The organism is Legionella sp. (assembly GCF_965140895.1).
In the GTDB taxonomy this organism is placed as follows: Bacteria; Pseudomonadota; Gammaproteobacteria; order Legionellales; family Legionellaceae; genus Legionella.
Genome location: NZ_CBCSKT010000054.1, coordinates 1 through 57,671, shown reverse-complemented (window position 1 = coordinate 57,671; position 57,671 = coordinate 1). Strand labels below are relative to the sequence as shown.

Sequence of the window (57,671 nt, the reverse complement as noted above, 5' to 3'; positions counted from 1 at the left end):
GGATCGGCAATTTGTGCATCACCTGGGTTAAAACCAAAAAAGTTGGCATCAAACTGCTCAATATCACGGAGAATTCCTCGTACTGGAACAAAGTGTTTTTCAGCAACACTGCCAGTTTGATTTAGCAATTGTTCTTGCTCAAATCGCTGTAAACTTTCCTTACCTAAACACAAATTATCCCAATATTCCTGCAGCGAATTAGCACCGGGAAAACGGCAGGACATACCCACAATAGCCACTTCATTGCCAACTGCATCTTTACTTGTTTTTAGCGTGGGAACCTCGATTTGTCCCTCAAGATAGCAACTTAATTTATAAATGGTTGGGTGCGAAAAAATATCAGCTACTTGCAATTCCGATTGTAATTCCTTGTTAATCTTGCTGCATGCTTCAGCAATTAGCAGGGAGTTTGCTCCCAATTCAAATAGATTTTTATGAACATCAATAACCTTGCGGTTTAATAAATGCTGCCAAATTTTTTTGATCGCCTCTTCAATCATGCTGGATGAAGACGTATCAACATGGAATGACAAATCCGTATGCGGCAGGGAATCCAATTTGGATTTATCCACTTTTCCCACTAAAGTCAGCGGCAACTCCTCCACCATAACGTACTTGGCCGGCAACATGTAAGGAGGCAATACCTCACTTAAAAAATTGCGAAGCTCATCGGCACTGACCGCCGTCTCTTGAGTCGATAAAATAATATAGGCAGTAAGCATCTTGTGCGAACCACCACCAATCTCAACTTTAACCGCAGCCAGACTAATTCCAGGAAAACGCATGAGTTGCGTTTCAATTTCATTCAAATGAATACGAAAGCCACCAATTTTAACCTGATCATCAAAACGCTCGAGAAACAAATACTCCCCAGAGGCAAGTTGCCGCACCCGGTCACCGGTCTTATATAAACGCTGGAACGGCTCCGTCTGACAAAAAGGATTGGTAATAAATTTTTCATCATTCTGTTTTGGCGCATTATGATAACCTAGCGCTAAATTAATGCCACTGACATACAGCTCACCCTCAGTAACTGGCTGTTTATTTTCGTCAAGTACATACATCTTTACATTATTAATGGGAGTACCAATACTAGACAGTAAATCATCTGACAACAGGCTGTGTTCGTCTACGCGCTGCCGACACGCATAAGCGGTGGCCTCGGTGGGGCCATAACCATTGATCAGTTCAATCGCTAAAGCCCGCTCTTTACGGTAGGCTAAAAATTTTTTTAATAGGCCGACATTAACTTGTTCACCGCCAAAAACAATGACGCGAATGCCATCAAGGGTTGCCACTGCCGATTTAATCAGCTGATGAAAGAAGCCGGTAGGCAAACATAAATAGCCTACCTGATGCGCTGCAATAAACTGTTTAAGCTGTGCCGGCTCGGTTCTGATCGCATAAGGTACAATGGCCAGATTCGCGCCATTAAGCAAAGCGCTCCATACCTCAAAGGGACTGGCATCAAAGGCAAGATTACTAAACTGGGCAATAACATCCCCTGCACGCAAACGAAAATCATTTTGTTCGCTCACGAGATTAACCACTGCCTGGTGCGGAACAATAACTCCTTTAGGCCTTCCAGTAGAACCTGAGGTGTACATCATATATAAGGGCGAAGCGGGCGCGATAGGAATAGCCAAGTTTTCTCGCGAAAAACTAATGGATTCCATATTCAAGTTTTTGATTAGATGAACTATTCCTTTATCTTCACCAATTAGAGGAAGGTATTGTTCATTAGTAATAACCAGCTTCGGCTGAGCATCATCTAAGATCTCGACCAATCGGCCAGGTGGCGCCAAGGCATCTAAGGGTAAATAGGCAGCCCCTAGTTTTACTACCGCCAACATGCTGACAATAAAGTCAATTCCAGGCTCTAATAAGATACCCACAAACTCACCGGCACACACTTGGTGTTTTTTTAGGCAGTTCGCCAGCTGATTCGCTTTTCCATTGAGGGAATTATAGCTAACCTGTTTGTCGCGCTCACTAATAGCAAGGTACTGCGGCACGAGCTGTACCTGTGATTCAAATAGTTCAATTATATTATGTTTATAAGCGGTCTTAAGGTTTCTCATTGAACTAACCCTTTGTATATTATTCTAAAAAACGCAAAAAAACATGCCCATCCTGATGCCGAGAAGTCCGGAATTATCTAGTATAAATGATTTAAAATTAAACAGCCATAAAAACACTTAATATTTTCTTAAGCTTTGTGCTGATAACAACCATAATGACAGAGTTAAGCGCCATTGTATTAAGTTAAGACATCATCCCGAACGTGACAAGGTTTTTTCTTAAGAAAAACTTAGGTTGCATCAGCACATTCCAGCACATCATCATTTAGAATAGTTTAAAAGCAGACTTCATTCAGCTAATATATGACAATCTTCTCTTAGCTAAGACGATTATGCGCACGATGAGCTTTCTTGATACCTTTATATCTGAAGTAGACAACGCGCTACGCACGGTATTACCCCCTGGCAAACGAGTCAGTACTCGACATTCTCCAGCAGTGGAAATCGAAGACACCCGACTAAGCTTGCAAGAAAAAAAACATGTTGCCGGCTTAATGCGGGTTAATCATGCCGGAGAGGTATGTGCCCAAGCCCTTTATCAAGGACAAGCCTTAACCGCTCAACTGACGCACATCAAACAACAAATGAGTGATGCTGCTGCCGAAGAGGTAGATCACCTCGCCTGGTGTGAAGAACGTCTCTATGAATTAGGCTCTAAGCCCAGTATTCTTAATCCAATATGGTACAGCGGCTCTATCGTGCTGGGAGCCATGGCGGGATTTGCCGGAGACAAGGTCAGTCTGGGTTTTGTTGCCGAAACCGAGCGCCAAGTGACCGCACACTTAAAACATCATTTGCAAAAGTTACCCGCACAAGATAAAAAATCACAAGCTATACTAAAACAAATGCAAGCAGACGAAGAGCAGCACGCAACGATGGCAATAGAGTCTGGGGGTATTGAACTTCCCATTCCGATTAAACGAATAATGAGCATGGTATCTAAGTTGATGACGCGCAGTAGCTACCATATATAACAACATTAAAAAAACTGGAGCTTATTGTATATGGATCATACCGCCGTGCTTCTACTCTTTGTAATTTTTGTCGCGTTTTGCTTTGACTTTATCAATGGCTTTCATGATGCAGCAAACTCGATAGCAACTATTGTGACGACTAAGGTGCTTAGCCCGCGGCAAGCAGTTATATGGGCGGCATTTTTTAACTTTATTGCCTTCTTGGTCTTTAACTTAACGGTGGCAAAAACTATTGGCCAAGAGCTGGTTGATCCTCAGATTATTAATACACATGTAATTTTGGCTGCGTTACTTGGAGCTATATTTTGGAATTTGACCACCTGGTATTATGGCCTTCCCTCAAGCTCCTCGCATGCACTTATCGGTGGTCTAGCAGGAGCCGCAGTTGCTAAAAGCAGTTTTGCTTCGTTGAAAATAGCAGGCTTTACTAAGGTCATTGGCGGTATTTTTATTTCGCCAATATTAGGATTAATTATGGGCCTGCTCATTACTTACGGCGTGAAAAAATTTTTCCCGCGCCGACGCAAAGCAGGGATAAAACGATGGTTTAGTGGGGCCCAATTGTGTACCTCAGCCTTGCTCAGTTTGACCCATGGTAGTAATGATGCCCAAAAAACCATGGGTATCATCGCCGTGTTGTTATTTTCAAACAATTGGCTTGAAGGCTCTTTCTATGTTCCCCTGTGGGTAGTCATTTCATGTCAAGCCGTAATTAGCCTAGGTACGTTGTTTGGCGGCTGGCGTATTGTCCATACTATGGGTACTAAAATTACCCGCCTTAACGCCATGAGAGGCTGTGCGGCAGAGAGTGGGGCTGCGATTACTTTATTTCTCGCCACTCATTTTGGAGTGCCGGTTTCCACAACCCATACCGTAACTGGAGCCATAACTGGGGTAGGCCTAACTCAAGGTTTTAAAGGCGCTCATTGGAATGTGATACGTCGAATTTTCTTTTCCTGGTTATTGACCGTTCCTGCGGCTGGGATGATTGCTGCTGCGTTGATATGGTTGGGGATATAGAAAATTAGGCTGTTTGTGAACGGGAACGTAACCGCTTCCGGGTAATTAAAATCATTCTCCTTAACCGCCATCAAAATAACCTGGTTTTAAATTTCCTTTCTTTTTTGCTGATTACGCTATACTTAAAAAAAGCGATTTAATAGGCATAAATTATTTTATGTTGATTAAACCAACAGCGCTCATGGATTTTTTTATATGAGGCCAGGATCACAAATGTCTAAGCCCCTTAATAAACATAATTTCACTCAAACACCGCAATTAACATTAAGCGAAAAACGAGAAATTGATAAAAAGATAGAGTTTGAAACGTCACTCTCTTTTCATAGCATGGTTAAACTTGGTGCATTTGCAAATATAATAGGAGCCTTCCTTTATGTTCTGGCTCTATATAATTCAGCTGAATCGCGATTAAGCATCTATTGGTACTTTATTTTGGTCGCTGCGAATTTACTCAATGTCACATGGGGACTTCGTTTTGAATACAGTCATATTACTTTGGCGGAAATCCGTAAATGCCGCAAAGGATTTCTCTATTTGCTCATCGCAATTTGCTTGAGCTGGGGAAGTATCGGCATCTTATTTATGAATAGCCCCCAACAACAGCTCACGACGATTATCTTTTTGTCAGCCGTGTTAATTTGCTTTTCGTTCTCAACGGCAATGGATTTGACTATGGGGCTTTCCAGTATTGTCAGCTTACTAGCACCCACGATTCTTTATCATATAGCCTTCTCTCCAGATATTGCAGAAAGTCATCATATCAATATGCCCATTACCGCCGCTTTTTTGATACTGGGGCTATTCATGACCATAGCCTGCTTTATTGGCAATAAAATCATTCGCCAGGTCGTTCGTCTAGGCTATGAAAATGAATTACTGATGGAAAAATTGACCAGCATGAACGCCATTTTGGAACAACGAGTAAAAGAACGTACTGAGGAACTAGAAACTTCATTAAAATTAGTTACCTACCAGGCAACCCATGATTTGTTAACCGAATTGCCAAATGAACGCTTGCTCTATGAGCAAATACATCTCGCCACTGAAAATGCCATGAACAAACATTATAGTTTCGCGATCGCCTGCTTTTCCCTTAATGGCATGATAAAAATTAATGACAGTATTGGCCATCAAGCCGCTGCAACTATTATTTATCGCATTGCCCAACGATTTGCACTACTCTTTGGCAAAAATAACCAATATTTCATTTCATTATTACGCCAAGACGTCTTTGTAATCTTAATTGATGCGATTTCCGATGAATTGGATATAAGCACCAGCGTGCATGATTTTTTTGCGGTAATCAAAGATCCCATATATGTTGCAAAACAAGAATTGAAATTAACCGCAAGCATTGGTGTAAGTATCTTTCCCCTCAATGGCAGGGATGCAGATACATTGATCACCAATGCCGAAGCAGCTCGCGTATTAGCCGCTCAAAGCGGGGGAAACAGTGTACGTATTTACAATACCGTAATTAATGCAGATGCCACCCGACAACTCAACATAGAAAATCAACTCTATCGTGCGATTGAGAAAAATGAATTAACCTTAAATTATCAGCCTTTTATTGACCTGGAAACCGGAACCATCTGCGGTGCCGAAGCCTTACTGCGTTGGAAGAATCCGATCTTAGGCAAAGTATCACCAATAGAATTTATCCCCATTGCGGAAATGAATAATATGATCATTCCCATTGGCGAGTGGGTATTACGTACCGCCTGTCTGCAATTAAAAAAATGGCAAGAACACGGTTTTACAAACTTCAAAATGTCGGTGAACTTATCAGCAAAGCAATTAACACAACAGAATCTGGTCGAGTGCATTGCAGAAATACTAGCCACGCAAGACTTAGATCCGAAATATCTGGAATTAGAATTAACCGAATCAGAAGCCTTTAAGAGTGAAGCCATCCCTATTGTAAATAAATTCAGGGAAATGGGTATTTCTTTGGCAATTGATGACTTTGGTACGGGCTATTCTGAATTTAGCAATCTGAAACTGTTTAAAGTAGATCAGATTAAAATAGACAAATCCTTTATTCAGGATATTGATGTCAATACCGACAGCCGTAACATTGTGTGCAACACCATCGCCTTAGCCAACAGCATGGAAATTAAATGCCTGGCCGAGGGCGTGGAAACCATAGAGCAAATCAACTTTTTGAAAGAAAACGGCTGCCACATCATACAAGGATTTTATTTCAGTCCGCCCCTAGAGGCTAAAGAATTTTTTAAGCTATTAAAAAAATATTCAAAAGCAGCTCATTAAAAGCTGGCGAATAGCTAAATGGTTTATTTCTGGTTATAGCCTGGGTTTTCAAAGCTTACGACTACATAGGTTTTACCTTTCTCTTTAAGTAGCTCATAACCAACAAGCCCTGCTAAAATGCCCCCCCAAAGAATAACCGGTTAAATACAGTTAATTATACGATTGGGTACGGATAAATTCGCGCAACCTTAGGAATACCCCGCGTTGACTACGCGTGTCCTCCACCAATTGTTTGGCTATGATTGTCATACCCCCACAATACCCGATGTAAATTAGAGTTACGGTTTCTTAGGCGGCATGTTGGTTTTTTGACTAGAATCAGGGGTAGTTTTGACCTTTTTAGATTCATTGCAGGAAAAAAAACTAAAGTCCATCTCATTCGTTTTCCTTTTATGGGGATTATTATCCAGTAAGCAAAGTAGAACCTCTTCTTCCACGATGCATGCGATATCATAAGGGGTAATGTTGATCGTTTTTTTTGTCATACAATGATGTTGTTTTATGAATTTTTCCATGTTGTTAATAATTCGTTCAGAGTATTCACTGGTAGCAATTTTCTCAGAACAATGCAGGGCTAGTCTCCTAAGGTTTTCTTCCGTTATTTCGCAGGCTGAATACACATTTACTCTTGCTTTGATCATCTGATCTAATGCATCAATACAACCATATTGAGCTGCTAAAAAAGCAGGGGAGACTCCATTATCTAATAGAGCATTCAAATCCACTCCAAATTGAGCCAAGGTGGCAACAGTTTCACCATTGTCCATTTGGACTGCAGCATGAAGAGGGGTATAGCCATTATCATCTCTTAAAGAGGGATCTGCTCCGAGCTTAATCAACAATACAATAGCCTCAATATTATTTCGTTGGGCGGCCATATGCAGCGGTGTTTTTCTATCGTCATTCCCTAAATTGGGATCTGCCCCCATATTAATAAGAACTTCTATTGCTGCGAGGTTATTTTGTTTAGCCGCAACGTGAAGGGGAGTAACGCCATTATCATCAGCAATATTAGGGGATACTTTGAGGTTGAGAAGAGTAGCTATTACTTCAACATGATTTTCTATAGCTGCGGCGTGTAGTGGAGTTGCTCCATCATTATCTCCCAAACAAAGATCCGCTCCAAGTTGCTCAAGTGCGGTGATGGCAAGGGAATGTCCTTTTTTAGCTGCAATATAAACCGGTGTAGCCATGGTAGCGCTGTTCCCTTTATTGATATCAGCTCCTTTCTTGGCAAGGAGTGATATGCTGGCTACATCACCGTTCCTTGCGGCAAGAAAAAGTGGCGTGTAGCCTATACTTAAAGTATCTACATCAATTCCATTGACACACAGAAAATCTATAATTTCTAAGTCGCCATATTGCACTACCAAGTAGATTAATGGATAACCACCATAATTTTTAGTCAGGCTAAGTCCATATTTTAACGATTCAACGAGAACCCAAATATGTTCGTGTTGAGCGGCAAGATAGATTAAGTCATACCCCTCATATTCTCGTTTTAAAATGTCTTCGGTTAATACTAATTCTTCATTGAATTGATCAAGGGCAGTAGTTACTTTAGCTAATAATTCATTATCGCCCGTAGTAAAAATAGCGGTATTAAAGCCAATATATGAAGAAGCAGGATCTTCTCCAATTAATGCATTAGCTATTTCTTCAGCCAATAAGAGCGTTTCTTCTTTAGCCAATGTTAAAGGGGGATATTGTTCCGTATCCATGAACTGCCATCCAACTCCGGGGGTATAGGATAGTGCAACAGTATGGTCAAATCCGCCTATAATCATTCCCCAGCGTTCTATTGAGGAGTTATTCGTAGAGCTATCCAGTACATCACCGAGTTTATCAAAATATACCTTGACTTCTTCTTTTGTATACATTCCCGGATAGGAATATATTTTATGTAATCCGCCTCGAGAGCGCATTGCATCAGAAGTGATAATATCTGAAACAGATTCAACGTCTGATTGAGTCAGTAACCTACCAAAAAGAGAAGTGTAAAAATCAGGAAATTGTTGTAATACCATATGCTCAAAAAAAGCTTGAATATCCAGTAGTTTCTTATCTTCTTCGGCTAACTGTTCTTCTGTTTTATCTTGTATCTCTTGGGTTTGATTAATTAACGAATGGCCATAAGAATGAATTTCTTTAATCCGGTTTTCAAATAAGTTTTCTTCACCAACCAAGTATGCTTCAAGCCATCGAACCGCAAATCCATGACAAGAGCCATCAGGTGAAGGGAAACCGAATTTCTCTTGTAACAAAATTAATAATAAATGGGTACGTAACTGCATATTAATCAGCGGAAAACAAGAGGAGATAAAAAATTATAATTTATGATCAAATAAAGATCAAGGTAATTGGCAATTTATTTAGCAGGCATCGTCAATTTAACTTATGTTAACGCAGAAACGAGCGTCTGGTTGAATTTTAGGCGCATTGATTGTCTCGTGAAGCGTCACCGCGCTCCCCAAGCACGTAAACCATAGCATCGGGTACTTTTTAAAGAGTAACCGTGAGTGCGTGGCATATTGTGAGCAAAGCCACGTTCATCGAGGTAAATCAGGGGACGTCCTTCTTTTTGATAAGCAGCGATTCTTCTTTGAAATGAACCGCGCTTCTCTTCATCTGTTTTAGGGTGATTCCATGTTTTTTTATAGCTTTACCAAAATAATATTCAGTCCTTGAATATTATTGGTGTGCCTGTGGCACTCTATTTCAGAAACATAATTATTTATGGTTTTAAAATACTGAAGTTAATCCGAAAATATACTCTATTGCTATAAATTGAATTAAATGATACTAACCTGCTCTCATAACAACTTTTTATAGATTTAAATATGCGTTTTAATATTATTGGAGCAGGTAATTTAGGGAAAACCATCGGCTATCTTTTCGCAAATAGTATACAAAACAAGTTACAAATCGAATCTATTTGCAATAGCTCCCTGATTAGCTCTGATTTGGCTGTTAAATTTATAGGATCGGGAAGCGCTTCAACATTTGATAGAATGTCGCCAGCTGAAATAACATTGATAAGTGTGCAAGATGATTCAATCGAAACTATCGCAGAGACAATAAGCGAAAAACATAGAATTGTACCAGGAAGTATTTACTTTCATTGTAGTGGTTCTCTAACTTCGGATGCATTAAAAAGTCTGAAAGCTAAAGGAGCATTCGTAGCCAGCATACACCCAATGAAAAGCTTTGCTAATCCAGAATTAAGTATAAAGAACTTTGATGGTACTTACTGTGCGATAGAAGGTGATAAGGAAGCTTTATCCATATTAGAACCGCTATTCAAAGATATTGGTGCATTTACTTATCAAATTGAAAAATCGAAAAAGTGTTTATACCATGCGGCTGGTGTTTTTGCATCTAACTATTTAGTAACTCTGTCTAAAAAGGCATTAGAATGTCTAACCGAATCCGGCGTGGAGAATGACATAGCTATGCATATTATTACGAATATTATGAAAGGTACTATATCAAATTTAGCAACAACACTGTCCCCTGAACAATCGCTGACAGGCCCAATAAAAAGAGGGGATATTAGCACCATTAAAAAACACATGTCCTCATTTTCTGACCCAGAAACTCAAGAAATTTATTCTCACTTAGGGAAAGAAACCTTGAAATTAACTAGCCATAATGAGAATGTAAAAAACTCCATATCGGAAGTTTTGGTAGTGTTTAAATAATATCTCTATGCCTACTTATTTGTTCTATACATTGAGATTGGTTTTCCATTTTGTTACCGATAGGTTTCTATGGATTTAATAACGACACCTAGTATTGAAAACTCTTCAAAATGTTTCATATCTCCAAATCCAGGGTTGATTGGCTTAAAATAGAAATCATTTCCATCTATAAAAACTTGTCTAAATACAGGTGTTGTATTTTGTTCCTCATTAAATTTACATAATACATAATCCCCATCCACAGGAGTTAAATCTGGATCTAATATGACGATAGAATTATTTTGAAATGCCGGAGCCAATACCTCACTAGTAGTATCAATCTAACATTATAAATAGTTTATAAAAAATGAACACACCATTGCCCGTAACCACCAATTAAATATAACAAAAAAAAATTCCTAAATTCAAGGATGACTTTATTTAACAGTATTGGTAGCATGACGCTATCGAAAGGGATCGCTTTTGCAAATGGAACTTGTCTATGCACAATATTGTTACTGTACTCCAAAACCGAGCACAAAAATCTCCTGCCCATAATGCACTTCTTTATTTAGAAGATGGCCAATATGAAACTCCATGGCTCTCATACGGCGAGCTAGACCAACGCGCCAGAGCAATTGCCGCCTATTTACAGGCCAAAAATAGAAGCGGAGATCGCGTTATTCTCTTCTTCCCTGCCGGCACCGCATTTACGGAAAGCCTGATTGGCTGTTGGTACGCAGGGGCCATAGCCGTTCCCGTGCCCTGTCCTAAAGTGGATGACTTGGACAAGCATCTGGCCTTGCTCCATAGCATTGCCGAGGATGCCGAAGCCACCATCGTCTTGACCACCGAAATCTATCGTCAAGCTCTGGAAACGGTGGTAAACAAAGAAGTCCTTGTCCTAACTAGCGATACCATAAACCTAAACACTGCCACCAATTATCAAACCACCGCCCTTACCGATGAAAGCATTGCCTATCTACAATACACCTCTGGTTCCACTTCAACGCCCAAAGCAGCAATCGTTACCCATGGCAATTTAAAACATAGCTTAAGCCAAACCATCAAAGCCTGGCATTACAACAAGAAGAGTGTCACCCTCAATTGGGCCCCACACACGCATGTCTATGGCCTGGTTTGCGGCTTACTAGTCCCCTTATATCACGGCAGCCCGGCAATTATCATGGCACCCGCAGCCTTTATTCAAAAGCCCATACTCTGGCTCAAGGCCATCAGTAAATACCGCGCCTCTCATGGTGGTGGACCTAATTTTAGTTATGATTTATGTGTCCGGGATATTAACGAGACCGAGCTTACCGAACTCGATTTAAAGTCGTGGAACATCGCGGTCAATGGCGGTGAAATTGTTCAGCAAAAAACACTAAGCGCCTTCGCCGCTAAATTCCACGCCTGTGGATTTGCTTTAACCCAGTTCGCATCGACCTACGGTATGTCTGAAGTGACTGGAGCGATTGCCACCACCTATGGACAAAGACCCGCTAATGAACAACAGCGACACGTAAGCAGCGGTAAATTATTAGCCGGCTTACATGCCATCACCGTAGATCCAGAAAACGGCCTTCCGGTTGCTGCCGGTGAAATAGGCGAAATCTGGTTATCTGGAAAATCCGTAGTCCCTGGCTATTGGCGCCGCCCGGAGGAAAGCAGTGCCGTATTTAATGCCCAAGTTCCCGGAGACCAACGCCATTATTTCAAAACCGGTGATTTAGGATTTATTAGTGCCAATAAACTGTATCTGACGGGCCGACTAAAAGAAGTGATGGTGATTTATGGGAAAAAATATTACCCCTTAGATTTTGAAATCACCATTGCCGAAACACTCAACCAATTTCAGTTAAATGTACCGCAAATCGTCTTCTCCACTAACATTGCCGGACAAGAAAAAATTATCGTGGTACAAGAACTGGATCCTAATAGCGATTCCGCATTGCGGCAAAGCATTCAAGATGCCATTCATCATAGTCTGATGCGCCACCATGGGGTTGATGTTCATGAAGTTATCTTAACGCCCATAGGAGCGATACCGCGAACCGGTAGTGGTAAATTACAACGCAGAAAATGCCAGCAGGCCTTTGAGGCACAAACCTTAACTAAACTTCATGCGGATAAATGTCCGCAAAACACCGTTGTGGTGAATAATGATGGCTTAAAAACACAATTTAACGCCTTAGTCGCCAAGGTGTTGCAGCTTGAGCCAAATCAAATCGACTTGCATATACCTATAAGCCGTTATGCATTTGATTCCATTAATATTATCCAGCTAGTATCACTGCTTAATAAGCACTACCGATTAAACCTGTCCCCCGCAGCCCTTTATGAATATGCAACTTTAGCTGCGTTTTATGCCGATGTTTTAGCAAACCAAGCGGAAGCAGCAGTATTCACTACCAGCCAACAGCATTCCGATGCCTGTACCGACATTGCCATTATTGGCATGAGTGGCGCCTTTCCCCAAGCGGCCGATGTAGATGCCTTATGGGATAATCTATACCAAGCTAAAGACTGCATTAGTGAGATACCGGCCTCACGCTGGGATTGGCGTAATCTCACCGTGCAATGGGGTGGCTTTATGGAACGCGTGGATCAATTTGATGCCAGCTTCTTTAACATCTCGCCACGTGAGGCCGAATTAATTGACCCACAACAACGGCTGTTTTTACAAACCGTATGGAAAACCATCGAGGACGCAGGCTATACCAGCAACGCCATTGCTGCCATAAAGACCGGCTTATTTGTCGGGGTCTTTAACCATGATTATGCAGAATTACTACAGCAAAATGAGGTCATGGATGCCTACCTGACTACCGGCACCATGAACAGCATGATTGCTAATCGCATTTCCTACTTTTTAAATTTGCGTGGCCCCAGTGAAGCCATTGATACCGCCTGCTCCAGTTCCCTGGTCGCTATTCATCAAGCGGTTAATGCCATTGTGCAAGGCGATTGTGAGCTAGCTATTGCGGGAGGGGTTAATACCCTGCTGACTCCAACCTCCTTCATTTCTGCCCATAAGGCGGGCATGCTCAGTGAGGATGGGCACTGCAAAACGTTCGACAAGCAAGCCAACGGCTATGTGCGAGGTGAAGGGGTCGGTGCTATTTTATTGAAAAAACTCACGAATGCTCTTGAAGATGGGGATCATATTTATGGGGTGATCAAAGGAACCGCCATTAATCACGGCGGCCATGCCAACAGTTTAACCGCGCCTAACCCCCATGCCCAAGCGGAAGTGATTGTCGCTGCCTGCCAACGTGCTCAAGTACCGGTTAACAGCATCAATTACATCGAAACCCATGGCACAGGAACGCCACTGGGTGATCCCATTGAAATCAATGGGTTAAAAAAGGCATTTCAACAACTGGCTAAAGAACAAAACCTTGCCGAACTACCCCATGGCTATTGTGGATTAGGATCGGTAAAAACGCATATAGGCCATTTGGAATCGGCAGCGGGAGTCACTGGCGTCATTAAAATTTTACTGTCCATGCATCACGAACTGGTGCCTGCCAACCTGCATTTGCAGGAATTAAACCCCTACATTGAAATTAAAGACAGTCCTTTCTACATTCTTGAGCAATCCATGCCTTGGCCCAAAACGCCCGAGCAAAGCCCAAGACGTGCAGGAGTCAGCTCTTTCGGTTTTGGCGGCGCAAATGCGCATGTGATTTTAGAAGAAAGTCCGCCCCGAAAAAATAGTGTTGCTGCCAAACCTGCGGCACCGTATTTGATTACCTTATCCGCCATGACCAGTGTTGCCTTACAACAACGCATGACCGATCTACTCAACTGGCTACAACGCCAGTCTGATTTACCCTGCATAGCGGCTTTAAGTTATACCTTAAATGCAGGCAGACAGCATTTCGACAAGCGTTTTGCCGTCATTGTGGAGCATGTTGTGGAACTCACCGAGCTACTGCAATTTATTCTCTCCGACACCGATGCGACCCATAATTTATCGGTAAGCAAACACCCCGCCCCCTTAGTAGCCCTGCGTGATGCATACTTGCAAGGAAAGTCCATTGATTGGCAGCAACTTTATGGTACTTATCAACAAAGGATTTCCCTGCCTAGTTATCCCTTTGCGCAAGAAAGCCATTGGTTTGAAAAAAAGAGCAAAGCACGCCCAGGCTTACATCCGCTCATTGATGAAAATATTTCTACCCTAAATGCACCTGCATTTAGCAAGCAATTTAACGGCAATGAATTTTACCTAAGCGAGCATCAAGTACATAATGAATCGGTATTACCAGGTGTTGTCTGTTTGGAAATGGCACGCGTTGCGGCAGACCTGCTCTTAATTAATCAGGGTGTAGTTACCAACTTAAGCCATATTTTCTGGAAAAAACCGATTAAAGCAGCGGATCTGACACAATCGCTACAAATCCATTTAACTCCGGAAATCGAGGGAATTTCCTTTGTGCTGAGCAATCCGGAAAAAACCCAGGAATATGTCAGTGGACAACTTCACTATCAGGCAGAAAAACCGCTGCCTCCGATTGCCTCATTTAACCTGCAACAACTGCTACTCACCTTGCCAAAACAACAAAGTACGGAAGAAATTTACCGCTACTTTAAACAGTCTGGTTTAGTCTATGGCCCTGAATTTCAAGTAATTCAATCACTGTATTATGATGAGGCTCATTTACTCGCTAAGTTATCACTGCCGAATGCCAAAACTGCCGAACTAGGCTTATACCCGAGTCTCTTCGATGGCATCTTCCACAGCACTCAAGCCTTACTGAAAAATCGCCATGCCTTATATCTGCCATTTGCCCTAGAGCAAATGGATATTTATGCCAATTTGCCAGAAACCTGTTATGTCTACGCAGAATTAGTCTCGGAGGCAGGCGAAGAGCAACTCCCAAGCTTTGATTTGCAAGTCACTGACCGTGATGGCACTTTATTATTGGTAATTACTGGCTTTACGCTCTGCGCCCTGGATACGCTAAAACCGGAAGCAACCTTAGGTTATTATCAACCCATATGGCAGGAGGCCCCTCTGGAGGACACAGCAACCACAACAGCGAAGTCCATCCTTATTTTGGGCAGTAATCCCGCGACCATAAAAGCCATTCAAGCGCAATTTACGCAGACACAAACCAGCAGCCAGTTTATTGAAAATAATCATGTAGTCAACATTAAAGGACAGACTGAGTCCATACCTGAATACATTCTATTGGCTCTCGAAGAACATGATGAGGCGAACTTACCCATCGCCATGATGATCCAAAAGCATTTAGCGCAAACCTACTATTTGCTGCACTCTTTAGTTACGGAAGTAATCAAATTAAAACCCGAACATCAGGTACAAATCCTGTGTATCAGCAAGGGAGGGGCTATTTTTGCACGCGCCTTAGCGGGCTTAGCCAAAAGTCTGCACTTGGAGCAGACCCATCTTGCTTGCCGTATCCTGGAGATGCATGATTTACAAATGCTTGCCCAGGAGTTGGGCCAAGATGCAATTCAAGTGCGCTATGATCAACAAAATCGCCGTTATATCAATACCTATGCCCCTTTGCCTGCACCAATTGAGGCAACAACGACAACACGCATAAAACAAGCAGGGGTTTATTTAATTACTGGCGGTATGGGGGGGCTGGGTTATTTGGTAGCGCAATATTTGGCCATTCACCATCAAGCAAAACTGGTGTTAAGTGGACGCTCTTCGCTAACAAATGCGCAATTAAAACAAATTGCCGCCTTAAAACAGCATGGTGCCTCCGTACTCTACGTACAGGCAGATATATCACACTCCGATGACACGCAAACACTGGTTCGCCAGACAAAACAGCATTTTGGTACCATTAATGGCATTATTCATGCCGCCGGCATAACTCAAGATGGCTTTATTAACCAAAAAACTACCGAAGAAATGGCTGCCGTTTTAGCTCCCAAAGTTCAAGGAGCTTGCTACTTACATGCGGCAACCAGCAAAGAGCCTTTGGACTTTTTTGCGGTATTTTCCTCAGTCGCCGCCATCTTTGGTAATGCAGGGCAAAATGACTATGCCTATGCAAATTGCTTCCTCGATGAATTTGCCCACGAACGCGAACAACAAAGAAGTCACGGCCATTGTTCTGGACTTACACTAAGCATCAATTGGCCCTTCTGGGAGGAAGGTGGGATGACTCTTGCCCCCGAATATCTGCAAGAATTAGAACGCAGCCTGGGAATCATCAACCTTAGCAAGGCGCACGGTTTAGCCGCCTTGGTGCATGCCTTAGAGCATGCCGATACCCAATGCATCGTATTACCTGGCAATCAAAGCCAATTAAGACAGGCCTTAGAACGTCATACCCGAATCGCCAAAACGACCATAAAGTCTACGGCCACTACAAGCTCGGAGCTGCAGGCGCAGACTGAAATTTTATTAAAAACATTAATTGCAGAAACCTTAAAATTAGCCCCAGCACAATTAGATAAAGACGTGGCTTTTGAACATTATGGGATTGATTCATTGATGATTATTCAATTGAATCAACGCTTAGAGCGGGAATTTAGCGCTTTACCAAAAACCTTATTCTTTGAGTGCCAAAACTTAGCCACTTTAACCGATTATTTTGTTAAGCATCATGCGCAACAATTGACACAGCGCCTTAATACGACAAGCCCCTTAACCATGGAGAGAACACCAAGTTCTTCTTTAGCAATCCCCACGAAACGCCTACAGCTCCCGAATAGCAAAAAAACGGCAAACCCGATTGCCAAAGATGATATTGCCATCATTGGCATTAGCGGCCGTTTCCCGCAAGCGCAGAACCTTGCAGAATTTTGGGACAATTTACAGACAGGGAAAGATTGCATTACGGAAATCCCCAGCGAACGCTGGGATTTATTGCGTTATTTTGCTGCCGATAAAGAAGTGCTGGGTAAAACATACAGTAAATGGGGGGGCTTTTTAAGCGATGTCGATAAATTCGACCCCTTATTCTTTAATATTTCGCCTCGCGAAGCAGCAATGATGGACCCACAAGAGCGGCTATTCTTAGAAACGGCCTGGAAAACCATCGAAGATGCCGGCTACGCGCGCGAACAATTGGCCGGGGGCAAAGTGGGCGTCTATGTAGGCGTCATGTATGGCGAATATCAATTATTTGCCACTGAAGATCAGGAAACACTACAATTTGCACCAACTAATTCTGTATTCGCCTCGATTGCCAATCGCGTCTCCTACTTCTTTGATTTTCATGGCCCCAGCATCGCCTTAGATACCATGTGTTCCTCATCACTCACCGCCATTCATTTAGCCTGTCAAAGCCTACGCGAAGGCGAGTGCCAATTAGCGCTGGCTGGTGGAGTGAACCTGTCCTTACATCCCAACAAATACTTATTATTAAGTCATGGGAAGTTTTTAGCCAGTGATGGACATTGTCGTAGTTTTGGTGAGGGCGGGGATGGTTATGTTCCGGGCGAAGCGGTGGGTGCCATTTTATTAAAACCATTATCTCTGGCCCTGCAAGATGGTGATAACATTTATGCGGTCATTAAAGGCAGCCAACTTAACCATGGCGGCAAGACCAATGGCTATACCGTACCTAATCCCAATGCACAGGCAGAGTTGATTGCGGCAACCTATCAGCAAGCGAATATTCAACCCTCAATGGTAAGCTATATAGAAGCCCATGGAACTGGAACCGCCTTAGGCGATCCCATTGAAATTGCCGGATTGAATAAGGTCTTTAAACACGATGAGCACAGCCAATATACCCTTGGCTCGGTAAAAGCAAACATAGGCCACTGCGAAGCGGCTGCAGGGATTGCCGCGCTGGCTAAAGTGGTACTGCAATTACAACATCAACGCCTGGTACCTTCAATTTTATCGGAAACCTTAAATAGTAATATTGACTGGTCGAACACCCCGTTTATGGTACAACAAAGCCTAAGTGAATGGCCTGCTCCGCCACAAGGCTCACGCATCGCCGGGATTAGCTCTTTTGGTGCCGGTGGTGCCAATGCGCATCTAATTCTTACTGAAGCGCCCAGCCAAGTGACATCCGCCTCCAAAGCAAAATCACACTATTTGTTGACGCTGTCGGCAAAAACAGAAGCAGCCTTAAAACAGCGTGCCACCGATCTCAAACACTGGTTGGAGCACCATCCAGCAACTAATCTGCAGCAGGTTAGCTATACCTTAAATGCCGGTAGAAGCCATTTTGACTGCCGCTGTGCTTTAGTGGCAAGCTCGATTGACGAAGTCATCCAATTGCTGCAACAACTGGATGCGCCAACTCTGCCTGCACATTTATTCATACAATGGCAGGGCAAAGCGACAACAGCGCAGGAAGTAATCGGCAACACCATAATTCCCATGCTCATGCAGCAATTGGCCTCCGGCCAACAGTATCAAGACAACTTACTCGCCTTAGCCAAATTTTACGTTGACGGCTGCGCGCTCGATTGGCAGCAAGTGCATGCGCATGAAGCACAACAAAAAATAGCCCTACCCACCTATCCTTTCGCTAAAGAACGTTATTGGTATAGCGATGCCGCACCATTAACCGTACAGGCAGAACCACAGGCAATCCTTTCTGCAGAAAGCTTAAGTGAGAAAGTACGCGTCTTTTTAATCCGCCAGGTATCACTGCTGTTAAACATCGCGCCCCAGCGCTTAGTAGTTGACAAAAGTCTGGGTGAATATGGCATGGATTCCGTACACTTTATTGAATTAGCCAAACGCATTTCCGAGCACTATAAGGCTGAATTTACCCCGGCAGTCTTTTACACCCACAGCAGCATTCTGGAAATTGGCCAATACATTATGGCGCAAGTTCCCGAGACAGCGATGCAAGCGCATCCAAACATTGTCGCCCCCTTAGCCTCTAAGACCCATACGCCAAAAGTGCACCACTTCAAGTCTGACGCGAATCATGATATCGCCATTATTGGTATTCATGGCATCTTCCCACAATCTGATGATTTAACCAGCTTTTGGCAGCACTTGCTCGCCGGTCATGACCTGGTTACGGAAGTGCCACAGGAGCGTTGGGATTGGCGTACTTACTATGGGGATAGCACCCAGCATCCGAATAAAAGCAATTCCAAATGGGGTGGTTTTATCAAGGATATGGATCAATTTGATGCCGCCTTCTTTAACCTTTCCGCCCGTGAAGCAAACCTGATGGACCCCCAACATCGCCTCTTTTTAGAAAGCGTGTGGAAAAGCATCGAAGATGCAGGCTACAACCCACTAGAGCTAGGCTCAGCGAAAGTTGGCGTTTTTGCTGGGGTTGAGTTTAGCGAATATCAAACTCTAATTGCCACACAACAAAAAGACTTCCACGGCTTTATTGCCACCGGAAATTCGCACAGCATGTTGGCTAATCGGGTTTCCTACTTCTTTAATTTCCAAGGTCCTAGTGAGGCGGTGGATACGGCTTGCTCGAGTTCGCTTGTAGCCATTCACCGTGCTGTGCAAGCCATCCGTTATGGGGAGTGCGAGATCGCGATTGCCGGGGGAGTGAGTCTAATGCTCAACCCCGATACCTTGGTGGTAACCAGCCAGTTAGGGGCGCTTTCTGCTGATGGCCGTTGCAAAACCTTCGATAAATCAGCCAATGGCTATGTCAAAGGCGAAGGAGTTGGTAGTATTTTACTGAAACCCTTAACCCAAGCACAGCGCGATGGGGATCATATTTATGCGGTAATCAAGGCTTCGGCAGTAAATCATGGCGGCAAAGCGCAATCGCTGACAGCACCCAATGCTAAGGCCCAAAGTGAATTACTGATTAATGCCTACACCCAGGCGAATATTAGTCCCGAAACCATCAGCTATATTGAAACCCATGGCACCGGTACGGCCTTGGGCGATCCGGCGGAGATTGAAGGACTCAAACGAGCATTCGCAAGCTTGCTCGGCACACAAACTAAAGCAGGCAGCATTGGTCTAGGCTCGGTGAAAACAAACATTGGCCATTTGGAACCTGCCTCAGGAATTGCGGGCTTAATGAAATTAATTCTGGCAATGACTCATGAACAATTACCCGGTCTCTTACATTTACAGGAATTAAATCCTTTTATTAATTTAGCAGATAGTCCATTCTATATTGCCCAAAAAACACAGCGCTGGTCACGCAGCCAAAACGCTGCGGGTCAGGAAATACCGCTGCGCGCGGGAATTAGCTCTTTTGGTTTTGGTGGCACCAATGCCCATGTGGTGTTGGAAGAAGGCCGTCCGCACCAACTGCCTATAGAGCTACAGCAAGCAAAACCTTATTACTTGCTGAGCCTCTCAGCAAAACAAGCATCAAGCTTACAGCACAAAATCAACGCATTAAAACACTGGCTGGAACGACAGCAAAACCCAGTATCCCTAAGTTCATTAAGCTTTACTCTCAATCTGGGTCGAGCGCATTTCTTGCATCGTTGTGCCTTAGTCGTGGCTTCTGTGGACGAGTTATTAGCCGCTCTAAACAGCTTATGCAACGAGGAAATTCCCGAGTTTTGTCTGTTAAATGAAGGACAAACCTACTCCATGCAAGGCCCGGTCTTGCATGAAGTTTATCAAGCCACCCTCAATGCCTTACAGCAGGCAGAAGATGCAAGCCAGTATCGTCATAAGTTATTTATTTTAGCGGACTTATATACCAAACATTACCCCATTGATTGGTCCATACTCTATACCGAAGAGCCAAAACAACGTATTGCCTCCTTACCCGCATATCCTTTTGTGAAACAGCGCTATTGGTATGATTTGGAATTGCAGCCGGCAACCACGACCTGCCAAACCGTGCCTTTGACGGTAACGAACTTAGCCGCGAGCGATGTAACCGGTTGGGCAGAGAACTACTTAAGTCAACTATTTGCCGAAAAACTACGTACCAATCCCGAGCTCATCGACATCAATGAAACCTATGAAGTTTATGGCGTTGATTCACTTATTGGTTTGGAAATTACCAACCGCTTGGAAAAAGACTTTGGCAGCCTGCCCAAAACGTTGTTGTATGAGCGCAATCGCCTTAAAGATTTGGCGAATTATTTTGTAAAGAAACACCACAAACAGTTAATTGCCTTGGGAGCCAAAGAAAGCTTAGCTGTTAATTTAGAAATTCCCACCGCCTCCATTGTTGAAGAAACGATAAGCGCACCGCAAACACCAACAACGAGTTCCCGCGACATTGCCATCATTGGCTTAAGCGGTACCTTCCCCATGGCCAACACCATGGATGAGTTTTGGCAGAATTTAAGTTCAGGACGCGATTGCGTGGGCGAAGTACCTAGCGATCGTTGGGATTATAAACAATATCCAGTACTGATTGGCGGTAAAGAACAATACCTTTCCCATGGCGGATTTATCCCCGATGTGGATAAATTTGATCCCTTATTCTTTAATATTTCCCCTCGTGATGCTGGATTAATGGATCCGCAAGAACGTTTATTCATGCAGTCGGTTTGGTCCACCTTAGAGGATGCCGGTTATACCCGGGAAAAATTAAAGCACCGTACCAACAACGCGGTGGGTGTCTTTGCTGGGGTTACCTACAATTTCTATCCTTTATTTATTGCCGAAGAATGGCAAAAGGGCAATCAGGTTCCCTTAGATATTCAATCCTTCTCGATTGCCAATCGTATTTCCTACTTCCTGGACATCAATGGCCCAAGCTTTGTAGTGGATACGGCCTGCTCCTCGTCACTTACAGCCATTCATTTAGCCTGTGAAAGCATTCTCCGCGGTGAATGTGCGATGGCCATTGCCGGTGGGGTCAATCTATCCTTACATCCCAGCAAATATCATTTCCTGGGCAGCTTCAATTTTATGTCCGAACAGGGACGTTGTACCAGCTTTGCCGAAGGCGGCACCGGCTATGTGCCTTCAGAAGGGGTAGGCTCCGTCTTACTCAAACCGTTAGATGCAGCCCTTGCTGATAATGATACGATTTATGGCATCATTAAAGGCAGCAGCATGAATCATGGTGGCAAAACCAGTGGCTATACGGTGCCCAATCCCAATGCCCAGGCAGCAGTGATTCTACACGCTCTCAAGACAGCCAAGATTAACCCGCGTACCATCTCTTACATTGAAGCACATGGAACAGGCACCTCCTTGGGCGACCCAATCGAGATTCGTGGCTTACAAGATGCTTTTGAAACCTTTAGCCAAGACACACAATATTGCGCTATTGGTTCGGTTAAATCGAATATTGGCCACTTGGAGTCTGCTGCAGGAATTTCCCAATTAGCGAAAGTATTACTGCAAATGCGCCATCAACAACTAGCGCCCAGTCTGCATGCAGAGCAATTAAATCCCTTTATCGATTTCCAAAACTCCCCCTTCTACGTCCAACGTGAGCTTAAAGACTGGATACCAGAAAATAATATGCCCCGTCGTGCCGGACTAAGCTCCTTTGGTGCAGGTGGAGCCAATGTGCATATGATTGTTGAAGAATACCAAGCACAAAGCCCGCCAACATCGACCAATGCCGCCCCCTATCTCTTCGTACTCTCGGCATTGAATGAAGATCGACTCGGCGCTCGTGTACAACAAATGCAGCAGTATTTGCAAAATAATCCACATACCGATACACCCGGATGGCTGCAAAATGCCTGTTACACCTTACAAGTAGGCCGTGAGGCAATGAGTGCTCGGCTCGCTATTATTGCCACAAGCAAAATGGAGTTGCTCACCATCCTGGCCCGTTATCCGCAAACAGCGCCTAATATGTGGCTCAATCTGCAAGCTGCCAATAGCCTGCCCCCTGCCAACCTAGCGGCTTTAATTCAAGGAGCACACCATGCGGAATTAGCCCAACATTGGGTTGCGGGGGTTAAAATCGATTGGCAACAGCTGCATGCGCAAGAATCTCGACAAATTGTTTCGTTGCCAACCTATCCCTTTACCAAGCGTCGTTGCTGGATTCCTACTCGTGAGATTGAGACACCAGCGGTGACCCCCGCAGCAGCACCAGTAATTGCAGCAGTTCCATCGCTAGATGCGCAAGAGTGGCTCTACGCCACCCGTTGGCAAAAAAATCCCCTTGCGACAACGAAGGACCACGTGATTCCTGCTGGAAAATGGTTGATCTTTAGCGATCAGGAGTTAGGCTTGCTCTTGCAAGAAGAACTAGGGACTACCGCCTGTATTTATTGTTTTTCCGGTGCACAATATAGCAAACACAACGAACAAGTGTATTACATTGACCCGGAGCAAAAAGCAGATTACGAACGCCTGTTTACCGCCATTCATCAAGAACATGCCCAGCAATTACAAGGAGTTATTTATTTAAATAGTCACGCCTCAGCCGATCCGACTTTGGCCTTATTCTATTTATTTAAAGCGATGATTCAGCACTCTTGGTCAACACCATTACGGTTCGCTCTGGTCTCTCAAGAAGCGCAACAGGTAAGTGGCTCCGACTGTGTCAATATGTGGCAACATCCGCTCTGGTCCATGACCCGCATTTTTGCCGCCGAACAAGCAAATTATCAGGTACTCCTCTTAGACCTGGATGCCAAAGCCAGCCTGCGCCAAAATGCGCAGAATCTGGTTAAGGAGCTTGGGGTATTACAGGCCAATCACAACCATATTGCCTATCGCGAGCAAGAACGTTATAGCATTCGCTTTAGCAACGAATCATTGCCTGCTGACTTGCCCGCATGGACGCCACCCGTCGCGGCCTTAATTACCGGTGGTTTGGGAGCTCTCGGCTATGAAGTAGCTGAATATGTGGTAGCGCAAGGAACCCGCTTTGTCTTGCTGACAGGGGCTACCGAACTATCAACGCAAACTAGCGAAAAGAACACCTTACTGCAGCAATTGGCAGCCAAGGGAATTCAGGTTAAATATGCTGCCGTCGATGTCGCTGATCAAGAAAAAATGCGCCAGCTTATCCAGGAAACGGAAAAAGCCTGGCAACAGCAAATTGATGGCGTGTTTCATTTAGCCGGGGTCACTACAGATAATGTACCGATTGCGGATATGGAAGAAAACCTGTGGCGTGAAGTACTCAAGGTTAAGGTTCAAGGTTCCCTGGTGTTGCATGAACTATTCAGGCAGACCCCCTTATCCAGCTTTGTGTTATTTTCATCCATTGCGGCCGTACCGCATTTTGGAATGGCCGGGCTTAGTGCCTACGCTGTTGCCAATGAGTTTCTCAATGGCCTGGCGCTCTACCGCCGCAGCCAGCAATTACCCGCCTTAAGTATTAACTGGGTCGCCTGGTCCGAAAAGGGCATGAGCCATCGTCATAACCATGATGCCTTTTTAGATGCTGTAGGCATGGCTTCCTTAAGTATTAAAGATGGCATCAGTCTTTTGGATACGCTATTGCGTAGCAATCCCGCGGAAGTCACCGTTTGTAAAATGCAGTGGAAGAAATTTTTCCAAGTGAATGCGACCGCGAAGCAATTGGACTTTTTTGCTGATTTTGCCGCTAAATATGCGCCAAATAATCAAAGTGCGGTGGTCTCGGATCTCAGTCCAGAACAAAGCACGGTCTTGGCTCTGCAACTCTTTGCCAACGTTTTAGGCCTGGAGCCGAATGAAATCGATGCCGAAACACCTTTTGAGCAGTATGGCATGGATTCCATTACCGGCATTAGTTACACCGAACAATTAGGCGCTCATTTCCCGGATGTAGTCTCACCGATGGATTTATATCGCTACCCCACCCTGAAGCAATTAACCGAGTACATCATGCAAAGAGTACAGATTAATGTTCCACGAACACCGCCCCCGATTTTGGCAGATGAAGAAGAGTTAAATCTCGATCATTTGGATTATGACCAATTGAATGAACTGCTTGAAGCAGAATTAAAAGAGCTGGAGTTGGCTTATGACTGATACGACAACCTTAAAAAATGCCTTGCTGATGATCAAAAAGCTGAGAAAGAAGCTGCAACAACAGCAGGAAAAGTTATTTGATCCGATTGCCATCATTGGCATGAGTTGCCGCCTGCCGCAAGCGCAGAATCTTCATGAGTTTTGGGATTTATTAAACCAAGGCAAAAACATTATTACTCCCATCCCTGATGAGCGTTGGGAATTACTCAAAGAAACCCAGGAAAAAGCACAACGTAATCCCAACTTAGCCTATTGGGGTGGTTATTTAGCGGATATCGATGCCTTTGATGCCTATTTTTTTGGCATTAGTCCCCGCGAAGCCTTGCGCATGGACCCACAACAACGCCTGCTCTTGGAAGTCGCCTATGAATCGCTGGAAGATGCCGGCTTAACGCTGGATAGCCTAAGCGGCTCCAATACCGGGGTTTTTTCCAGTTTATATGCCAGCCAGTTTAGCCATTTACAACAGCTCGACTCCGATATGGATGCCCTACTGATTCCCACCGGCAGTGCCATCAGCATGGGGGCTAATCGGCTGTCCTATATTTTAGATTTACATGGGCCGAGTATGGTACTAGATACGGCCTGCTCTTCATCCCTTATTGCCGTACAATTAGCCTGCTTAAACCTGCAAGCCAACGTCTGTGAGCAAGCCTTGGTAAGTGCCGTTAATATTAATCTGCTACCCTCGATTCATGCGATATTAGCTAAAGCAACCATGCTGTCCCCTACAGGCCAATGCCACACCTTTGATGCGCAAGCTGATGGCTATGTGCAAGGAGAAGGAGCAGGTGCGATTGTGTTAAAACCCCTGTCTCGCGCCTTGCAGGATAAAGATAAAATCTATGCTGTCATTAGCGGCAGCGCCGTGAACCAAGATGGCAAAACCAACGGCCTTACCGCGCCCAATGGCTTACAGCAAGAACAATTACTACGCGATGCTTATCGCAATGCACAAACGGATCCCTCCCATATTTCCTATATCGAATGCCACGGCACCGGTACCTTTCTTGGCGACCCAATCGAGGTGCAAGCCTTAGGTGAAGTCATCGGTAAAAGCCATGAAGAACAAAAACCATGCTGGATTAGTTCGGTGAAAACCAATGTGGGGCATTTAGAGCCGGCAGCCGGGATCATTAGTATGATCAAAACAGCCTTAATCTTAAAAAATGGGGTCATCCCACCGCATCTCAATTTTCAGCAAGCAAACCCGCATATTCCCTTAGCCAAATACCATTTATCCATTCCCCAAAAACCGGAACCATTGCCACGCTATGGGGAAGTTGCGGTTGCCGGAGTGAGCGGCTTTGGTTTTGGCGGGGCTAATGCCCATATCGTGTTGCACGAATTGTCGTTAAGTGAGCAATTTGTACCAGCTCCCGAAATCAGCGGCCATAATGAATTATTTACCCTCTCGGCAAAAGATACCACTGCTTTAAATGATTTAATTAGCTTATGGCAAGCCTACTTAAAAAATAATGTCGGCATCAACTTAAGCCAGCTTTGTTATAACTTACATTTACGCCGCAGCCACTATCCATTGCGACTGGCCATTATTAGTAATTCCATTACCGATTTATCGCAAAAACTTAGCATTTTAGGTGCTAACCCTCAGCAAACCATTGAAGGGGTATTTATTAATCTGGAGGCGAAAAGAAATAATCATGCAGCCAAAATCAGTGAATTTTCAGATTTAACCACTTTGGCAACTAGTTATGTGCATCAGGCAAACATCGATTGGAAAAAATATGAGGAACAGCGTTCTTATGCAGCAATAGATTTGCCTTTATATCCTTGGCAGCATAAAAAATATTGGCCTCGCCTAGGACAGGCTAGCAAACAAGAAGCCGTAATAAGTTATCCCTTACGTGGCAAAATGATCAACTCTCCTTTATCAACGCATCAATTTGAATTTGTCTTTGATCATCAAGCCATGCCCGAAATCCAAGACTCATTTTATGTCTTACATGCGGGCTATTATGTAGAAATGCTAGCCTATGCGGCCCTGCAACTTGCTCCGCAAGCACAATTGAACATTAAGGAGATGAGTTTCTCATCGCCTCTATTAGTGCTCGCCGGGAAAACCGTATGGGTTCAACTTATTATTGAATCAACCAGCAATAACCAACCTCTAGCCTTTAGTTTTTATAGTAGCGACAGCCAAAAGAATTGGATAAAACATGCGATTGGCACTCTGAGCCTACCGCCACAATCGTCAGTACAGACACTAAGAGATCAAGAGTTACCTCATCAGTACCACGGTACTGATGAGTCCTTTTACCAACGCATTACCAACATGGGCATGCCAGCGGGCGACAGTATTCGTTGGACCGAGCAGTTCTGGACCAAGGACATGAAATTGCTGAGTGAATTACGTGCCGCCAAAACTGCGGAGCGCAGTGAGCAATTTATGCTGCAGATGCATCCTGGAATTATTGACGCCTGTATTCAAACGCTCTTTTTGCTCTTACCGCCACAACTGATGAAGCCATATATTGCATCACAGATAGGGCAAATTGAAGTTCATCGTCATGCACAACCAAAGTATATTTATACCGTCTTAAAAGAATTACACCCTGAGGGTAAAACCATTATTGGTGACTGGTATTTATTGGATGCGCAGTATCAAGTGCTGATGAAATGTACCGATTTAGGTATGACCCAGCTAAACGACACCATGCATATTGATAAAATGATGCAAATTCAGACGCAATTCCAATGGGATGCATCCTTACCCTATGCGCAATGCAAAACACAACTTATCCAGTATCTAACTGAACAATTCGCCATTATTTTCGCGATGCCAATTCCTGATGTAAATGTACAACACTCCTTACATGATTTAGGTATGGATTCATTGATGGCTTTAGCCGTAATTCGAATTATTGACGCAAACTTAGGCCTTAATTATTCACTTCCCTTCATCATGCAAGGCCCCTCTATTCAAGAAATAGCCGAACAAATATTGCAGGATAAAGGCATCAAACCACAAGCGGCCCCAGCAGCAACTAAGAACAATAACCGATGGATAGCCAGTCGCCAAATAAAACCGAAAGCGAAACTACGCCTATTTTGCTTTCCTTATGGGGGCGGAGGCGCTTCTATTTATCGCGAATGGCAACAAGAATTCCCTGATTTTATTGAGGTTTGTCCAATCCAATTGCCGGGGCGGGAAAATCGCATGGAAGAGCCGCCCATCACCAATATTGCTACGCTGATTCCTTTACTGGCCACCCAATTACACCCTTATTTTGATTTGCCTTTTGCCTTTTTTGGCCATAGCTTTGGTTCACTCATTGGCTTTGAGCTCACCCGCTATTTACGGCGTCATCAACTAGCCCAACCGGTACATCTTTTTGCATCAGCCTACCCTGATCCGCGCCAGCCCTCCACAAGCCTGGATAATCTGCTGCATACCTTAAAGCAAATGCAGGTGAATTTATTTGATTTAGACCAAGAGCGCTTAGGACAATTAGACGAACAACAATTAAGTACTTTAGCGAGGGTATTTAAAGATAATGGCATCGTTGATTACAGTGATGAGCGCATGAATAAGAGCATTATTCAAGTTTTACTGCCCATTTTTGTCGGCGATATGCGTATAGTAAAGAGCTATACTTATACTCCTGAACCGCCATTGCAGTTAGCCACTACGGTATTTTTAGGGCTGCAGGACGGCTGGGTAAGCCCGGAAGACCATCAAGGCTGGAGCACGCACTCCCTGCCAGGTTGTGAATTTAAGTCGTTTAATAGTGGACATTTGTTCATTAGAGAAAAAGAAATAAAAACGCAGGTTATACACAAAATTACTGAAGCACTATGTCATTTTAATGAAGTAGCATATGAACCAGGAACTGTTTAGCAGCGCCTATAAATAATAAAGAAAAATTATAACGAAAATGATCAGCAAAAAATTCAGTACTATTCCCTGTTTTAATATCTCACCTTACGCACCAGTTATTGATTAATTTTCGTAACCCACCTGGCACACAAGAGCTTGTCTCCACCGCTGCAGGCTCTTGTTTATGACTACGCCAAAAATCATTGCAGGATTTGCGTTGCCTGGATTATCTTATCAGCTTGCTCTTAAAACTCCCCCTACCTCCATCCACGAAAGAGCTATAGTCCCTTTTGACGCTTCATTTACCCAGCAAATAGGCGATTTAGCAACACGAAAGCCAGCCCCCTAATAATGCTCGAGAAACTTTTTAAAGGCGGCTATAATCTAACTTGTACACAATCTGTGAGCCAGGCAATGGATAGGCATGATAACAAGCAAAGAAAACAAAATTTTCTTTGGAAAATAAGGCCAATTAAGTTAAACAAACTCATGTTAAATAGTTTATTTATTATCGCCTTATTAATTCTAGTGATGATTAGCGGTAAATCTTATTGGCAACTCAAGTCATTAACTAAAGCCAATCACAGGGTTATTCACACTTATAAAATAATTGAACAAGTGGATAGCGCCTTATATACCTTAACCGCGATGGAATCAGCCCAACGAGCTTATCTAATTACCGAGAACCGCAATTTTTTAAAGGACGCAAAGACATTCAAACCAATCCTAAATGACCATTTAAATAACCTCAAAGCGCTTACCAACAATTATGTAGAACAACATGAGCGAGTACTACAATTTATCAAACTAGCTGAAGAGCGGGTTGCGCTGCTTGCGCAATTAGCTGAACTGAAAAATAAAAAACAATTTAATACCCCTGATGACCTGGCAAATTTTTATGAAAATAATGAAGTGTCTGAGCAAGTTAAAAGCCAAAGCGGGGAAATCAAAGCAATAGAAGAAGTATTACTTAAAGCGAGAAATGACGCCTTAATGCGAGGCGTTTATGCCAGTGAACTCTTTATCATATTTGGTAGCCTTTTAAGTATGATTCTACTAATCGTACCCTTCGTACTGGCTAACTTTGAATTAATTAACCGTAAAATCATCGAATATAAAAACCGTGATGTACAAAATTACTTAAAACAAATTCTTGAAAGCACTAGTGATGGCATTGCCGCTGTAGATGAAGACCATCAAATACAAATTTTTAATGAACTGTATCAAACTCAATTCAAAAAAATATTTGATTGCTCTCTAACCCAAGGTATGACATTCGAAAAGGCTTTTGCCACTGCTCCCGACAATAAACACAACCTGACCGAAATCTGGCTTAACTCACTACGTTACGATAAAGAAATTACCGTTCTTGAGATTGAGTACGAAGGGAAAAAAAATATTTTTGAGTTAAGCGCCAGCCCTATTATCAATGAACGCAATGAAATCAATGGATTGGTACACAATATTAGCGACATTACCAATCGCGTACGCGAACATACCGAACTTGAAGAGTCTTATAAAAAACTAACCGCCAGCATCAAAGAATTAGAAATAAAAAATGAACAAATAACACTAATGATTGATATGAGCGATATTATGCTTGCTACCAATTCGTTAGAAGAATTAAGCAGTATTATGGGCAAGTATGCCCAACAACTACTCACGTTTTGCAGTGGCTATCTTTATGTCATGCATCCCTCCAAAAACCACTTGGAAATGGTGGGGCGTTGGGGAACCCCTACCATTCAGGAATCTATTTTTAACCCAGAACAATGCTGGGCAATCAGGCTTGGCCGCCCTCATAAAATTGTTCAATCACATCATGAGTTAGTTTGCGATCACTTCCATTTTGAAGAGGACGTGATGAATACCATCATGTGCGTCCCCTTGATGGCACAAAACGACATTTATGGTCTGCTCTATATGGAAATTGCGAACGAGTCATTCACATTAAACCATGATCAACAGCTGCTTATCACAGCCTTTGCCGAGTTAACCGCATTAGCACTGGCCAATGTGCGCCTACGAGATAACCTCCGTCATCAATCCATACGCGATCCATTAACCGGCTTATTTAACCGCCGTTTTCTAGAGGATGGGCTATTCAAACAAAAACTCCGCGCCAAAAGCGAAAAAAGCTCGTTTGCCATCTTGATGCTTGACCTGGATCACTTTAAAAAAATTAATGATACCTTTGGCCATGATGCCGGAGACATGACGTTAAAAGAGATTGGCTCCCTATTAGAACAAGCTACGCAAGCCGGCGATTTGGCTTCCCGATATGGTGGAGAAGAGTTCGTTCTCATTCTTAATGATATCGATATAAAAAACGCCCTAACAAAAGCAGAACAAATACGACTTGCGGTAACGAAAATACACCTCAAATACGGTGCTCAACCCATTGGCCCCATAAGCATTTCTATTGGCATCGCCATATATCCAACCGACAGTGAGGATACAGACAAGCTTATCGAATTAGCAGATAAAGCTTTATATGCGGCTAAGAAGAAAGGTCGTAATACCGTGGTTGCCTTTTCTGGGGTGAAAGAGCAGAACCTTTAAGCAATACTCCAATTAACCTGACCACCGATCACGGTTGTTTGAGTGTTTGTATGTCCTTTAAGTGCCGTCAATTGAGAAGCATAATTAATCGGCATTTGCTTAAAGAAGGAATGCCCCACACCAAAATCGAAACCTATCATTTCTGCCGCTTGGAAATGCGTGCCAATGGCCGCAACCGTAGCACTACCAATAGGATCGGCAACCCCGCGATCTTGGTTGTTGGAAGGCGTATTCATAAATTGCAGCCCACCGCGCAATAACCATTTATTCGTCGCCTTAAAAGTCGCCCCAACCGAATAATCAAAACAATTATGGTAATTAAACGGAATGGTCACCGACATAGGCACCCCAAATGGAGTCTGCGTATGTTTCATAGTAATTTTATTGAACGTTTTCCAGTTGGTGTAAAATGCGGTAAACATTCCGCTCCAGCGAGCGGTGAAATCATGTTGTAGACTTAACTGAGCGCGCGCAGGAAGTGCGGCATCGGTTTTTTGTGCTGAAGTGCGAAATAGTGCGGGACCATTATTAGGAGCATAAACCGTGCTATGTCCAGTCGTGTGAATAGAAATCAGGGAATTATAACTGAAGCCAATACGCGTTTGTTCGGTCACATCAAACAACGCGCCGGCATTCCAGCCATAGCCCCAACCCGTTAAATGGTTTTTTAAGGTGGAATCCCCCATAAACGAAAGTGGTGGGCCATATTTATTATTTAAGGTAAAGGCTAAACGTAACGCATCAAAGCCTGCACCCACCGAAAAACGCTCGTTAATTTTAACCGCCACGCTTGGCCCCATATCCATACCCACCACCTGTGAACGCGTTGCGGCATAGCGAGTGATGACATCCGGTGTAGAGCCATAATTCGTGCCTAAGCCAAATGGGGTCGTAAAATGCACACCCGCACTCACACGATTGCTCAGTGGGGCTGTGTAATAAAAGGAAGGCATGAAGGCATTTATCCCACTGTGCGCAACACCAGACTGCACGAGAGGGGCTGGAAATGGAAAGCCAGGAGTACGTGCCGTACCGGTAAAATTAGCCGTTCCGGTAATCCCCAATGCATTAACAACGACCTGTTGATGCGACAATTTCACCATCCCAGCCGGATTGGTGTATGCCGTACTGGCATCATCCGCCGCAGTAGCCCAATCTGCATAAGCCACACCTAAGCCTGCTGAATTAACAAAAGGTAAGCTAAAGTCAGATGCCATAACCTGGGGAGCACAGCACAACGAAGCAATAGCTAGGGATAAATGAGATAATTGTCGCACGTTAACGTCCTTTTAAACTGATCTGAATCATTATATCTAATGTTATGGTTATGGGCCATTGGTTGATTTTATGGATAAATAATCGTTCAGCCTCACTACGCCCTATTATTAATACGTCGCAACAAACCGCTTAATACCGTACCTGGACCAATTTCCTGAAATTGCATATTAGGCTTAGTCTGCAAATAGTCAATGGTTTTAGTCCATAGTACCGGTTGCGCTATCTGTTGAATTAAATTATTTTTAACCACTGCCGGATGATAGGGAGCCGCATCGACATTGGCAATCACCGGGAGGCTTGGAGTAGCGAATTCAATATCGTGCACAAACTCCGCAAAGGCTTGCTGGGCACCCAACATATAAAGCGAATGAAACGCGCCACTTACTGAGAGCGGGATAAAGGAAACCTTGTCCATTCCCGCAAACAGAGGCTGTGCCCGTTGAATATCCGCCTGAGGGCCTGAAATAACCATTTGCTGATAAGAATTATAATTAGCGATCCTGATTCCTGATAGCCCTTGCTCATCAAGTAAGGCAGTCAACTCTTGGTCGCAGAGTCCAACCACCGCAGCCATGGCTCCCCCCTGCATTTGACTCATTAACTCCCCACGCTTTTTAACCAAAGCCAAACCGGTGACAAAATCAAAAACACCAGCGGCAAATAGCGCATTATATTCACCCAAACTATGCCCGATCACATAATCAGGCTTAGGTTGACCGTCCGCTAATGTCTTTAAATAAGAAAAGGCATTAACGACATAAAGTGCTGGCTGCGTATATTGAGTGTTATTAAGCTGTTGCTGTGTATCCTCTAGGCATAAAGCCCGTATGGAATAGCCCAGCAAAGCATCTGCTTGAGCCGTGTACTCAGGAAATTGCTCAAATAAATCCTGACCCATTCCCCGTTTTTGTGAACCCTGCCCAGGAAACATATAAGCCAGCATTAGATAACTCCATCTTTTAACAGCTTAATAATAACGGCGATTTCCTCCGACATCGGCCGGCAATGCTCTATAGTTGGCGAATATTGGCGAATTACCTGATAGATGGATTGAGCCTTCTTACCGGCTTTTTCAATGCCTCGTAACTCCAAGGCTTGGCTTGCTGCCAAGAATAAAATTGCGGTAAGCCGTTCTAAATTAGCCACGGACTCTTGAAAATCCAGGGCGGCATGGGTTCCCAAGCTATTTACATCTTGGTTATCCCCTTCGGTCGGCAGGGTATAGGCTTGATGCGACTGCGCCAATTTACGATTTTGTACCGCTAAAGCAGCAGATAAAAGCTGCATAGAACGGAATCCATTGTGCTTGCTGGGATTAGGAACCAGATTCACCGGTAAGTCATGATTTTTACGCGGGTGTACTAAATTGGCCAGTAAAGCATGGATCCACGTTGAGGCCTGGGCAATATTCATTTTCAAAATATCACAGGCATCAGTCACATAGTACCCCATGAAATTGGCGCTATGGTGGATATTTTGTTCGCGCACATCAATAACCGGATTGTCGTTGACCGAATTCATTTCATTTTCAATCCAGACAATGGCACGTTGCAGATTTTCCTGGAATGGACCAAAACCTTGGGGAACCGAACGAATTGAATAATAATCTTGTACTGGCTTATGCGTATAATCGGTTGCCCGTAACTCATCTAAATCCGTTAATAATTGGCTACCTTGCCAAAAATCAATAAAAAACTGATTGATGTCGCATTCACCTACTTGCTGTTTTAATTGATGCACCATGGGATGATAGGCACTATTAATCACCAGTAAGGCTTCTAATGTCATCGCGATTGCAGCGAGCATTTGCTGGAAGATACGTTGTAAATCATGCATTGCGAAACTGGCAATTGCCGTCATAAATGAAGTGCCATTTATCAAGGCCAAACCATCGCGCATTACCGGCTTATACGCCTTAAGCCCCGCGAGTTGAATTGCTTCCGGCGCCATCATCACTTTACCCTGATAGCTTACCGCAACCTCTTCTCCAATTAATGCCGCAGCAATCATCGCCAAAGGAATGAGATCGCCACTGGCACCAATAGAACCATAACAACGCACCACGGGTGTAATTCCCGCATTCAGGAAATCCAAAAGCGCGTTAATTAATTCAGGGTGAACACCGGAATAACCTTGGGCCAAACAATGCGCGCGCAGCATCATGGTTGCCCGCACGATATGGGGGGACACGATGGTTCCTAAACCACAGGATAGGGAGCGTATAATGTTTTCTTGGCGCTCATTAATCTCACTATGGTAATCCATAGCATCAGTTTCTTTAATGGCTGCGTCAATATAACGAACCTGATCACCAAAGTTGGTATTGACTCCATAAATAGGTACGCGAGAATCAACATGAACCTTTAAAAATTGATATGCTGCATCAACCGATTGCGCAGCCTGTAATGATAAAGCGATTGAGGTCGTTTGCTGAGTTAAAAGCAGGGAGGACGCCATTGTTAATCGACATCCATTCCCAATGGTAATCAACGTCTTATCCGCTTTAAGCTTATCTTGAACATGCACTGATTGTAACTGTTCCATTTCGTTAGTAACTCCTGTCGTCTTTAACCAAAGAGACCCCTAGTTTGTACCCTTTTAGACGCTTTTTCAATTAAAGATTGAATGTCAGGTAAACGAAAAATAAAAAAAGTTCTGCCTCGCCCCAGGAGATGATATTTCCAGGCAATGCACTCAGGATGACGCGATCTTCTTTGCCAAGACACTATTCTTATGACTATAAATAAAATAAATAACCAAGCCCATAGTCATCCAAATGACAAAACGCAGCAAGGTCACCCACGGCAGGTGAATTATTAAATAAAAACAACTACATACCCCAAAAATCGGCACATAAGGCATCCACGGGGTTTTAAACGGTCGTTCTAATTCTGGGCGTTTATAACGTAAATACAACACGCCAATACAAACGATAATAAAGGCAAATAAGGTACCGATGTTCACTAATTCAGCTAAAACATCAATGGAGACCAAGGCTGATAATACTGCCATGATACAACCGCAAAGCAAAATAATGCGTGCCGGTGTATGGCGGTGTTCGCTGGTGCTGGCAATAGCTATAGGTAACAGGCCATCACGCGACATCGCCAAAATTACTCGCGTTAAGCCATAAAACAATACCAACATCACGGTAGTCAAACCGGCAATTGCCCCTACGCTAATCAATCCTGCAGCAACTTTGTAACCGAGGTGTAATAAGGCATGGCTTATTGGGGAGGCCACATTTAAGGTAGCGTATGGAGCAATCCCTGTGAGCAATCCCGCAACAATGATGTATAAAACGGTACAAATCACCAAAGAGCCAATGATGCCTCGAGGCATATCGCGTTGTGGATTAATCGCCTCTTCTGCCGCCGTAGATACCGCATCAAAACCAATATAGGCAAAAAATATTAAGGCTGCTCCGTCGATCACCCCAGTCCAGCCAAAAGGAAGAAAAGGTGACCAATTTTCCACCCGTACCTCTCTAGTGGCGATGATGATAAATAGGAGAACCACTAATAATTTGATGGTTACAATAAGATTATTCATTCGCGAACTGGATTTTACTCCCGCAATTAATAATGCAGCTAAGCAAGCAATGATAAACACCGGAGGTAAATTTAAAATACCCCCATAAGCCGGTCCCTGCAAAAGTACGGGGGGAAGATGAATTTTAATGGCCATGAGGAAATCATTAGCATAACTGCCCCAGCCAACGGAAACTGCGGATACCGAAATGGCATATTCCAACAGTAAATCCCAGCCTACAATCCAGGCAATTAACTCGCCAAAACCAGCATAAGCATAACCATAAGCACTTCCACAACCACCAATCATTGCCGCCAGTTCAGCATAAGATAAGGCGGAAAAAATGCTAGCCGCTCCCGCAAGCACATAGGAAAAGACAATTGCCGGTCCTGCTTTAGTTGCAGCAACAATCCCTGTTAAAATAAAAATCCCGGCGCCAATAATCGCCCCTACCCCAAAAAAGATGAGATCAAAGGTCGTCAAACACCTGTTTAAATGCGATTCACTCTCTAATGAACTACTAATCTCTTTTTTGCGAAACAAGTCCATGATAGTATGCATCCTGATTTATTATTCTATTGTACACATTGCACTAAGAACTATGCTTTTAATTCTAGCTGAAAGCCTGGTGATAGGTTAAAAATTAAATGAGAAAGTTAGTTATCAGCGTATTAATGCTGTTTTCTTTAAATGCATTTTCTGCTGAAGAAACAGAACATTGCAGCCATTGGCTCAAATTATTTAAGCCCGTTTGTCAACGATTTCACCAAATATGGACTGAAGGTAAAACTGACCTCTACATCTCTGGATACGCATGGCACAACCGCTATACTTATAGCCCTGAGCGTATCCGTGAGAAAAAATATAATGAATTGGCATGGGGGGGCGGATTAGGCAAAGGCTTTTTTGATGAACGCGGCAATTGGCACGGTCTTTATGCTTTTGCATTTCTTGACTCGCATAAAAATGTAGAACCGGTGATTGGCTATGCCCATTTATTTGTGGCCTCGCTCAACCAAAATATTAAAGCGGGATTAGGCTATTCGGTACTGATCACCTCACGCCCAGATATCATGCACAATATTCCATTCCCAGGTGCGGTTCCTTGGGCAGGCTTCTTTATCCATAAAGTATCGCTAAAAGCGGCCTATATTCCAGGCTCTTCAACCAATGGTAATGTGCTTTACCTAGTAGGAACATATACTTTTGACTAGCTAGGGCTTATTTTTTCTTTTCATGATTATGTGCTATGTTTTTAAGAGTAAAACTACCAGGACACATAAAAATGAAATCCTTTGTTGAACAAGCACAGTTTTATGCAACTTATCATCAAAATCTCACTACTCGTTATACACATTTTGCCGGGGTACCACTGATTGTTCTTTCTTTGATGATTTTATTAGGCTTCATCCAAATTATCATTCCTGGAGTATTCACCAGTAACCTTGCCTGGTTCGCGACAATCGCCATTTTAGTTTATTATTTTATCTTAAATTGGCAGTTGGCTTTAGCCATTACCCCGATTATGTTGTTTTTATTATGGATAGCGCATTGGTTTAGTGTCGATGGCCCAACAACCTTGGGTATTTGGGCGTTCATTATTACTTTTGTTGCAGGGTGGGGACTACAGCTTTACGGTCACTACATCGAGGGTAGAAAACCTGCGTTTATGGATAATTTATCGCAACTTTTGATCGCCCCTTTATTTCTGGTTGCGGAGTTGTTTTTCATGGCTGGGTATATGAAATCATTGCAAGTACAGATTTATGGTGGGGTTATGGAAGAGAATAAATTGTAGGGATTTTTAGGTTGGGCCATGGCCCAACCTAAACGTAGTGACAGTCCCTTATGCAAATTGTCGCATTCTAATTTTAAAACAATAATGAATCTTGTGATTCCGTTTAAAATCCTGGTCAATCGTTTGCGCACTAATATCTTGCACCGCATACTTTTCCAGCAATTGTGGATCCAACTTAAACTGACGGAAATTGGTTGAGAAGTACAAAGTCCCATCAGGATTTAATAAGCGCATCGCCTCATTCACCAGTGTCATATGATCGCGTTGAATATCCAAAGTGTCGCTCATCCGCTTTGAATTAGAAAAACTAGGAGGATCTAAAAAGATCACGTCAAAACGATCGCGCGTAATACGCAGCCATTCCCGACAGTCGTATTGGATAAACTGATGGCGCGATAAATCCAAATGGTTTAGACGAAAATTCTCTTCTGCCCAACGCAAATAGGTATTGGATAAATCCACATTCGTCGTCTGTGCGCCAGCAAGAGCCGCATGCACACTTGCCGTCCCGGTATAACAAAAACAATTAAGAAAGCGCATGCCCGGTTTTAAGTTCGCAAAGCTTAAACGAATCGGGCGATGATCTAAAAATAAACCGGTATCTAAATAATCATATAAATTTACTTTAAGTTTCGCCTGACCTTCCGTCACCACCATCGTGTGGTGCGTTTGGCTTAGCTTTTGATACTGCTCACTGCCCTTTTGTTGTTTACGCTGTTTCACCACGACTTTATCTACGGCAAGGCCTAAGGCTCGCGGCACAACCTGCAACACTTCCAAACTGCGGCGCTCGGCTTTATGTGCGGGAACGCTTGCAGGGGGTGCGTACTCCTGGAGTACGGCATGATCGTTATAAATATCAATTGCATAAGCATATTCAGGTAAATCTGCATCATAAACGCGGTAGCACGAAATATGATTTTTTTGCGCCCATTTATTTAAGTGCTTATAATTTTTTTCCAAACGATTAAATAACATTTGCGCGTTTTCAGATAAGGTAGCGCTCATCGCCCCCTTCAATTCATTCGCGCCGCTAATGTCGAAACAATACAATTTACACTCTAAGGCACCGTTATACAGGGTATATTGCTTGTTAGAACGCAAACCAATCGCTTTGGCTAAAATCGGGCTTGAGGTGATTACCGCCGCCTTCCAACCTTGATAATGCTCATGCAAGGCTTGACCTAACTGCTGATATACTGGCACTAATTGGGTGGTATCGCCTAAACGCTCACCATAAGGAGGATTACAGGCTAATAAACCTTTTTCTACAGGTGCTTTAATGTGTTGCATCGCGGTCATGGTAAATTCAACTAAGGGAGCGACACCGGCGCGCTCGGCATTGGCACGAGCAAGTTCTATTGCTTTATGATCCGTATCTGTCCCTAATAATTTAACGGGTAAAGGCTTAACATGTAGCAAGGCATCTGAGCGTAATTTTTCCCATAAAGACTCTTGATGCTGAGTCCAGTATTGCAGCGATTGATCCTGGCGCAATAAGCCCGGAGCAACATGCGTTGCCATCATCGCCGCCTCGATAACTAAAGTACCCGAACCACAAAACGGGTCATGGAGGGTATATCCTTGGGATGCCAATTCTGGCCATTTAGCACGGATTAATAAGGCTGCCGCCACATTTTCTTTAATGGGGGCCTTACCTGATTGAGTTCGATAACCACGTTGATGTAGGCTATATCCAGTTAAATCCAAGCTCACCGTAACTTCATCATTTTTCAAATAAGCATGTATTAATATCTGTGGGTTTTCTTTATCAATCGAAGGACGCTCGCCGTTCAACCGACGAAAATGGTCAACGATTCCATCTTTAACTACTTGCCCACCAAACATGGTATTGCGGATATGCTCCGAACTACCATGAAACTCTATCGCCATCGTTTTTTCTGGAGAAAAAACCGTCTGCCAATGAAAATTCGTACACAATTGATGCAGTGCTTGTTCGTTGCCGCCATAACCGCTAAACAGAATAAGTTGCACGCGGTTGGCAATACGTGACCATAGGCATAATTGGTAAATTACCGTGAGACTGGCTTCGCCATAGACCCCTTGCGGGCTAACTCGAGTTACCACCAAGCCTAAAGCTTTTACTTCTGCCTCGAGTAGATATTCTAATCCACGCGGACAGCTTACAAATAAGGAATAATTCATAGAATGCATGACCTTAAATAGCGAAAAAGAGCTTTGGCAGCACCGGTATTTTTTTCCTTTTGCTGATCATCAACTGCTTTTTTGATTAATTGTCTTAATTGTTGAACTTCTTCTGGATTATAGGCTTCGATAAATTCGGTTAACGCGGTCTTGCCTTCGTTAATTAAACGATCGCGCCAGACTTCTACCTCATGAAATGAAGCCGTAACCGAACTTTCTTCCTCGATGATGCGCTCATAGGCCTCAAGAATTTCTTCATGATCAGCTGCACGCATCAACTTACCAATCAACTGCGCCTGCCTTCTTTTCGCACCATGGCTTTTAATGGCTTTCGCATCAACAATTGCTTTATAAAGATTATCTGGAAGAGGTAATAAATCCAGCTTAGCCAAACTAAGATCGATAAACTTTACACCTATTTTTTGTAAAAAATCGGCATCTCTTTTTTTCTGTGATTTACTGACTGGCTCATCCATAGTACATACTTTTTTTAATAAAATGGGGACTAATTATACTATATACCCAAGCGACTCCAAAATGCTTGTTGCGCTTGGGTATATAAAAGGGATCATTCAGCAGCCGCGAGCGGTGCAGAAGCACTAACAACCACATAGCGTTTGCTAGCCCGGTTACGCAAATAAGTGCGCATAACTGACTGAAGATTATAAATAAGGATACATAAGAGCAATAAATGCAACCAGGTAACTGTTAAATGCATAAATACAGGGATGATCATTAAAACCCCAAGACATCCTGCGAGACTTAATACCAAGGTTTTCTTTAACGGAATTTTATCTTGTTGTAAAAAGACCAGGGTAGTTAAGGGCTGCTGCATTGCTCCAGCGGTGGTCATAATGGGGAAGGCAACGGCTGGAGAAACGTTCATCAAAAACAATACGCCCTGTACCATCACAAATAAACCAACGCCGACTGACGTTAAAGCACCACACACCATCAAGGCAAAAAAGCCGATAACTAATTTCCAGGAATGTAGGGCTGTTAATTCACCGCCGATGGGAAGCAATCGGTACTGATGCGATATTAATAAAAAGATTATTAAGGAAAAAGCACAGATCATGGCCAAACGCACAGCTTGTTTGCTCAGACGACTCATCACAAAGCCACCCAATAAACCACCAACACAGGTCCCGCCAACCAGAGTCAGCAAAGTGGTCATATCCACATTAATTAATTGCATGAAAAACAAGGATTCTATTGTTCCTGGAATTACTTGAGCACCATTATTCACCGCGGGCATTTCATCATCACGAAAAGTACCCATTAATTTAGCCAGGGCGATATTAACCGCAAAACTACCGACACCGATGGTATCCGCAATAAAGGCAATAATGCCACTCACCGTAAGCTTCAAATATTGGCCAAAAGAGAGTGGTTCTGCAGGTTGGCGATAAGCTTTAACCACCATCACCCCAACACAAATCAAGGTTAATACTAATATACCCAAGATAATCAAAAAGTTAGCCATTCCATTCCTGATTGAAAAAAGAGAAAATTAAATAAAAATAGAGCGTTATTATACACTAAAGTTTGGCTAGCAGACAGCGCTTAGATCAAAAACAAACCGTAATGAGCCATAAGTAGGCGGGCCTTGCTCTGTATTTCTACGTCCCGCGGCACAAACCTCAGGACGTAGACAGAGATGAGATAAAAATATAGCCACAACCGGGCCATTACTTAAAGAGCGCAAGCTGTGGTTGCAACCCCAACCTGACCAAACACTGTTTTCACCATATGGGTATCTACCGCTAAATCATGTGCTGCGTAAAGTACTCCGCAAGCACCTTGTGCAAAGTTAGTAGTTGGAGTCCAATACTTACTGTTGGCAATCACCATCACATGATAGGCTTTTTTAATGCCGATATTTTTCGCCATTAAGTAAAAAGCCTTATTAAATACACCGCTGGCTGTATGCACAATAAAACTCTGTTGGTTTTGCGGTCCAGGAATATTCTCCTGAGCAAAATTCACCACATCATCATAGCTAATCGCACAATAAGCACCATTACTTTGCGCCAAACCTTTGTCCATACAATCAGCAGAGCTTCCATCTGAGGAGGGATAATCCATGAAGCGCAAGGCCTTGCCAATCTCGTCGCGCATGATGGTTTCGCCTATTCCCCAGGTGATCACATCCGCATCCAAATATACTTTCTTGTACAGCTGTGGCACTGTTTCCAATAAATAAGCACGTGCAGCCTGGCCCCCCATATCCGATAAGGATTCATTCAAGGCGCCTGATTGATCATAATACTCAAGGTTAGAATGCTGCTCGGTAAAACCATGGGTTACTTCATGACCGGCTACATCCAAAGACACCAAAGGATACATCTCGGCGCCATCACCAAAGGACATGGATTGTCCATCCCAAAAGGCATTATCGTAGCTTGAACCAAAATGCACGCGCATGACCAATTGACTCGGTGAGCCATCGGGTTTCTGCAAGGCATTTACCCCATACCAATCACGGTACATGTTCACAATGGTATGGCCAAAATAATACGCATCATTACGGGGAGAAAAGGCGCCATTGATGTATTCTTCTTGGTTATTGTTACATTGATAGCTAAACGGGGTAGAAATCATGCTACCCCAGTCCCAAGCGAAATCCAGGTTAACTAATTTCACCAGGGGGGATTCCATAGTACATACAGTCCCCTCTTGTTGCACTTCTAATGCCGGTAAACCCTCTTTGCCGTACCAGTACTCATGAACTTTTTCATTACCTCCGGGGCCAATGTCAGCAAAATTCTTAACATTATTCCATTGTTTTATAAGCTCCCCAGTTTGAGCATCAACGAGGAAAAATGGCCAGGCAGGTTTGGCATTGGTTTCAGTACTCTTAAAAGAAACCTGATATACCAACTTTAATTCCGTATCTGACTGCGCACGAATTTGCAGCTCAATTTGCTCGGATTGTATTGGGGTTTGGGGATTAAAATTAAGCCAGGATTTTTTGGCGATTTCGAGTGCCTGCTGTTTGCTTAGGGCAGGCTGAGTATTAAGTTGGATGTGATCTAAAAGCTGTCCATTCACTTGGGCATTGCTGTTGGTTAAACTCTTTTGATTTGCGCCTGTGCTAATCATCACTTGCGCTCCCACTAACGGTATGCCGTGATATAACTGTTGATAACGCGTAATAATTTGTGAGTTGTCTTTGGTTTGGTTTACTTCTTGTAAAACACTATTATTGGTGGTGTCTAGAGTAGCATTGCTCATGGCACGAGCGACCATTTTTTTTGCCCCTTGCTTAAAGGGAAAATGCTTTAAATTACTTAATGGGGCATGATATAAATTTACAGTTTCCGTTGCAAAGGCATCGGTAGCACAGCAGACCAATGTGATTCCAAGGAGTTTTTTTAACATAAACCTTCCTCATTAACTACATTTTGAACATAATGCCACAAAAACGCTCTAAGCGCAATTAAGGATGATGATGTTTCATACTAAATTTATTTCCCTGTGTACAGGTTTTGTGCGCGCTGAGTTTAGCAAGCCATGCGGGCGCTGTTGAGCGCTATATGCAGCAAAAACTGGAAGCAAAGAACCACTTCAAAACCGTGGCAACAACCCAGCAATACACCTTCCGATCATAGCGCTCCAGCATCTTCTGTGCCAGTAATGGCAATCGATGTGCCAATGGTTGGCACATCCGTAGGAAATCCTGATTGCAGGCAATCGGCCACATCTTAAAACCGGCCTTGGCGAAAATCTTCCAATGCTTGCATGACCTCTGCAGGCGTATTCATAACAAAAGGACCATGACGCGCGATCGGTTCATGCAACTTCGCCGCAGCGATCAGCAAACATTGGCTATCTTTTTCAGCGGTCAGGGTTAACACTTCTCCTACGCCCAGTTTGGCTAATCCACCTTGAGGTATCGATTGTTCACCAATCAAAACTGCTCCGGAAATGACTAATAATACGGCCTGGTAATCTGCAGAAATATGTTGGCGAATGCTACTTCCTAGAGGTAGGCTAATATCAAAAAATAAAGGAGCCGTTGCAATATCGGTAATTGGTGAAGTAGTTCCTTTGTCGGTAGTACCTGCAAGCACTTTAATTACCGCCCCAGAATCATGATGCTCTAAAGGCAAGTCCGCGCTTTGCCGCTCTTGATAACGAGGCTCACGCATTTTTTCCGCAGCAGGTAAATTCAACCACAGTTGCAGGCCCGTTAAGCGCCCATGCTCTGCTGAAGGCATTTCCGAATGCACAATTCCCTTACCCGCAGTCATCCATTGCACATCTCCAGGACCAATAGTTCCTTTATGCCCCTTATTATCTTCATGAGTAATGCTCCCATCGAGCAAATAGGTTATGGTTTCAAATCCGCGATGAGGGTGCGGGGGAAAGCCAGCCATAAAGTCCATAGGATTACTACTGTCAAAATAATCAAGTAAAAGCAAAGGCTCAAATTCATCCGTCCGCTCAATACCGATGTAGCGATGCAACTTAACGCCTGCGCCTTCACGGACCATCATGCCATAAGTTAATCGCTCTACTTTAATATCACGCATGGCGCCACCTCCTAATGAAATCAACAATCCCGGTTCAACAGAAAATTGATTTTTATTGGGCTGCCTAATTTAAGCATAGTTCAAAAAAAAACGTTTTCCCACCGTGGCATTTTCTAGATGGATGCAGTGCATACAAAATTCAAGGCTTGGTTTAAATGGCTTTGGCTAAAGAAAAAGGCATCCAGAATATTCTGGATGCCTTGACATGGAAATAATCGACAGAAAGATTATTCTTCGTCATGACAGCTTTTAAATTTCTCTGCCATTTTCTCTTCCATTTTTTTCATCATACCTTGTAATTGAGCTTTTTGTTGATCATTAAGCACTGCATAAATTTGATTTTTAGCAGTAACTTTAGCGTTGATCATATCGCCAAGAAGCTTAGTCTTTTTATCAATTAAAGCACTCACCGCAGATTGGTCCATATTTGGTGAACTAGCTTGCTCATTGATTTGTTTACTTAAATCTCTCATCTGCGCCCCACTTTGTTGCATGGTTGATTTCATGCCTTCCAAAATAGGTTTAATTTTTTCCTTTTGTGAATCATCAAGCTTTAAAGACCCCAACATTTGCTTCATGCCTTCGCCACATGCATTATTTGCAAATGCAGTTGGGCAAAGAATTAAAGAAAATGCTAATGCGAGTGTTCCTAAAATTTTCTTGTACATGATTACTTTCCTTAGTTATGTTGAAATCATAGAGAAGTATAGACGCTTATTTGTAAAAAATATTACCTACTTTAAAAAATAGTATTATTTTTTTATAGCGAATTCACTATAATATCCCCATTTTGAAATCCCCTGCTACTAAGGTAAATCATGAATTCACTAATTAAAACATTAATCGCTGCTGCCCTATTAATGACGATAACTACAGCAAGCCAAGCTGATGTGCTACTGCGTGATATTCAAGGGCAGGATATTTCTTTTGCTTCATTGAAAGGAAAATGGGTACTAATTAATTTCTGGGCTGGCTGGTGTAAAACCTGTGTTGAAGAAATCCCTGAACTTAACCGTTTTTACCGCAAGCATGAGCATGATTCAGCCTTATTTGCCGTAAATTATGATGCGCTACCGCTGGATAAACAACATCGATTAATTAGACAATTGAACATCCTATACCCTTCTCTACGTTCCGATCCCTCCTTTGCGTTGGGCTTAGGTGATATTACCGGAGTGCCTGTTACTTTTGTATTTAACCCCAAAGGGGAGTTGGTGAATACGCTCTATGGTGGTCAAGATGTTAGGGCCTTAGAAGAGGCCATGGCGGGTTAAGTCTAATCAAACAAAGATATTTGATAATACGGCTCTTCTTCTACAGGTTGTTGTTGAAAATGCACCCCTAAACCCAGTAAGCGGATAGGTTTAGGATGATGTACGCTAATTCGCTGAAATAATTCCATATAAAATTCCAGATTAGGCTGAGTGCTTTTAATCTCTGCCGATAGAACTTTAAAATCACTGGTTTTGATTTTTATAAACTGATTTTTTATAAATAAACCAGCAGCATGCTCCTGTATACGTAAAATTAAATCCTCATATAACTCACGAATGATAGCTATTGCACGGTCTGGTTCAACAATATCATACAGCAAGGTTTTTTCTACACTCAAGGATTTTCGTACACGATTAGGTTGCACCGGACGATTATCAATTCCGCGTACTTGATAATACAGCTGCTGACCAAACTTCCCAAAATGGTCCGTTAAAAATGACAACGAATATCGATAGAGATCCTTGCAGGTAAAAATGTTTAAGTTGTGTAATTTTTGTTCGGTTACTTTGCCTACGCCAAATAATTTATCAATCGCTAAAGTTTTAACAAAATCATCTACTTGTTCCGGGGTAATCACAAATAAACCATTTGGTTTATGCCAAGCACTGGCAATTTTTGCTAAAAATTTATTGGGAGCTACTCCTGCCGATGCGGTTAGTCCATGTTCTTGAAAAATAGCCTGACGAATAGCTTGAGCCATACGCGTGGCACTGTTTTGATAATCAGGAGAATGAGTGACATCAAGAAAGGCTTCATCTAAAGAGAGAGGTTCCACTAAATCGGTGAAGCGAAGAAAAATGGCATTAATCGACCGAGATACTTCACGATATTTACTCATATTTACAGGCAATACAATTAAATTAGGGCATAAACGCTGGGCTCTTGCCGTAGGCATGGCCGAACGTACCCCATAGTCACGGGCAAGATAATTACAGGTACATAAAACCCCACGTTGATTAGCCAAGCCCCCAACGGCAATGGGTTTATCGCGTAACAAAGGATTATCTCTCATTTCAATAGCCGCATAAAAACAATCCATATCCACATGAATTATTTTTCGTAGTTCTGAAATTTCTGCGTCTATTGGCGTGTTCATAAATAAAATTCGATAAACCAGTTGATCAACTCATAGACATGAAACCATTATTAAATGCAAATCGCTAATTTTATACACATTAAACAAGGATAAGTTTCATGTGCAACGAGAGTAAATAGTGTTTATGCCATCACATTAAAGGTTTTATTACAACGGATAAAAAGAAAGAATTTTTAAGCTATTTTATATCAAAACAGATACCAGAATTCTATTGGTTTTTAAAAGACAGCTACCGACTAAATAGATCCAAAATTTAATGATAAAAAATTTGACGCACATCTGCAAACTCTAGTGCGTACCTACATTACGCCCGATGATAATGACGAACACAGTTTAGCAATCAATATCAATAAGGATCAAGTTAAAAAGGCATTCTTAATTACTTATCAGGAATATCAAAACCAAAAGGGTAAAAAAAGCAGCTTATTATGATGTCTCACTTAAAAATAAGTGTTGTTTTTGTGCCTGAGTAATGCGAATTTTAAGCAGCCAATTGCCCTCATCACTAATCGATTCATTTAAAATCGCCCCAAGCTCATAAAGCTGAGCTCGAAGTTTTGCTTGTGTGGGTTTCAAAAGAATATCCTCAATCAAGATGGCACCATACAACTGGGCACTAATGGCCTCCTTTAATAAATCTAAACCTTGATTAGCCGCCGCAGAAATCCATACCTTGCACCATTCCTGGTTGTAATCAATCTTAGGCACCCAATCTTCTTTCAAGTCAATTTTATTAAACACGTGAATGACGGGAACTTCCAATACCCCCAACTCATCCAATACTTGTTGCACCGAAGACACAGTATCACGCCAATGCGGATCGGAAATATCAATAACATGCAATAATAAATCCGCTTGTTGAGTTTCTTCCAACGTCGCGCGGAAGGCTTCAACTAAATGGTGTGGTAAATCGCGAATAAAACCAACCGTATCCGTCAAGATAACCGGAGAGGAACCCGGTAAACTTAATTGACGCATGGTAGGGTCTAGCGTCGCAAATAATTGATCGGCGACATAAATACTTTCCCCAGTTAAAGCATTAAATAAGGTTGATTTACCCGCATTGGTATAGCCAACCAACGAGACCGTTGGCATGGAGGCTTTACGACGAGCCTGGCGGTTTTGATCCCGACTACAGCGTACTTTTTCTAAGCGTTTATTAATGTATTTAATCCGCTCGCGTAATAGGCGTCGGTCGGTTTCCAACTGGGTTTCACCAGGACCACGTAAACCAATACCGCCCTTTTGACGTTCCAAATGGGTCCAACCACGGATTAAGCGGGTAGATAAATGCTGTAACTGCGCCAACTCAACCTGTAGCTTACCTTCAAAAGTACGAGCGCGTTGGGCAAAAATATCGAGAATGAGACCACTACGGTCAACGACCCGACACGCCAACAAACGTTCTAAGTTACGTTCTTGTGAGGGAGATAATTCATGATTGACCAAAACTAATTCGGCATCCAAAGCGTTAACCAGCTGCGCAAGTTCTTCCGCTTTACCTTTACCAATATAATATTTGGCTTCAGGTGTCGCACGAGTACCTAAGACACAATCAAGTATTTCAGCCTGCGCTGAACATGCCAACTCTTCAAATTCTTGTAATGCCTTTTCAGCATCAACCCCAGGCAGCGCCAATTGCACGAGGATCGCTCGTTCACCACCTTGCGGACGTTCAAACAAAACTTATTCTCCGACAAAAAAGGCCAACTAACCTAAAAAAAGCGAGGAATATTAGTGCAAACCCACTGCTTTTTTTAGGATAAATTGAGGTATCCCAATTTATGTTGTTAAAAAATGCCTAGTCTGCCACAGTTCCCTCGCTTCCACCAGTTCCATCCTCGCTAGGAATTTTTACCGCTCTTGATGGTACTACTGTAGATATAGCATGTTTATAAACCATTTGGGTAATGGAGTTCTTTAACATCACGACATACTGATCAAAAGAATCCACAACGCCATGTAATTTAATTCCATTGACTAAAAAAATGGAAACAGGCACCTTTTCTTTACGCAACTCATTTAAAAAGGGGTCTTGTAATAAATGATTTTTAGACATTGCCCACTCCTTGTTGTTATTGTATTTTTAAAAGGCAAAACGTGCATCTAATAACTTATTCGACATTTTCTCTGAAAACTTTAGCTTAAATTCATGACAGCTGTACTTTATTCCGTTACTATAGCTGTACAAATTTAAATCTTGGTTTTTTGGAGATTTAAATGCTTAATGCACGTGCGATCTAAACCACATAAACCTATGTTTTATAAGTTTAGACATAGTTTTTATTTATCGCCAAAGAACTTTAAAATACTTAGGGCCTTTTTGCCCCTAGTTGTAACACTGTAGCGATGTAGGAAACTTTCCAACCATTAACATTAAGGAGATTTAAATGACCTATAGTCGTGTTGAGTTATTAGAACATAAAAAACCTTATGAATTATTTGATGTCGATGCTGGAGACATCTTCGCAGAGCACCAAAATATCTTAGATACAGAACTATCAGAAGATGAACAATTAGAGTTTGCCATTAAGCTTGTAAGCGGCTGCCCACAGGATAAATTAACTGAGCTAAAAAACGCCGCAAAAGCCTTATACTCGCCAATACAAGATAATACCTGTTTTTATTTGGTACTTGACGCAGCCCTACAGGTCAAAATACGTCTTCTCAGCATCCTGGATAACCGAAATACAGAACCTCATGCATTTTTATTAGAAAAAAATACTCCTGACCTGCTGCAACGCTTTAATGATTTAGCATACGAAGTAGTAGAAAAAAATGAAATAGCCATTGCCGAACGCCTCGCATTATTAACGCCAGAAAGTGCCCGCAGCAAGCTAGCCCAAAACATCGATAATATTTTTTCAAAAAGTGCTCTGGCAGAAGAGATCAAGGCCGCTTTTTCCTTTAAACGTAATCTAGAGTGCTTACTCGGTAAGACACCGGAAGTATTTTTTACCGATCGCGAGTTTAGCAGAGATAACTGCCTCAAATATTCTACGATGATCGCCAAAGATTTAGCAGGACACGAAGCAGAAATTGGTAGCAAATTGTCGAAGAACGATTTTGAAGTGCGACAGGAAATCCGCCATAAATTAGAACTATTAACTTCATCTGTGTTTAATAGCGCCGACCCATTTCATCTTATAGCTAAGGAAATGAATGCCAAACGTATTTCTATTGGTACCAATAGCAACAGTATGTACGGCACATCCCTAGCGTCCCCGCCAACAACGTCTATTACAAGCACATCTCAAGATACCCAAAGCATTAATAACAGCATATGATTTATTTTTTTAGCCCTATTTTTAAACTTCTTTGCCCTTACATTGTAAGGGCTTCTTACGATCCATAACTGCGGTATAGGAGTATTTGAATGTCCGATAAATTAACCGTGGGACTCGTCCAAGAAAAATGGCACGAGAATCCCAAAGAACACCAAGACACGCTGGAAGCAGGAATTCAAACTGCAGCACAACAAGGCGCCACCGTTGTCTGTCTGCAAGAATTAACCCTAAGCCCCTATTTTTGTACTCGCTCTGATGTCGATGGCACCCCTTATAAGGAAGACATTCATACAGGCCCTACTGCTCAATTCGTCAGCAAAGTCGCTAAGGCCTATAATGTTGCCATTACCTCATCCTTATTTGAAAAAGCAGGCTATAACACGGCCGTGGCTTATAATAATCAGGGCGATCTTATAGCCATAACGCGTAAACAACACATTCCCAGAGGTGAAAAATACCACGAAGATTTTTACTTTAAACCCGGGGACTCAAACTACCCAGTGCATGAAATAGCAGGGCATCGCTGGGGCTTACCAACGTGTTATGATCAATGGTTCCCAGAATTATCCCGCATTTATGGTTTAAAAGGGGCAGAAATATTAACTTATCCTACCGCAATTGGGGGCGAGCCAACTGCACCTGGTTTTGACAGCCAACCCATGTGGCAGAAAGTGATGATTGCCCAAGGAATCATGAGCAATACTTTTGTTATCGCGACCAACCGCATTGGCTGTGAAGACAATCTTGAGTTTTACGGCAGCAGCTTTATTAGTACGCCGATGGGTGAAATTTTAGCGCAAGCACCACGTAATCAACCTGCAGTACTGGTTGCCGAATTAGATTTTAGCCAACGGACATTATGGGGACGCCTATTTCCTTTTGCCCAACAACGTGAACCTGAAACCTATCAAGAGCTCATTAACGCTCGTTAATTTTTTTGGAATTTCAAACCATATGAACAGTAATTCATTAACTGAAACAAATTTATATAATATTGAAAACTGGGGTGAGGGATACTTCCGTGTCAATTCCAAAGGGAATATTGAAATAAGCCAAGCACCTGGAAAAAAAGGGGTGGAACTCCAGGCCATTGTGGATGCCGCTCGTCGAACCGGCCTACATTTGCCCTTATTAATTCGTTGCACCGATATATTGCATGATCGCGTCCATCGTATCTATCAAGCCTTTGCTGATGCCATCGCTGAAAGTGATTATTCCGGATCTTATAAATTGGTTTATCCCATTAAAGTAAACCAAGAGCAAAGTGTGGTCAGAGAGTTATTAAAATCACCCAATAATTCTATTGGCCTGGAAGCAGGCTCAAAACCTGAGCTGATGGCCGTAATTGGCATGCTCAGTAACCAATCAAGCACCATTGTCTGTAATGGTTATAAAGACAGTAGCTATATTCGCACTGCATTAATCGCACAACAAATGGGGCATCAGGTCTTTATTGTTATTGAAAAGAAATCCGAACTGGATATTATTTTAAAAGAATCCGCACGCTTACAAATTAAACCGACCCTTGGGGTACGCATTCGCCTGGTGAGTAAAAGCGCAGGCAAATGGGAAAATAGTGGTGGCTCAAAATCAAAATTTGGCCTTAATGCCAAGCAAGTGCTTGAATTAATTACCCAATTAAAGACGAATAATATGTTGGATTGCTTGCAATTAATGCACTGCCACTTAGGCTCGCAAATTGCCAACATTCACGATATTCGCCATTGCATGCAAGAAGTAGCACGTTATTACGTCGAACTTCGCCAATTAAATGCACCAATCAATACTATTGACGTAGGTGGCGGACTTAGTGTGGATTATGAAGGAACGCGCTCAAATAAAGGTTGTTCGATGAATTACAACCTCAATGAATATGCGACGCATATTTTACTGGCCATAAAACACCTGTGTTTTGATGCGAAAATCCCCGAACCCAACATCATTTCTGAATCCGGTCGTGCCTTAACAGCGCATCATGCCGTGGTTATTGCCGATATTTCAGATATAGAAATGGTTGATAAATACCCAGTATTACCCGGTATTGAAGAAGAAGATTCGCACGTGATTCGTGATATTTATGATACCTATCAGGCAATCACCAACAGTTCACCAATCGAAATCTATAACTATGCGGTACACTCACTGCACGAAGCACACTCCCTATTTAAACATGGGGTAATTAGCATGCAGGAGAAAGCAAAGGTTGAATCTTTTTATACCAATATTTGCATGGAACTCAAAGAGCGCTTAACGGAGGATAATCCCAGTGAGCAAGCCTTGTTATTAAAAATCAATGAAGATATGGCGGTAAAAATATTTTGTAATATTTCCTTTTTCCAATCCATTCCCGATGCTTGGGCTATTGGGCAAATTTTCCCCATCGCTCCGATTTCGCAACTGGACGTAGCCCCGGAAATGCACTGTATCTTACAAGATTTAACTTGTGATTCGGATGGTACGATTAAAGAATATTTAGGTAGCTCTCGGGTAAATTCAACGTTAATGCTGCCCCCTTATGACAACAACAACCCCTATGCGCTAGGATTTTTCTTAGTGGGCGCTTACCAAGAAATTTTAGGTAATTTGCATAATTTATTTGGGGATACAAATTCATTAGACGTCGAGCTTTTTGATGACGGCAGCTTTGAATTAAATGATTTAGTCAGTGGGGATACGGTCACTAACGTACTGGATTTGGCTCATTTTGATACTAAGAAACTGAGTCAATCCTATGAAAAACAACTTATCCAAGCTGGGCTATCTCGAGAAAAAACCTTGTTTTATCTGAATGAATTAAGAAGTGTTTTTTCCCAACTAACCTATCTTGATGCTGAGCATACGGAGTAACAAATAATGACACCAAAACAAAGTGGTTTTTTTATGCCTGCAGAATGGCACCCACATGAGCAATGCTGGATGGCTTGGCCCTGTCACGTTGAGACATGGTCTAAAATAGGCTTAGATAAAGCACGCAAGGCCTATGCGCTGGTAGCCAATTCAATCGCCCAATATGAGCCGGTAACCATGCTCGTAAATCCAGGAGATGAGGACTTAGCCAAAGAGTTATGCAAGGATAACGTAAGTATTCAAACCTTACCGATTAATGACTCCTGGACTCGCGATACAGGACCTACTTTTTTGTTGAATAAGGAGCATAAATTAGCAGGGGTAAACTGGATTCATAATGCATGGGGTGGGAATTATGCAGATTGTGCATTGGATAATAAAATCTCAGCTGCCGTCATTAGTAAAACTAAGGCTTTATCTTTTTCTGCTCCCTTGGTGATGGAAGGAGGCTCCTTTCATGTTGATGGCGAAGGCACTATTTTAACGAGCCGTGAATGTTTACTTAACGAAAACCGTAATCCACAACGCAGCCAACAAGAAATAGAACAGTATCTATTTGATTTTCTTGGCGCCAAACAAATTATTTGGTTAAACAAAGGATTACTAGGTGATGAAACCGATGGCCATATCGATGAAATAGCCTGCTTTATCGCCCCAGGCAAGGTTCTTTGCCTGATTACTCACGATAAAGAAGATCCAAATTATGCAACCTTGCAAGAAAATATGGAGATTCTTAAAGCGGCAACGGATGCCCAAGGACGAAAATTAGAGGTTTATACCATCGAGCAGCCACCAGCAACCTACATGCACGGTGAACGATTGACTTTATCCTATATCAACTTCTATTTAGCTAATAATGGTATTGTGATGCCCGCTTTTGGCTATGAGGCTCAAGATAAAGCTGCTTATGAATTATTCACTAAGCTCTATCCCAATCATCATATAAGCCAAATCGATGCCTTGGATGTATTTGCTGGCGGTGGTGGTATTCACTGCATCACACAACAACAACCTAAATCCGCGTAATGGCATTAAGGTAGCGCCATTAGCCATAGGCGCTACCTTAATGATCGCTCTCACCCAAGAAAACTCAAGATAGTACAATCACCGCAAGCTTAAAGGCAAGACAATATCCCTCACTCTTTGAGAAATATCTTACATTGTGCTGCTCCAACGGCCCAATGACAATAAGCACAGACAGGTTATACTTAAAGCTCAAAGGGATGACATGGATATGTCTGACAGGATGTCAAAATTAAAGGGACAAGTACATGGATTGTACTTCGCTGCATGGAGGCAGCACTGTTCTTTTGCCCCCACCTTTTTCCTACCGTGCATGTGTACCTAATTGCGCCAAACGTTTTGCAATGACTAACTGGATATTATCACGAGCTTTAGGCGGAAAATATTGATACGCATCAAAAAAATCATGTGCATTAATTGACAGAAATTTACATGCCGTGATTGTACTTACACGCGCCGTTCTGGGAATACGTCGTAAAATGGCGATTTCCCCGAATACATCTCCAGGCCCCAGTGTGTTAACGCGTCTGCGCCCTACATTAATATCTTTTACTGAAACCAACATCTGGCCTTCAATAACAATATAAAGCTTATCCCCTATTTCACCCTGCTCGATGATGATTTCTTCAGCAGGGCAACGGGTGACCACACTTTTATCAGCCAGCATTTTCTGTTCCACAATTCCTATGCCGGAAAAAATATGCGCATTATAAATAGCCTTAAGCACATCAGACTGTCCTGAACCGGTGAAATCCATAAGCACCACCTTTAACTTATTAATATGTTTCTGTTTTTCTATTAGTTTAGTATATTTTTTTTAACAATAGAGAGTAATTTATTTGTATTTTGCATTTATACGTAATTTAATGTACCTGAACAATTATTAATCATCTGGCAGTGATGGAATTATTAACCTGTTAGCTCGCAACCAGGTTTTTCTTAGTACTAAGGCGGGATACTGATACAAAAAAATGTAACCCGGTTGCAAGCAACCAGGTTACATCATTTAAGCTCTCACAGTAGAACTACACATCGATATTTCCTGCCTCCAAGGCATTCATTTCAATAAAGTCTCTTCTGGGTTCCACATTATCGCCCATCAAGGTGGTGAATATGGCATCCGTCGCCACCGCATCTTCAATAGTTACTTGCAGCATACGTCGCACATCAGGATCCATCGTTGTTTCCCACAGCTGATCGGGATTCATCTCACCAAGCCCCTTATAACGCTGAATGGTTTGGCCTTTTTTCGCTTCATCCATTAACCAGTCTAAAGCCTGTTCGAAATTTTCAACTGATTGTTCTTTCTCACCACGCTTAACAAAGGAGCCCTCTTCCACCAAACTAGCTAATTTAGTGCCTAAAGAAACCATTTCCTTGTAATCTTTAGAGTAGAAAAACTCAGCATTCATTAAGATATAATGATCCATTCCATGCTGTGTCATCGTAATTCTTGGCACAAATAGATTGCTTTCTGGTAAGGCATGAGACGCTACTTGATAATGTTCCGTTTTATTATCAAGTTGTTGCAAGCCAAGATGTAATTGTTTGCACCAATTTGCAATTTTTTCTTCCTTGTTAAAGTCTTCATTATGCAAGACAGGAAGGTAAGCAACGCGCTTCAGGATATCGCTAGGATATCTACGTTTATAGCGTTTAATAATTTTCTCAACGCGTCTAAACTGCTGAACGAGTTCTTCCAAAGCTACAGCCATAATCGGTGGAGATTCTTTTGAAGGATAAAACGCCGCTGAATCCAGAGCACTTTGAGTTAAGTAATCAAATAAGGCCTCATCGTCTTTCACATACTGTTCTTGCTTTCCACGTTTCACTTTATATAGGGGTGGCTGAGCAATATAAATGTAGCCACGCTCTAAAAGCTCCGGTGTTTGTCGATAGAAAAACGTAAGTAATAAGGTACGAATATGTGAACCGTCAACGTCCGCATCGGTCATGATGATAATGCGGTGGTAACGTACTTTATCTGGATCGTACTCATCTGGGCCAATACCACAACCTAGGGCAGTAATTAAGGTAGCAACTTCTTGAGAAGCAAGCATTTTATCAAAACGTGCTTTTTCAACGTTTAGGATCTTACCTTTAAGCGGCAAAATTGCCTGGAATTTTCGGTCGCGCCCTTGTTTAGCTGAACCACCCGCAGAATCGCCCTCCACTAGGTATAATTCAGATAAGGCAGGATCTTTTTCCTGACAGTCTGCCAACTTCCCAGGCAAACCAGCAATATCCAATGCCCCTTTACGACGAGTCATTTCACGTGCTCGACGCGCTGCTTCGCGCGCTCTCGCGGCATCAATAATTTTACCCACAATGGCTTTCGCAATTGCTGGGTTCTCTAAAAGAAAATCATTCAATTTTTCTGAAACGCTGGATTCAACTACTGATTTCACTTCAGATGAAACCAACTTGTCTTTGGTTTGTGAAGAAAACTTTGGATCAGGTACTTTTACCGATAAAACTGCGGTTAAGCCTTCGCGAGCATCATCACCAGTAGGTGAAACTTTAGCTTTTTTGGCATAGCCTTCAGCTTCAATGTAATTATTTAATGTACGCGTTAAAGCCGCTCTAAAGCCTGCCATATGCGTTCCCCCATCACGTTGAGGGATGTTATTGGTAAAGCAATATAGTGTTTCTTGGTAAGAATCATTCCACTGCATTGATAATTCAACAGTGATGTTTTCTTTTTCAGCTATCATAGAAAAGACAACTGGAGTAATTACCGTTTTATTTTTATTTAAATGTTCTACGAAAGCTTGAATTCCCCCTTCATAATGGAAGGTATCTTGTCTTTGTGAGCGCTCATCAAATAAATGAATGCATACACCTGAGTTTAGATAAGATAATTCGCGTAAACGCTTCGCTAAAATATCATAGTGGAACTCAATATTAGAAAAAGTTTCCGCACTGGGCTTAAACCAAATCATGGTTCCAGTATTGCTGGCATCGCCAGTTATGGCGATCGGTGCATCTGGCACCCCATTACGATAGTGTTGCTCGTGGGTTTTGCCATGACGGCGCACAGTTAGGTGCAATTCTTCGGATAAAGCATTTACTACCGAAACACCCACTCCGTGTAAACCACCGGAAACCTTATAGGAGTTATCATCAAACTTACCGCCTGCGTGCAAAATCGTTAAAATTACTTCCGCAGCAGAACGTCCTTCTTCCTTATGAATATCTACAGGGATTCCACGCCCATCGTCTTTTACTGTAACTGATTCATCTGAATGAATGGTGACAAAAATCTCTTTACAATAACCTGCCAACGCTTCATCAATAGAGTTATCTACTACCTCAAAAACCATATGATGTAAACCAGTGCCATCATCAGTGTCACCAATATACATTCCAGGTCTTTTTCTTACTGCATCTAACCCTTTTAGGACTTTAATATTACTTGAATCATAACTGGCATCAACGCTCATTAGAAGGTCCTCTTAAACCCTTATTACATGGCCCCTATGATAGCATATTTCGCTTGTATTTTGCATGTATTTGGCTTATTCCACAGGGTAAGAGCGTCAAAGTTTAAAAACCTAACAACCTTTCTCTATAATGGTCATATAAATTAGCTTTTCTCCTTTT

Annotated in this window: 33 protein-coding genes (1 of these 33 running past the window's edge); 15 read left to right on the top strand and 18 right to left on the bottom strand. The window is 42.7% G+C overall.

What is annotated here, in order from left to right:
• Positions 1 to 2,081, bottom strand: the start of a protein-coding gene (locus ACQY7T_RS06915; protein WP_428412222.1) for an amino acid adenylation domain-containing protein. 4,210 nt of this gene lie to the left of the window's left edge; only the first 2,081 of its 6,291 coding nucleotides appear in the window; it begins with the start codon at positions 2,079 to 2,081; its stop codon lies beyond the left edge, outside the window.
• 332 nt (positions 2,082 to 2,413) lie between these two features.
• Between ACQY7T_RS06915 and coq7 the strand changes: the two genes are divergently transcribed.
• The 3 genes from coq7 (at position 2,414) to ACQY7T_RS06900 (ending at position 6,346) form a co-directional block, all read left to right on the top strand.
• Complete coding sequence (gene coq7 / locus ACQY7T_RS06910) at positions 2,414 to 3,055, top strand: 2-polyprenyl-3-methyl-6-methoxy-1,4-benzoquinone monooxygenase (RefSeq protein WP_428412221.1); 642 nt, start codon at positions 2,414 to 2,416, stop codon at positions 3,053 to 3,055.
• Positions 3,056 to 3,085: 30 nt separating this feature from the next.
• Complete coding sequence (locus ACQY7T_RS06905; RefSeq protein WP_428412220.1) at positions 3,086 to 4,075, top strand: anion permease; 990 nt, start codon at positions 3,086 to 3,088, stop codon at positions 4,073 to 4,075.
• A 213-nt stretch (positions 4,076 to 4,288) separates the two neighbouring features.
• Entirely contained in the window at positions 4,289 to 6,346 is a 2,058-nt protein-coding gene (locus ACQY7T_RS06900; RefSeq protein WP_428412219.1) for a putative bifunctional diguanylate cyclase/phosphodiesterase, read from the top strand.
• A gap of 278 nt (positions 6,347 to 6,624) precedes the next feature.
• Here ACQY7T_RS06900 and ACQY7T_RS06895 read toward each other — a convergent pair whose 3' ends face one another.
• Positions 6,625 to 8,640, bottom strand: coding sequence for an ankyrin repeat domain-containing protein (locus ACQY7T_RS06895; protein ID WP_428412218.1), 2,016 nt, complete (start codon positions 8,638 to 8,640; stop codon positions 6,625 to 6,627).
• A gap of 546 nt (positions 8,641 to 9,186) precedes the next feature.
• On the opposite strand from ACQY7T_RS06895, the gene ACQY7T_RS06890 reads away from it, so the two are divergent.
• Positions 9,187 to 10,047 (top strand): Rossmann-like and DUF2520 domain-containing protein, encoded by an 861-nt coding sequence (locus ACQY7T_RS06890; protein WP_428412217.1) that lies wholly within the window; start codon positions 9,187 to 9,189, stop codon positions 10,045 to 10,047.
• A gap of 53 nt (positions 10,048 to 10,100) precedes the next feature.
• On the opposite strand, the gene ACQY7T_RS06885 is transcribed toward ACQY7T_RS06890, so the two are convergent.
• On the bottom strand, positions 10,101 to 10,346 hold the full coding sequence (locus tag ACQY7T_RS06885; RefSeq protein ID WP_428412216.1) for a LexA family protein: 246 nt from the start codon (positions 10,344 to 10,346) through the stop codon (positions 10,101 to 10,103).
• A gap of 182 nt (positions 10,347 to 10,528) precedes the next feature.
• Here ACQY7T_RS06885 and ACQY7T_RS06880 point away from each other — a divergent pair, with 182 nt between their 5' ends.
• The 4 genes from ACQY7T_RS06880 to ACQY7T_RS06865 all read left to right on the top strand — a co-directional run bounded on the left by ACQY7T_RS06880 (position 10,529) and on the right by ACQY7T_RS06865 (position 31,229).
• Complete coding sequence (locus ACQY7T_RS06880; RefSeq protein WP_428412215.1) at positions 10,529 to 24,826, top strand: SDR family NAD(P)-dependent oxidoreductase; 14,298 nt, start codon at positions 10,529 to 10,531, stop codon at positions 24,824 to 24,826.
• On the top strand, positions 24,819 to 28,688 hold the full coding sequence (locus ACQY7T_RS06875; protein WP_428412214.1) for a beta-ketoacyl synthase N-terminal-like domain-containing protein: 3,870 nt from the start codon (positions 24,819 to 24,821) through the stop codon (positions 28,686 to 28,688). Before ACQY7T_RS06880 ends, ACQY7T_RS06875 begins: the two co-directional genes overlap by 8 nt.
• A gap of 163 nt (positions 28,689 to 28,851) precedes the next feature.
• Complete coding sequence (locus ACQY7T_RS06870) at positions 28,852 to 29,016, top strand: hypothetical protein (protein WP_428412213.1); 165 nt, start codon at positions 28,852 to 28,854, stop codon at positions 29,014 to 29,016.
• Positions 29,017 to 29,081: 65 nt separating this feature from the next.
• Positions 29,082 to 31,229, top strand: coding sequence for a diguanylate cyclase (locus ACQY7T_RS06865; RefSeq protein ID WP_428412212.1), 2,148 nt, complete (start codon positions 29,082 to 29,084; stop codon positions 31,227 to 31,229).
• Here ACQY7T_RS06865 and ACQY7T_RS06860 read toward each other — a convergent pair.
• The 4 genes from ACQY7T_RS06860 to ACQY7T_RS06845 form a co-directional block, all read right to left on the bottom strand.
• A complete protein-coding gene (locus ACQY7T_RS06860) occupies positions 31,226 to 32,506 on the bottom strand; it encodes an OmpP1/FadL family transporter (protein WP_428412211.1) in 1,281 nt (426 codons plus the stop codon). The genes ACQY7T_RS06865 and ACQY7T_RS06860 overlap by 4 nt on opposite strands.
• A 95-nt stretch (positions 32,507 to 32,601) precedes the next feature.
• Positions 32,602 to 33,450 (bottom strand): ACP S-malonyltransferase, encoded by an 849-nt coding sequence (gene fabD, locus ACQY7T_RS06855; RefSeq protein ID WP_428412210.1) that lies wholly within the window; start codon positions 33,448 to 33,450, stop codon positions 32,602 to 32,604.
• Positions 33,450 to 35,051, bottom strand: coding sequence for an HAL/PAL/TAL family ammonia-lyase (locus ACQY7T_RS06850; RefSeq protein WP_428412209.1), 1,602 nt, complete (start codon positions 35,049 to 35,051; stop codon positions 33,450 to 33,452). Before ACQY7T_RS06850 ends, fabD begins: the two co-directional genes overlap by 1 nt.
• Positions 35,052 to 35,201: 150 nt before the next feature.
• Positions 35,202 to 36,587 (bottom strand): amino acid permease, encoded by a 1,386-nt coding sequence (locus tag ACQY7T_RS06845; protein WP_428412207.1) that lies wholly within the window; start codon positions 36,585 to 36,587, stop codon positions 35,202 to 35,204.
• A gap of 98 nt (positions 36,588 to 36,685) precedes the next feature.
• Here ACQY7T_RS06845 and pagP point away from each other — a divergent pair, with 98 nt between their 5' ends.
• Positions 36,686 to 37,252: a lipid IV(A) palmitoyltransferase PagP gene (gene pagP / locus ACQY7T_RS06840; protein ID WP_428412206.1), complete on the top strand. Its 567-nt coding sequence runs from the start codon at positions 36,686 to 36,688 to the stop codon at positions 37,250 to 37,252.
• 71 nt (positions 37,253 to 37,323) lie between these two features.
• Positions 37,324 to 37,836: a DUF962 domain-containing protein gene (locus ACQY7T_RS06835; RefSeq protein ID WP_428412205.1), complete on the top strand. Its 513-nt coding sequence runs from the start codon at positions 37,324 to 37,326 to the stop codon at positions 37,834 to 37,836.
• Between the two features lie 48 nt (positions 37,837 to 37,884).
• Here the strand turns inward: ACQY7T_RS06835 and rlmKL are convergent, their stop codons facing one another.
• The 6 genes from rlmKL to ACQY7T_RS06805 all read right to left on the bottom strand — a co-directional run bounded on the left by rlmKL (position 37,885) and on the right by ACQY7T_RS06805 (position 45,208).
• The gene (gene rlmKL / locus ACQY7T_RS06830; protein WP_428412204.1) at positions 37,885 to 40,002 is read right to left on the bottom strand and encodes a bifunctional 23S rRNA (guanine(2069)-N(7))-methyltransferase RlmK/23S rRNA (guanine(2445)-N(2))-methyltransferase RlmL; all 2,118 of its coding nucleotides are present in this window, start codon (positions 40,000 to 40,002) and stop codon (positions 37,885 to 37,887) included.
• Positions 39,999 to 40,478 carry a ribosome biogenesis factor YjgA gene (gene yjgA / locus ACQY7T_RS06825; protein WP_428412203.1) on the bottom strand — a complete coding sequence of 160 codons (480 nt, stop codon included), beginning with the start codon at positions 40,476 to 40,478 and terminating at the stop codon, positions 39,999 to 40,001. Before yjgA ends, rlmKL begins: the two co-directional genes overlap by 4 nt.
• 92 nt (positions 40,479 to 40,570) lie before the next feature.
• Entirely contained in the window at positions 40,571 to 41,488 is a 918-nt protein-coding gene (locus tag ACQY7T_RS06820; protein ID WP_428412202.1) for a sulfite exporter TauE/SafE family protein, read from the bottom strand.
• 209 nt (positions 41,489 to 41,697) lie between these two features.
• Positions 41,698 to 43,386 (bottom strand): M4 family metallopeptidase, encoded by a 1,689-nt coding sequence (locus ACQY7T_RS06815; RefSeq protein ID WP_428412201.1) that lies wholly within the window; start codon positions 43,384 to 43,386, stop codon positions 41,698 to 41,700.
• 323 nt (positions 43,387 to 43,709) lie between these two features.
• Entirely contained in the window at positions 43,710 to 44,540 is an 831-nt protein-coding gene (locus ACQY7T_RS06810) for a pirin family protein (RefSeq protein ID WP_428412199.1), read from the bottom strand.
• A 227-nt stretch (positions 44,541 to 44,767) separates the two neighbouring features.
• Positions 44,768 to 45,208, bottom strand: coding sequence for a Spy/CpxP family protein refolding chaperone (locus ACQY7T_RS06805; RefSeq protein WP_428412198.1), 441 nt, complete (start codon positions 45,206 to 45,208; stop codon positions 44,768 to 44,770).
• 150 nt (positions 45,209 to 45,358) lie between these two features.
• Between ACQY7T_RS06805 and ACQY7T_RS06800 the strand changes: the two genes are divergently transcribed.
• Entirely contained in the window at positions 45,359 to 45,814 is a 456-nt protein-coding gene (locus ACQY7T_RS06800; RefSeq protein WP_428412197.1) for a TlpA family protein disulfide reductase, read from the top strand.
• Between the two features lie 2 nt (positions 45,815 to 45,816).
• On the opposite strand, the gene dinB is transcribed toward ACQY7T_RS06800, so the two are convergent.
• The 3 genes from dinB to hfq form a co-directional block, all read right to left on the bottom strand.
• The gene (gene dinB, locus ACQY7T_RS06795; RefSeq protein ID WP_428412226.1) at positions 45,817 to 46,887 is read right to left on the bottom strand and encodes a DNA polymerase IV; all 1,071 of its coding nucleotides are present in this window, start codon (positions 46,885 to 46,887) and stop codon (positions 45,817 to 45,819) included.
• Between the two features lie 450 nt (positions 46,888 to 47,337).
• Positions 47,338 to 48,594, bottom strand: coding sequence for a ribosome rescue GTPase HflX (gene hflX / locus ACQY7T_RS06790; protein WP_428412196.1), 1,257 nt, complete (start codon positions 48,592 to 48,594; stop codon positions 47,338 to 47,340).
• Between the two features lie 118 nt (positions 48,595 to 48,712).
• Entirely contained in the window at positions 48,713 to 48,970 is a 258-nt protein-coding gene (gene hfq / locus ACQY7T_RS06785) for an RNA chaperone Hfq (protein WP_428412195.1), read from the bottom strand.
• 331 nt (positions 48,971 to 49,301) lie between these two features.
• Here hfq and ACQY7T_RS06780 point away from each other — a divergent pair, with 331 nt between their 5' ends.
• The 4 genes from ACQY7T_RS06780 to ACQY7T_RS06765 all read left to right on the top strand — a co-directional run bounded on the left by ACQY7T_RS06780 (position 49,302) and on the right by ACQY7T_RS06765 (position 54,071).
• Entirely contained in the window at positions 49,302 to 50,198 is an 897-nt protein-coding gene (locus tag ACQY7T_RS06780) for a lpg0008 family Dot/Icm T4SS effector (protein ID WP_428412194.1), read from the top strand.
• 89 nt (positions 50,199 to 50,287) lie between these two features.
• Complete coding sequence (locus tag ACQY7T_RS06775) at positions 50,288 to 51,130, top strand: carbon-nitrogen hydrolase (protein WP_428412193.1); 843 nt, start codon at positions 50,288 to 50,290, stop codon at positions 51,128 to 51,130.
• 22 nt (positions 51,131 to 51,152) lie between these two features.
• Entirely contained in the window at positions 51,153 to 53,045 is a 1,893-nt protein-coding gene (speA, locus tag ACQY7T_RS06770; RefSeq protein WP_428412192.1) for a biosynthetic arginine decarboxylase, read from the top strand.
• 6 nt (positions 53,046 to 53,051) lie between these two features.
• Positions 53,052 to 54,071, top strand: coding sequence for an agmatine deiminase family protein (locus tag ACQY7T_RS06765; protein ID WP_428412191.1), 1,020 nt, complete (start codon positions 53,052 to 53,054; stop codon positions 54,069 to 54,071).
• A gap of 301 nt (positions 54,072 to 54,372) precedes the next feature.
• Here ACQY7T_RS06765 and ACQY7T_RS06760 read toward each other — a convergent pair whose 3' ends face one another.
• Both ACQY7T_RS06760 and gyrB read right to left on the bottom strand, forming a co-directional pair.
• Positions 54,373 to 54,825, bottom strand: coding sequence for a cyclic nucleotide-binding domain-containing protein (locus tag ACQY7T_RS06760; RefSeq protein ID WP_428412189.1), 453 nt, complete (start codon positions 54,823 to 54,825; stop codon positions 54,373 to 54,375).
• Positions 54,826 to 55,093: 268 nt separating this feature from the next.
• Positions 55,094 to 57,511, bottom strand: coding sequence for a DNA topoisomerase (ATP-hydrolyzing) subunit B (gene gyrB, locus ACQY7T_RS06755; RefSeq protein WP_428412188.1), 2,418 nt, complete (start codon positions 57,509 to 57,511; stop codon positions 55,094 to 55,096).
• Positions 57,512 to 57,671: the final 160 nt, after the last annotated feature.

Coding starts and splice junctions, on each gene's coding strand:
- coq7 (WP_428412221.1), top strand. CDS start 2,414: ATGCGCACGATGAGCTTTCTTGATACCTTTATATCTGAAGTAGACAAC.
- ACQY7T_RS06905 (WP_428412220.1), top strand. CDS start 3,086: ATGGATCATACCGCCGTGCTTCTACTCTTTGTAATTTTTGTCGCGTTT.
- ACQY7T_RS06900 (WP_428412219.1), top strand. CDS start 4,289: ATGTCTAAGCCCCTTAATAAACATAATTTCACTCAAACACCGCAATTA.
- ACQY7T_RS06895 (WP_428412218.1), bottom strand. CDS start 8,640: ATGCAGTTACGTACCCATTTATTATTAATTTTGTTACAAGAGAAATTC.
- ACQY7T_RS06890 (WP_428412217.1), top strand. CDS start 9,187: ATGCGTTTTAATATTATTGGAGCAGGTAATTTAGGGAAAACCATCGGC.
- ACQY7T_RS06880 (WP_428412215.1), top strand. CDS start 10,529: ATGCACAATATTGTTACTGTACTCCAAAACCGAGCACAAAAATCTCCT.
- ACQY7T_RS06875 (WP_428412214.1), top strand. CDS start 24,819: ATGACTGATACGACAACCTTAAAAAATGCCTTGCTGATGATCAAAAAG.
- ACQY7T_RS06870 (WP_428412213.1), top strand. CDS start 28,852: ATGACTACGCCAAAAATCATTGCAGGATTTGCGTTGCCTGGATTATCT.
- ACQY7T_RS06865 (WP_428412212.1), top strand. CDS start 29,082: ATGGATAGGCATGATAACAAGCAAAGAAAACAAAATTTTCTTTGGAAA.
- fabD (WP_428412210.1), bottom strand. CDS start 33,450: ATGCTGGCTTATATGTTTCCTGGGCAGGGTTCACAAAAACGGGGAATG.
- ACQY7T_RS06850 (WP_428412209.1), bottom strand. CDS start 35,051: ATGGAACAGTTACAATCAGTGCATGTTCAAGATAAGCTTAAAGCGGAT.
- ACQY7T_RS06845 (WP_428412207.1), bottom strand. CDS start 36,587: ATGGACTTGTTTCGCAAAAAAGAGATTAGTAGTTCATTAGAGAGTGAA.
- pagP (WP_428412206.1), top strand. CDS start 36,686: ATGAGAAAGTTAGTTATCAGCGTATTAATGCTGTTTTCTTTAAATGCA.
- ACQY7T_RS06835 (WP_428412205.1), top strand. CDS start 37,324: ATGAAATCCTTTGTTGAACAAGCACAGTTTTATGCAACTTATCATCAA.
- rlmKL (WP_428412204.1), bottom strand. CDS start 40,002: ATGAATTATTCCTTATTTGTAAGCTGTCCGCGTGGATTAGAATATCTA.
- yjgA (WP_428412203.1), bottom strand. CDS start 40,478: ATGGATGAGCCAGTCAGTAAATCACAGAAAAAAAGAGATGCCGATTTT.
- ACQY7T_RS06820 (WP_428412202.1), bottom strand. CDS start 41,488: ATGGCTAACTTTTTGATTATCTTGGGTATATTAGTATTAACCTTGATT.
- ACQY7T_RS06815 (WP_428412201.1), bottom strand. CDS start 43,386: ATGTTAAAAAAACTCCTTGGAATCACATTGGTCTGCTGTGCTACCGAT.
- ACQY7T_RS06810 (WP_428412199.1), bottom strand. CDS start 44,540: ATGCGTGATATTAAAGTAGAGCGATTAACTTATGGCATGATGGTCCGT.
- ACQY7T_RS06805 (WP_428412198.1), bottom strand. CDS start 45,208: ATGTACAAGAAAATTTTAGGAACACTCGCATTAGCATTTTCTTTAATT.
- ACQY7T_RS06800 (WP_428412197.1), top strand. CDS start 45,359: ATGAATTCACTAATTAAAACATTAATCGCTGCTGCCCTATTAATGACG.
- hfq (WP_428412195.1), bottom strand. CDS start 48,970: ATGTCTAAAAATCATTTATTACAAGACCCCTTTTTAAATGAGTTGCGT.
- ACQY7T_RS06780 (WP_428412194.1), top strand. CDS start 49,302: ATGACCTATAGTCGTGTTGAGTTATTAGAACATAAAAAACCTTATGAA.
- ACQY7T_RS06775 (WP_428412193.1), top strand. CDS start 50,288: ATGTCCGATAAATTAACCGTGGGACTCGTCCAAGAAAAATGGCACGAG.
- speA (WP_428412192.1), top strand. CDS start 51,153: ATGAACAGTAATTCATTAACTGAAACAAATTTATATAATATTGAAAAC.
- ACQY7T_RS06765 (WP_428412191.1), top strand. CDS start 53,052: ATGACACCAAAACAAAGTGGTTTTTTTATGCCTGCAGAATGGCACCCA.
- ACQY7T_RS06760 (WP_428412189.1), bottom strand. CDS start 54,825: ATGGATTTCACCGGTTCAGGACAGTCTGATGTGCTTAAGGCTATTTAT.
- gyrB (WP_428412188.1), bottom strand. CDS start 57,511: ATGAGCGTTGATGCCAGTTATGATTCAAGTAATATTAAAGTCCTAAAA.